The sequence below is a fragment of the Nesterenkonia aurantiaca genome, from assembly GCF_004364585.1.
Classification (GTDB): domain Bacteria; phylum Actinomycetota; class Actinomycetes; order Actinomycetales; family Micrococcaceae; genus Nesterenkonia; species Nesterenkonia aurantiaca.
This window is the reverse complement of sequence record NZ_SOAN01000001.1, coordinates 433,193-489,764: the sequence shown is the minus strand read 5'-3', so window position 1 is coordinate 489,764 and position 56,572 is coordinate 433,193. Positions and strand designations below refer to the sequence as shown.

The window sequence follows — 56,572 nt, the reverse complement described above, 5'->3', positions numbered from 1 at the left end:
CTTCCTCAGCGGCGGCTGCTTCGGCTGCTGCTGCCTGCTCGGCGGCGGCTTCCTCAGCGGCGGCTGCTTCGGCTGCTGCTGCCTGCTCGGCGGCGGCTTCCTCAGCGGCGGCTGCTTCGGCTGCTGCTGCCTGCTCGGCGGCGGCTCCCTCGGCTGCTTCTTCTTCAGCGGCTTCGGCTGCTGCTGCCTCTGCCTCGGCGGCTTCAGCGGCGGCGGCCTCCTCAGCCTCGGCTGCAGCCTCGGCGGCCTCATCAGTGATGCGAGCCTGCTCGGCATCTGCACGAAGCGCGGTGATCCGGTAGCTCAGCTGCTCGTTATCGACCTCGCCGTTCTCGTCGATGAACTCGCTGTTGCCCAGGATCTGCTCGAAGAAGCTCTGCAGATCGCCTTCCCAGCCCTCGAGCTCCATCAGGTTCTCGAGGAGCCCCTGGAGCGTCTCGCCGACCTGTTCGACATCGGTGCGGGTGGTCTCGGTGGCGCGTTCAGCATTCTCGCTCGCTTCGGCAGCGCTGGTGGAGTTCTGGCGAGCCTGTTCGGCCAGGCTCTCGGCCTCAGCGGCCTCCTGCTCTGCGTCGATGGCGTTCTGTTCGGCCTGTTCCTGGAGCCGGGTGTCCGTCGCGGCATCAGCGAGGCTGTCCTCTTCAGTGAGCAGGACCTCCGCGACGGAGGTCTCGGGCTCCTGGTGCTGCTCCACGGCAGCCGCCTGAGTCTCCTCGGCGGCGGCGCGGGCCTCGTCGGCTGCAGCCGAAGCCTCATCGGCGTCGACCTGAGCCTGAACGGCGGCCTGGTGCTCCTCCTGCATGGCGGATTCCAGCTCCAGTGCACGCTGGCTGGCCTGGGAGATGCGGTCCGAGATCTCATCGATCATCTGTTCTGTCGCCTGGGATGAGTCCCGGGCCGTAGAGATCTCTTTGGCAGAAGGGACCGCAGGAAGCTCAGTCAGAGAGACTGAGTCTGCGGAATTCTTGTCATTCTGTTCGACGGCATTGGCGGCACGATCGGCCACCAGATCGGGGAGCGTTGTCCCGACCAGCGCTGTCGTCACGACGGCGGCAGTAACTGCGGCCACCGCAAGATTGCGACGGTATTTCACGGTAGATCCTCACTTAGTCCTCACTGGGGAAGCGCCGCAGCCCGTCTCATGGGGCAAGGTTCGAATCGCGGTGCCTCAGCTCTTGGACTCACGTGGCCAGGCGGACTTGAGGAAAGACGGTTTTAATGCCCTCAATCAAAAAGAAGATCGCCCTGCAGTGATAGCCGTGTGATCCAGAGGCCGAAGCGAAACGATGGGAAACGCGATTCGAGCCTTTTGGCGCTACGCCGGTAACGATAGTTGTGGATTTGTCATCTTGGCAACAGGTCGTGTCGTTCCTGTGATCAAGCTGTGAGGGCTACTTCCCTGTCATTCCGGGGCTGCAAAGGCATAAAGGCTTAGGCTCAACCTTCAAGTAGGTTGAAGGTTGAGCCTCCCGGACATTGCAATGAGACTGTGCTAATGGGTTATCGGCATCAGTAAATCCTGCGAATCAGCAGTTTTCATCCCCAGCCGAGGCGATGCAGGGTTTCGTCATCGATGCCAAAGAAGTGCGCCACTTCGTGGACCACCGTGATGGTCACCTGGGTGATCACGTCCTCGCGGGACTCGCACATCGCCAGGATCGACTCCTTATATAGGGTGATGTGATCCGGCATGGACCAACCCTCTCCGCCGCGCTCGGTGAGCGGGACGCCCTCGTAGAGCCCTAGCAGCACCGTGGAAGGGTCCTCCCAGGGCTGGGGCTCGTACCGGTCCTCTACGAAGACCGCCACATTCTCGAGCTGACCGGACAGATCCGCGGGAATGCTGTCCAGCGCCTCTATGGTGGCGGCGTCGAACTCCTCGTCGCTCATGGGAAAGGGCATGGTCCCATCCTAAGGAGACTCACTCCTGGTGCCGGGAGCGCCGCCGGCGGATTTGCTCTGTGAGGTCGCTGGACCTAAACTTTTAGAGGTTCCCATAAGGGATCGGGCCCCCATCGTCTAGCGGCCTAGGACACCGCCCTTTCACGGCGGCGGCACGGGTTCGAATCCCGTTGGGGGTACTCCGGTGAAACGGAGTCTGCGGTGACAAGCCGCAGATCGTTGTTCGAAGCTCGCGGAAGCGGGATTTTGTGCAACAGGGGTGAGACTGGTAAAGTTTCTCCCTGTGCCAAGCGGCACAAAGCAAGGCCCTGTAGCGCAGTTGGTTAGCGCGCCGCCCTGTCACGGCGGAGGTCGCGGGTTCAAGTCCCGTCAGGGTCGCTTCACTCTCTGTACAGAGAATCTGGTCGGAGAGCGAGTCGTCGCTCAGTTGGCGATCATGGCTCTGTAGCTCAGTTGGTAGAGCGTTCGACTGAAAATCGAAAGGTCACCGGATCGACGCCGGTCGGAGCCACCTTTACCCCCTAGCGGGAAAGAAAACCCCTGGATTTCCGGGGGTTTTCTTGTGTCTGGGGGTCAATTTCCCGCTTCCAGCCTTCTTCGAGTCATGAGTCTAGAAGACCTGGCAAAGACGAAAGGGGCCCACCTCCTGATGAAGGCGAGCCCCGTCCTGCTTCGCTGAATCGCAGCTGCCCTGCACCTCGATCATCGAGCGCGGTGGGCCGTGAAGCCGATTCAGTTCTTGATGTAGCCGTTGGGATTGAGCACGAACTTCTTCGCCGCGCCCTTATCGAATTCTGCATAGGCAGCCGGCGCGTCTTCAAGCGCAATCGCCGTGGCGCTGACGGCCTTGGCGATCTGAACCTTGTCCTGCAGAATCGCCTGCATGAGGTGGCGGTTGTACTTCATGACCGGGCACTGTCCGGTGGCGAAGGACAAGGACTTGGCCCAGCCCAGTCCCAGACGGATCGAGAGGGACCCTACCTGGGCGGCCTCATCGATCCCACCCGGGTCTCCGGTGACATAGAGGCCAGGAATGCCGAGTGCGCCACCGGCTTCGGTGAGGTCCATCAGCGAGTTGAGAACGGTTGCCGGGGCCTCCTGCGCTGAATCAGCGCCGTGCCCACGTGCCTCGAAGCCGACCGCATCCACGCCACACTCCACCTCAGGCACCCCGAGGATCTGCTCGATCTGGTCTCGGGGATCGCCCTTGGAGACATCGACGGTTTCGCAGCCGAAGGAACGGGCTTGGGCCAGTCGCTCCTCGTTGAGGTCGCCGACGATCACCGCGCCCGCACCGAGAAGCTGTGCTCCGACCGCGGCGGCGAGTCCGACGGGACCTGCGCCGGCGATGTATACCGTGGATCCTGGTCCGACGCCGGCAGAGTAGGCGCCGTGGAATCCGGTCGGAAAGATGTCCGAGAGCATGGTCAGATCCAGGATCTTCTCGAGCGCCTGATCCCGGTCCGGGAACTTCAGCAGGTTCCAGTCGGCGTAGGGCGTCAGCACGTACTCCGCCTGTCCGCCGACCCAGCCTCCCATGTCCACGTATCCGTAGGCGCTGCCCGGGCGGTCCGGGTTCACGTTGAGACAGATTCCGGTCTTGCGCTCCTTGCAGTTGCGGCATCGCCCGCAGGAGATGTTGAACGGCACCGAGACGATATCGCCGACCTTGATGAACTCAACATCGGAGCCTACTTCGATCACCTCACCGGTGATCTCGTGTCCGAGCACGAGGCCTGCAGGGGCGGTGGTCCGGCCGCGCACCATGTGCTGGTCGGAGCCGCAGATATTCGTGGCGACGGTCCGGAGAATGGCGCCGTGCGGCACCTTGCGGCCGATGTTGGCGGGATTGACGCCTGGTCCATCCCTGAGCTCGAACTCGGGGTAGGGGGTATCCACGACCTCGACCACACCCGGACTCTTATACGCGATTGCACTGTTTGTAGACATTGCTATCCTCTCCTTGGGCCGCGACGGCAAGATTCCGCCACATGTTTAAAGTCTCTATTTGGGTGTGAGTCTTCTCAATGACCCTTGTGGCTGGCCGCAGCTCTACCTTCGGGTAGGTCGCGTCAGTAGGATGAGAAATATGGAACGCGTCACACTGCCCGACGGCCAGCTCCACCCGCTCTTCGAGGTTCTCGCTTCACCGCTCGGCCTGATCGTTCGTGGGCTCTCCGATCTGCTGAGCCCACTGGTGGCCCACTCGGCGTTGATCATGCTCACCGCCGATCCCAGCGGCGGGCGCATCCAGTGCTGCGGCGATCCGACCGTCCAGCGCGGGGTTCGAGGACTGGATCTCGATCAGCTCAGGAGCAAGATCGGCGGCGTCGAGGGCGTGCACGGAACCACACTGCGCGTCGGCGATGCCCGGCGCCCCGCGATCCAGGTGGTGGCCCGCAACGGTGCGCTCCTGGTGCTCACCGATCCCGGCCCGGTGGCGGATCTCGACCCGCTGCTGGACATCTGGAACATCGTCGCTCTGCACGTGCAGGAGCGCGCAGATGAAGCCGCCCCCGACTATCTCCGACATGCACGCTCCACCGCAGGGCTGCGCCTGCAGGTGCTGAGCGAGATCAAGGACGAGTACTCCGCGACCCTGGACAGCATCCTCGTTCCGCTCAGGTCGGGGCAGCTGTCCGATGCCTCCGCGCGAGACGCCGCCATCGCGAGGTCCGCCGCGGGCTTGAAGCGACTTCGTGGGATGACCGAGCAGGCACACACCGTGGCGGCAGAGTCGGTGACGCTGGCCTTCGCGCGGCTGAAGGAAGAACTCTGGTCCGCCGCGCGGTCCTGGCACGTTGAACTGGAGTTCATAGAACCTCCTGAGGGTGACCATCTGATTCCTGACGATGTGGCCCGTGGCGCCAGAGCCGTGGTCCACCGGTTCATTCTCAGCCGGATGCAGCGCTCCGAGATCAGCCGTGTGCGCGTGCAGTGGTCCTGCGACGGGACCGACCTGATCGTCAAGGTTCGGGATGATGGTGATGGTGGGACCGCAGATGCCGAGACTCTGCTGCAGAGCGTTCAGCAGCGCATCCATGCCCTCCGAGGCCAGCTGGCGGTCAACTCCACGTCGGGATGGGGTGCCGAGCTCTCAGCGGTCCTGCCCCTGGAGCCTCCCTTGGTTCGACCCTCCACGGCCGCCATAGCGGGTCTGCGGCCACGGGAGATGCAGGTGGCGAACCTGCTTGCTTCAGGCAGCCGGAATCGCGCCATCGCTGAAGAGCTGGGTATCAGCGAGAACACGGTGAAGTTCCACATCTCACGGATCCTGCACAAGCTGCAGGCCGGGTCCCGGGCGGAGGCCATCGCCACGCTCCTCACGGAGCAACAGACCTGAGAGTCCCGGAACCGGTTCACCATCTCCGAGCCCCGACCCGGTGGGCTACTGTGTCAGCGCCTCATCCAGGATCCGAGCCTGTTGCAGTGAGAAGTGATCCTCGCCCTCCGGATACTCGGCCCTGACCTGCTCGAATCCCTGTTGGCGGTACCAGGCCGAGCCCTCTCGGGTGGCTGTGACTGCGTCGAACGGGGCGTAGGGGACCGAGCCGTCATCCAATGTTCCGGTCACCCAGATCAGGTCCAGGGACAGTCGCTGCTCCGCGCTAGGTTCTTCCACGGCTATCTGTGGAGCTCCTCCGCCCCCGATCATCACGGCGCCACCTGTGACCACCTCAGGAGTCCGGGGAAGCACGCCATAGGTGATCATCTCGGCTCCTCCCGAGTACCCCATCCACCAGACCCGCTCAGGATCGACGGGGAAGGACTGCGTCACGCGTTCGGTCAACAGGTCGTTCAGCCACGGAAGGTTCGTGGAGATGTCCTCCCACCAGGTGACCTCGCCCTGCACATCCGGCGTCAGCGGAGCCAACAACACCATGTTCTGGGACGCGGCGACTGCGGCGAGACAGTTCAACAGACCATCGGGGTTCTCGAACTCAGCGCCGCCGTCCCCGTGGAGCCTCACCACGACCCCGACTGGCTCATCGAAGTCCACGCCCCTGGTGAACAGGTGGTAGCTGCTGGTCGTGTCGCCCGAGGTGAACTCCTGATCAAGCTGGATCGCCTCCGCGGCGCCATCAGGCCCACCGGACTCACCAGGCTCACCGGACTCGTCGGCAACGCCGATGCCGGTCACGCGGTCGGGCTGAGCGCGCGGGTCTGGCGGCAGGATTCCGTGGGCCTCACACCGGGCCGGGGAATTCTCCTCCGTCTCGGTGGCCTCGTCCTCGCCCAGGAGCAGGCTCATGACGAAGAGCCCGAGGACTCCGGCGAGCACGGCCGCCAGCAGTCCGCACAGCAGCACCCAACGCGTGGTCATAGTGGTCATCCTTGCGCCTGCGCCGTGCGTCGGCCCCGATGCTTCTTCGGAGACTCCTGTCGACGGATCTGATCGGGGTCATGCACCGCCCCGGGTGGCCTCTGCCATGAGTCTAGGAGATGCTCGGTCGCGGGGGAGCGAAAAGGCGCCAGGGTCAGCGTGATCAAGGATGGATCTTCCACTCAGCGCAGATCGGGCAGCATCGGCTCGAACAGCCAGCCATGCAGCAGCGACCGCGCGGGCTGCCCGGTGACTCGCTCGGCATGGTCGAGGAAGTCCGCGGTGGTCACGGAGCCATATCGATTCTCCGCCGTCCATGAGCGCAGCACCCGGAAGAACATCTCCTCACCGGAGAACATGCGCAGTGCGTGCAGCGTGAGCGCCCCGCGCAGGTAGATCCGGTCGTCGAACATGTCGGGTCCGCTGGGATCGGCGAGCACGATGTTCTGAGGCAGCGAGGCCAGCCGGTCGTGCGCCGCGCGAGCGTGTGCATCGGCGCCGAGCTGGCCGGAGGCTTCCGACCACAGCCACTCCGCGTAGCTGGCAAAACCTTCATTGAGCCAGATGTCGGTCCAGAGTCGCGGAGTCACGGAGTTGCCGAACCATTGGTGGGCGAGTTCATGGGCGATCAGGCGCTCGGAGTCCCAGCCCGGGCTCAGGTGGTTCGCCCCCAGGATCGACAGCGGTTGAGATTCAAGCGGAATCTCCAGTTCATCGTCGGTCACCACGACCGTGTAGGCGCTGAAGGGATACTCGCCGAAGTCTCGTTCGAAGACCGTCAACATCGCATGTTGCTTCGCCAGGGCGTCCTGCGCCCGCTGCCACTGGTGCTCCCCGCAGGCCAGCCCCAGGGGCACTCGGGCCGGAGGGTGCGCAGCAGCTGCGATCGGACCGCGCCGGTATGCTCCGATCTGGACCGTCGCGAGGTAGGTCGCCAGCGGTCGGTCGGACTCCCAGGTCCAGGCCGTGCGGCTGCCCTCAGCGGTAACCTGACGCAGCTCTCCGTTGCTGATCGCGGTGTAGTCCGAGTCGAGCACAACCTTGCAGCGGTAGGTGGACTTGTCACTGGGGTGGTCGTTGCAGGGGAACCAGGTGGCTGCCCCATTGGGCTGCCCGGCCACCAGCGCGCCGTCGCTGAGTTCCTCCCAGCCGACGGCGCCCCACGGGCCCTTCCTCGGTCGGGGCTTTCCTCGATAGTCCACGTCGATGATGAGCGCCTGGTCCGTGGCGAAGCGACCCGGGAGCACGAGCTTCGTGCGGGTCTGTTTGTACCGGGTCTGGGTACCGTCGAGGAGCACCTGGCTGACCTTCAGGCCGCACAGATCAAGCTCGATGCTGGAGGTCTCTGTGAGTACGCGCACGTGGAGCCTTGCGTGGCCGGTGAGTCGGTTCGGCCGGACCTCATAGTCGAGATCCAGGTCGTAGTGCTCGACCTTCAGCTCCGCTGAACCTGAGGTCGGAGTGTAGGGGTCTGGCTGGCTCATGGTGAAACACGCGTCCTTCTACAAGATCGAATTTCCAGGCTGCGGCCCCGCCCGCCGCGAAGCGGTGTGAGAATGAGCTGACTCGATGACATGCAGCGCTCAACACGGGTTTCGGGAGGTGGGTCGGTGGAATGGACGTGCGGGGCTGACCGCGATGCGGACTCGGTCGTCCGCGCCCTGGTGGCGCGGACCTACGGCGTGGACCCGCTCCGGGTGGAGCTGCCGCGCCGAGGCGGAGTGCCCGAGGCCAGGATCGACGGACACCGGGTTGAACTCTCCAGGTCCCGCTCGAACGGATACCTCGCAGCGGCCTGTGCCGGCCCCGGGGAAGAGTCTTCCCTGGGGATCGACATCGAGCTGGTCCGACCGTTCCTGGAGTCGGTCACTGAGCCCGTCGAGTTCGCCGAGGTGGTTCTGGCGCCCGAGGAGCTGAAGTGGTTCCGTGAGACGAGGGGTGCGGCCAGGGCCCGGCGGCTGGCCTGGCTGCTGCGCGCCTGGGTGCGCAAGGAGGCGGTGCTCAAGTCGCTGCACACCGGGTTCGACACCGGCCGCGGCGGCCTGTCGCCCATTGCGGTGGTGCTGAACGCGCCCTGGGAAGCGCCGGTCTGTCTCAGCCACGACCAGATCACGGTGACCGACCTGCGCACCCTGACCGGAAACGCCGCCCTGACCGGGACCGAAGGTCAGGTCAGGACCGAGGGCCCGGTCGGGGAGAACGCCCGGGACAGCGGTCTGGTGATGCTGGCTCTTGCAGAGAACCCGGGCCCGATCAGTCGTCCTGATCGATGACCCAGCGGGTCGAGGCAGAGTCCGTCCTGGAACGACTAGCCCCGTCGACCCTGCGACCAGGGCCCGGAATCTCCGCGGTTCTCGGAGGTGCCGGAGCCCTCGGTCTTGCCCCGCCAGCGTTCCTTCACATCCTCGGGCAGGTCGTCCCATGGCTCCGCTTCAGACATCATCAGGCCGGCGAGCAGCTTTCTGCGTTCTTCGTACAAGGCTTTGGCCGCGTCGTCGCGATTGCTGCGCACGTACCCCTCCAGCACCTTGGAAGACAAAGGACAGAATGCGCGCACACGTGGCTGCGCCTGGTTCTCGAACGTCAGTCTAGTGGACCGAGAATCACAGGACGCTCAGTGTCTTGATAGCGGTGTCCTCTCTTCCAGGCGGTTGCTGACCCGGTCCCGCACGGTCTTGGTGGCCACGGAGATGCCGTGTTCCAGCGGGCCTGGGCCTTGGAAGTGTCTCCAGACCAATGCGAACCCGGTGGCCGCCAGCATCTGAATGATGAAGGACACCCATGGCGCATAGGCGAGGATGCCGGTGGCCAACATCAGCAGATGCGCACAGTACAGCGTCAACGTCATGCTGCCGATCGCCGCCAAGGGCTGCACCACGCGTGCGGCCCAGCGCCCCAGCAGCAGCATCGCTCCCAGCACGGCCGTCGCGATGCCCAGCGAATGCAGGACCTCGAACGGCGTCGAGGTATAGGGGGCCAAGACGGTGAGCCACCACCAGGTGGTGCTCGGGAGGTCCGGTGGCGGACCCCAGGTGAGGAATTCCTCGATCTCTACCGCTGACCACGGGGTCGCCGCGAACAGCTGACCGCGGCCGCCCAGCGGGCCCTGCAGCAGCGCCGAGCTCAACCAGACGACGACGGCGACAACGGCACCGGTGATGAACAGTCGGATGGCCGTGGATTTCGCCTGCAGATCGAGGCGTCCGATCGCCATGCCGGCACACACGTAGGCCAGCCACGGGATGACGGGGAAGCTGCCGGTGAACAACACCACGCTGAGGAACGCGATCGGGTCCGTGACCAGTGTGGTGAGGGTCGGATCGTAGCCGTCGAGGGTCGGCAGCGAGTTCTGCGTCAGATGGACCAGCACCGGGCCCAGCACCGCGATCCCGACGGCGACCGCCACCAGCGCCCGGAATGAGAGCCGGAGCAGTGGGATGGCCAGCAGGAACATGGCGCCGTAGTAGACCAGGATGATGGCGGCCGGCGGGTCGGCGTAGGCCAGGAGCAGCCCCAGGACGGCGATCAGCACCGCCCGCACGGCGAGCGCCGCCTTCGCGGCGGTCATCGCGTGGCCCCGCAGCGGGCGTCGCCCGCCCGTCAGGAACGCCAGCGTCACGCCTGCCAGCAGTGCGAAGAGCGTTGCCCCGACCCCGGAGAAGGCAGACCAGATGAAGGTTGGGCCGCCGTTCTGCGTCCAGGACGGAAGAACATGGATGGCCACCATGAAGACCAGCGCGAGACCTCGAGTCGCATCGACCGCGATCAGGCGGCGCTTGGGCTTCTGCCCGGCCGAGGCGGCCGAGGCGCGGGCTGGGGCACCTCGGGTTGTCCCCTTCATGGCAGTCTCAGGCTGAGCACCGGCCGTGCGCCGCCGGACTGGTACACCGTGGCCTCCGCAGAGACCATGGCTCGAGCCGGCATGACTCGGTCCGGGATCCCGGACTCCGCCAGGTCCAGCGAGAGCTGCCGGCTCTCGGCGTCGTCGAGATCCAGCAGCGGCAGGCGCACAGACCCGCCGGGCAGGCCCTGCATCGCCAACGCAGCCTTGACCGAGGCGGCTGCGGGCGCGCGGAACATGCCCTCATAGATGGCGAGCAGCTGACGGTGGATGCCGGCGGCCTGAACGGTTCTTCCCTGCTGGTGACAGCGTTGCAGGTGGCGCAGCAGGTCGGCGGCGACGTGGCCGACCACAGACACGAACCCGGTTGCTCCGATCGAGAGCAGCGGCAGGTTCAGCATGTCGTCCCCCGAGTAGTAGGTCAGGTCCGTGTGCCGCATGACCCAGGAGCTCGATGCCAGATCGCCCTTGGCGTCCTTGACCGCAACGATCTGCGGGTGCTGCGCGGCCGCAGCGAAGGTCTCCCGGCTGATCGCGACCCCGGTGCGTTTCGGGATGTCGTAGAGCATCACGGGCAATGATGTGCTCTCTGCGACTGCGGTGAAGTGCCGCAGCAGCCCGGCCTGGCTGGGACGGCAGTAATATGGCGCGACCACCAGCAGGCCATCGGCGCCGGCCTCCGCAGCAGCCTGCGCCAGGTCGATGCTGTGCTGGGTGTCGGCCACCCCCACTCCGGCGATCACCGTGGCCCGTCCACCGACCGCGGCGGCCACCGTGCTGACCATCGCCGTCTTCTCCGCGTCGGTGGTGGTGATCGACTCCCCAGTCGTGCCGTTGACGACCAGGCCGTCGTTCCAACCGTCACGGGTGAGCCAGCCGGCAAGGTCCCTGGCGCCATCGAGGTCCAGCTGACCAGACGGGTCGAAGGGCGTCACCATGGCTGTCACCACGGTGCCGAAGGGGGGAGCGAGCCGAAACCTGAAATCGGGTGTCGAATCCATCGGGTCTCCTTCTTCCGTTCTCAACGAAGCGTCCCGGCGGGCGCCAGGGACTCTCGAGTCCCGGCGCTGACCTGAGTCCGCCGGATCGGGTTCCCGTTCCATGTGGTGGACTCCGGGATGGACTCCGAGCGCATCACCAGAGACCCTGCGCCCACACTTGCGTGGGCACCCAGGGAGCTTCCGGGGAGCACGATGCTGTTCGGCCCGAGCGAGGAACCCTCCTCGAAATGGACGCGGTCCAGTCGCATGATGCGGTCGTGGAACAGGTGGGTCTGCAGCACCGTGCCGCGGTTGACCGTGGCCGACTTGTCGAGCTGGATCAGATCGAACTCGGGCAGCCACCAGGTCTCACACCAGACGCCGCGGCCGATGCGAGCACCCATTCCGCGCAGCCACAGGTTCAACAGCGGGGTGCCCAGGCTCATCCGAATCAGTCCGGGAACAGCAAGCGCCTCGGAGAAGCAGTCGGCGAGCTCGTTGCGCCAGACGAAGGAGCTCCACAGCGGCTTCTGGGTCGCCTTGAACCGACCGATGAGCAGCCACTTGGCCGCCATCGGGATGAGAGCGGCAACTATTCCGCTGGCCAGCAGCACCGGTCCGGAGAACAGCACCGCGACCAGGAGGCCATAGGCGTCGAATATCGTGGAGAGCACGAAGACCGTGATCAGGGCCAGCCAGGCCGTGATGAACATCGGCACGATCCGGCACAGCTCGACGGTGGCGCGGGCGACCTTGAGCCGGCGGCTGGGCTCGTAGGTCAGCGAGGCATCGACGGGTTCAGGGGCCCGCGGCAGCTCGATCGGCGGGTTGCCGAGCCACAGGGAGTTTGACGGCATGCTCTTCGGTGCGCTGGAGAGCACGGCGACCAGCGAGTTCGAAGGCATCCTCTGATCTGGACCGAGGATCGCCGAATTGCCGAGGAACGCCTTCTGCCCGACGCTGCCGCTCTCGAGCCGCAGCCAGCCGTGACGCACATACTTGGAGGAGACCAGCGAATGGTCGGCCAGGAACGCCTTGTCACCGACGCTGGTCAGATGTGGAACTGTTTCAACCGTGGCAGCTTCCACGTCCTTGCCCACATGTGCGCCCAGCAGGCGCAGCCAGAACGGGGTCGCCATGCTGCTGTAGAGCGGGTACATGTTGATCAGAGACTTCGACATCAGCTGCCCGGACATCCAGGCGGCCCAGGCGGGAACGCTGTGCACCGAGTGGGTGCCTCGAGGCATGAGTCGACCCATCAGACGGACGGATCCGGCGAGCAGGCCGAGGTATGTCACCACGGTGATGATCACGAACACGGGTGTCCATGCGGCCAACGTCCACAGCGCAGGCGCCAGGGCCTCGAAGTCGGAGATCAGGTAGAACATGAGGGCTGCGCCGGGCAGCGGTGCCGCCAGCGCCAGGAGTCCCAGCAGGGCGAGCCCGATCGGGTACAGCAGGTCGGTGCCGCGGGAGTGCGGGCTTTCCTGCTGCGTCGATTCCGGCCAGTCTTGTCCTGAGGTGCCGACCCGCTCCAGCGGCGAGCCTGCCCAGTATTCGTTCTTCGGGACCATGCCGGTGACCACGCTGGCGGGGGCGATCTCTGCGTCGTCGCCGATCACGGCGCCGCCCTGCAAGGTCGTCCTGGTGCCCACGCGGGCGTTCTGCCCGATGCGTACGATGCCGATGTGCAAGGTGTCGCCCTCGAGCCAATGCCCGGCGAGGTCCACGTCGCGCTCGATGGACGCCCCCGACTCGATCGCGGCCAGGCCGGTGACCGGCGGAAGCGCGTCCAGGTGCACGTCCTTGCCGACTCCGGCACCCAGGGCGCGCGCGAATGCTGGTGCCATGGGGGTGCCCATGAGCCCGTCCAGCTGGCAGAAGGTCATGATCCGCTCTGCGGCCCAGAGCCGGATGTGTACCAGCCCGCCGCGTGGATAGATGCCTGGCCTGACCTGGAACAGCAGGAGTCGGGAGGAGGCGATCGCTGCCAGTGCTCGCGCTGGCAGGCTGAACAGGACCGCCCAGGCGATGATGGTCGGAACCAGCGGCGGGTTCGGAACCCACGGGGTCTCCCCGATCTGGAACAGCACCAGGCAGACGATGGCGATTCCGGTGACGTAGCGCAGGCCGATGATCCCGTAGAGGCTCGCGATCAGCGGCAGCTGCAGGAAGCCGGTCCATCGCGGCGTGGGACGGGTCGTTCGTTCTACCGCGGATGTCGGATCCAGCTGCCGCAGGTGTGAGGACATCGCCGAAAGCGTGGGGTGGGCGTAGAGGTCAGCGATCGAGACATCCGGGTAGCGCTTGCGCAGCATCGAGACCAGCTGGGCGGCGCTCAGGCTGGAGCCGCCCAAGGTGAAGAAGTCACTCTCTGCGCTCATGGGCACCGGTCCGAGCAGGCTGGTCCACTTCTCGGCCAGCCAGACGAAGTCGGTATGCAGCGTGGCCGCAGCGGCCGCCGCGCTCGGGTCTGCTGGCAGCGGCCAGGGCAGAGCCTTGCGGTCGACCTTGCCGGAGGTCTTCACCGGCAGTTCATCGATCACCGCAAGTGCGGGGACGAGCCGTCCCGGCAGCTGCTCACTGAGTCGGGCGCGGGCCTCGGCCAGGTCGATGACCTGCCCAGCAGCGGGCACCAGGTATCCGGCGAGGATTCCGTTGCCGTCCGGGCTCGTCTGCACGGCACTCGCGCCAGCGGCGACGTTCGGCAGGTGGCTCAATGCATCATCGACCTCACCCAGCTCGATTCGCTGGCCGGCAAGCTTGACCTGATCATCCGCTCTGCCCACGAAAACCAGTCCCTCGATCTCGGCCCGCACCAGATCCCCGCTGCGATAGGCGCGCGGCCAACCGAGCGTGGTCATCGGCGCGTACTTCTCGGCGTCCTTCTCCGGGTCGAGATATCGGCCCAGTCCGGCTCCGCCGATCACAAGCTGTCCAACCTCGCCCCAGGGCACCGGCTGATCCTCGGCGTCCACCACTGCCAGCTGCCACCCGCGCAGCGGAAGCCCGATGCGCACCGGAGTAACGCCGTCGACCAGTGCCGCGGTGGAGACGACGGTGGCCTCGGTGGGTCCGTAGGTGTTCCACACCTCCCGGCCGTCGGTGGCCAGGCGTGCCGCGAGCTCGGGTGGGCAGGCCTCTCCACCGAAGATGAGCAGCCGGATGTTGTCCAGGGACTCCGCGGGCCACATCGCGGCCAGCGTCGGCACGGTGGAGATGGCGGTGATTCCGCGCGCAGCCATCCAGGGTCCGAGGTCTTCGCCGGCTCGGACAACGTCGCGGGGCGCAGGCACCAGGCAGGCGCCGTAGCGCCAGGCCAGCCACATCTCTTCGCAGGACGCGTCGAAGCCCACCGACAGTCCGGCAAGCACTCGATCACCTGGCCCAAGCGGTGCATCTACGCAGTAGACCGAGGCCTCGGCGTCCACGAACGCCGCTGCGGACCGGTGCGAGATCGCGACTCCCTTGGGCTTCCCGGTGGAGCCGGAGGTGAAGATGATCCAGGCGTCGTCGTCTCCGGTGGGGCGATGATATTCCCCGTGCGGGGGAGACTCTGGTCGGAGGTGCACGTTCAGACCGGATCCGATCACGGCGCTCACGCTGGCCTCTTCCCAGACCAGGTTGGCGCGCTCTTCCGGTTCGTCGTGATCCACCGGAACGTAGGCCGCACCACGGTTCATCGCTGCCAGGACGGCGATGTAGAGATCATTCGTCCCGGATGGCACGCGGATGCCCACCCGGTCTCCGGTGCCGACGCCGGACTCACGCAGGATCTGCGCCACCGATTCGATGCGGCCCAGCAAGTCCATGTAGGTCAGCGCGACGACGCCGTCGTCGAGCGCGATCGCGTCGGGATAGGTGTCCACCGTGGTGAAGAAGATGTCCAAAAGGGTGCGAGGGGCCGCAACAGCCCCGCCGGAGTAGACAGCGGTCGAAGGAGCCAGGTGTCTCCGATGGTCACTGAGCTTCGGAGTTCCGGCGGGCGCGGTCAGTGCAATGACCTCGTCCGATTTCTCTCCGCGTCGGACTGGGACAGAAGAAGCCTTCGATACAAGCTCCGGGGTCACCGAGGGGAGGGCCTTCGGCGAGCCTTCATATAGAACCATGAATCACCTTTTCGGCGGATAGCGTCAACGCCCCTATCGTTTCCAGGCGCGACCAATGGGTCCCGGTCCGCATGGCGGATCGGTTGTAACAGGGGATACGCGGGGATCTGGAGCGGCGTTCAACGCAGGGCCAAAGAATCTGCGGCACCTGACTCGGGGAGGTCTCTGTCAGAAGACGCGCAGGCGTCCTGCCGAGGAGTTCAGGCCATGGGATGCGTCGACGCGAGAGCGCGCGCATGCCCGGGTGAATACTCAGTTTCAAATGTGATTTTAATCACATCTTGTGGAAACAAAGTGAGCGGGGCTACTCTACTAGTGGCTCAGCACTTAAGGACCGTCCCCGGTTGAAATCCTTGCACCGGAAGCGATAGGGGACTAGGAAGGTGAGTTCTTATGCCTGTTTCTTCCTCCGTTCAGCACCACACCCCCGTGAAGCTGCTCGCTGGTCACACCCGCCCGCCCAGTCGTTCCGATCAGCGTCGGCCCGTCGTCTGGCGCCGGCCTGCGACGGAGTACTCGGTGAGGTCCACGGCGGAGGAGAAACCTTGCTCACGCCCCACCGGGTCGGGCAGAGGTGTCCCCCATGCGCGTCGATGATGACTCGCCCTTCGAGGTGCAGGGAGCGTTCGCCGAGCATGGTGCTGCGCTCTATTCGTTCGCGCTCAACGCCCTCGGGGACCGCGCCGAGGCCGAGGACTGCGTCCAGGAAGCCTTCATCCGGGCCTGGCGGAGCAGAGATCGGTACAGCACATCACGTGGATCCGTGCGCACCTGGCTGTTCGCCATCACCCGGAATCTGGTCATCGATGCGCTGCGCGCCCGCGCCCGGCGCCCGGCACCCTCGGATCCGGAGAAGATCGCGTGGGCGAGCGAGCCGGTGACAGAGGACCTGCTCATCGTGGAGCGCCTGGTCCTCTACGAGTCCCTGGCGACCCTCACCTACGAGCACCGAGAGGTGATTGCCGCAGTTCAGCTGGACGGCGTAGGGTATCAAGAGCTTTCGGAGCGGACCGGGATTCCGGTCGCGACCTTGCGGACGCGAATGTACTACGGGATGAGGTCCCTTCGGACTGCAATGGGAGGTGATGCTCACGATGACGGAAATGCCTTCGCGGCGCGCGGAGCTCATCGCCGGGGCGCTGACGGGCGACCTCAGTGACCACGAGCGGCTCGAGCTTGACCAGGCCCGAGCCGCAGACCCGTCGATCGACGTGGAGCTCGCAGAGCTTCGCTCGGCTGCCGCACGCCTGGACGCGGCGGACATCACCTGGCGCGAGGAGCCGCCGCCTGCGTCTCTTGCAGAGCGCATCCGGGCCGCCACCTCCGAGGCTGCCCCTGACTCCGAGGATGAGGATAGGCGCTCGGCATCCTGACCTCACTGGACCGCCCCTATCCGGATCAACGGCGAGGGTGAGGCCTGGAGATCCGTGCCTGCGCCTGACCTGCGGTCGGAATGCTCGACTGTTCAAGATCGCCTCGTATAGGTTGAGAACGAGGCGGAGCGACCGCACAGCATAGGAGGCGCCATGACTCAGCACCCAGGCCAGAACGAACCTTCTGAGGGCGAGGACCAGAACCCGGGCCAGCGCCCGGGAGAGACCCCTGAAGACGCCGACTCACAGGGTCACCAGCCCACCAGGCCACTGGGCGCCACGCCGAACGAGCCCCGCGTCCCCGGGCGTCCCCCCGGCCAGTCGCCAAACCAGCCGAACCAGCCGAACCAGCCTGGAACGGGCCCCGGCCAGCCCGACGCGGGCCGCTATGGTCAACCAGCGCCGCCGCAGCAGGCGCCAGGCGCCGGCCCCTCCGGCTACGATCCCTCGGGCTATGGGTATGCACAGCAGCAGGGCGGCTACCCCGGTCCGAACCAACCAGGCCAGCCGAACCAGCCAGGCCAGCCGAACCAGCCAGGCCAGGGCCCCGGTCGACCCGGGCAGGGTCAGCCCGGCCCGGCCGCTCAGCAGTACCCCGGCCAGTACTCCGGTCAGCCGTACCAGCAGCCATACCCGCAGCCTCAGGGAGCCCCGACCAAGCACCGGTCGCCGGAGGGCAAGAACTTCTTTGCGGCGCTCTTCGACTTCTCGTTCCAGAGCTTCGTGACCGTGAAGTTCGCCAAGTTCATCTACGCGATCCTGATCGCGTTCATCGCACTGGGGTACCTGCTGGTCGTCATCACCGCCTTCACCGACAGCGCCGCCGCGGGCTTGCTCGTGCTGCTGCTGGGCTGGATCCCTGCGGTGATCTATCTGATCCTGATCCGGATCTCGCTGGAGTTCATGATCGCGCTGGTCCGCACCTCGCAGAACACCGCCGGGACCCGGACCTAGATCGAAGCGCTGCGGTCTGAGCTGAAGAACGGCCGCTGAGCCTCCGCGCCTCCTCCGGGCACAACGACGACGGCGCCTGATCCTCCACGTGGAGGACCAGGCGCCGTCGTCGTTCAGTGGTTGTTCTGGATCTGCTGAGTCAGCCCAGATCCACCAGCACGGGGGCGTGGTCGGAGGCGCCCTTGCCCTTGCGCTCCTCACGGTCGATCGACGCGGAGCTCACGCGTTCGGTCAGTGCGGGCGAGCCCAGCACGAAGTCGATCCGCATGCCTTCCTTCTTCGGGAAGCGCAGCTTGGTGTAGTCCCAGTAGGTGTAGACCCCGGGGCCGGGGGTGTGGGGCCGGACGACCTCGGTGTAGCCGCTGTCCAGGAAGCCCTGGAACGCCTCGCGCTCGGGCGCTGAGACGTGGGTCAGGCCCTGCTCGCGGAAGAAGTCGATGTCCCAGACGTCCTCGTCCTGCGGGGCGATGTTGAAGTCGCCCATCAGCGCGATCTGAGCCTTGGGGTCCTCGTTCAGCCAGGACTGCGCGTGCTCATTGAGCTGCCGCAGCCAGGCGAGCTTATAGCTCATGTGCTCGTCCTCGAGGGAGCGCCCGTTGGGGACGTAGAGGCTCCAGATGCGCACTCCGCCGCAGGTCGCGGCGATGGCGCGGGCCTCCTGGATGGGGTCCTTGCCACCCTTGCCGAACACCGGCTGGTCTTCAAAGGTCCGTTCCACGTCCTTCATGCCGACTCGGGAGGCGATGGCCACCCCGTTCCACTGGCTCAGCCCGAAGTGCGCGACGTCGTAGCCGTTGGCCTCGAAGAGCTCCCAGGGGAAGTTCTCGTCCTTGCACTTGGTCTCCTGGATCGCCAGGACGTCCACGTCCGATCGATCCAGCCAGGCCTCGACCCGGTCGGCCCGGGCCCGCATCGAGTTCACATTCCATGTCGCAATCCGCATGGGTCCAAAACTACCAGCGGCCTCCGACGACGGCGCGGCGCAGCGTCACCGGCGGCGGTCACCACCGAGGCTGATGCTCAGCCGTGGCGCCACCAGTCGTCCTGGATGGTCACCGGGACGGTTCGCTTGTGTCGGGTGCGCAGGTAGTGCTCTTCCAGGACAGCTGCGTCGCTGTCCGGGATCTCGCGGCCCTCGAGGTAGTCATCGATGTGGTCGTAGCTGATCCCGAGCTCGGTCTCATCGAGCTGGCCGGGCTTGTCATCGAGGAGATCCGCGGTCGGGGCCTTGGACCAGAGCGTCTCGGAGGCGCCGAGGTGGCGCAGCAGCTGCCGGACCTGGCGCTTGTTCAACGTGAACAGCGGCAGCACATCGGCGCCGCCGTCGCCGTACTTGGTGAAGAAACCGGTGATGGATTCGGACCCGTGGTCGGTCCCGATCACCAGCGCGTCGTTCTCCCCACCGATGGCGTACTGCACGGTCATCCGCAGCCGGGCCTTGACATTGCCGCGGTGGTAATCGCGCATCGGCCGGCCCAGAGCCTCGTCGAAGGCGGCGTTGACCCCGGTCACGGCCTTCTCGATATTAAAGGTATGTGTCTGATCGGGGGCGATGAACTCCAGGGCGGCGTCGGCATCGTCGGCGTCGTGCTGGACGCCGTGGGGCAGCCGCACCGCGTGGAACTGGGCCTCGTGGCCCTGCTCGCGCAGCCTCTCCACCGCGAGCTGGCAGAGCCTGCCTGCCAGCGAGGAGTCCACGCCGCCGGAGATGCCCAGCACGAAGCCCTTGGCCCGGGCGGTCTTGGCGTACTCCACCAGGAAATCGACCCGCCGATCGACCTCCGCCGCAGGGTCGATCTCGGGCTTGACGCCCATCTCTTCCACGATGTCTGTCTGAAGATCACGCATGCCCTGATTCTACTCAGGGGCAGATTTCGCTCAGATGACTGAGCGCTATGTGTCCAACTGATCTGACTGCGGCGCCCCTGGATAGGCTGACCGAACACGAGCACCGCCTGTCTGAGGGGAATGGCCCGTGCGAGACGATCCACGTGCCCGCTATGCGCGGTGGGACCGCGCCACCGAGTGGCCGATGGAAATCATCGCGCTGCTCTTCCTCGGCGTCTACGCCTATGTGGTGATCGGCAATCTGCGTCTCTCCGGGGTCGACTGGCCGCGGGCCTTCATGACCGGAGTCTGGGTGATCTTCGCCCTGCACTACGTGATCAGTCTGGTGCTGGTGCGAGATCGGGTGCGCTGGTTCTTCACCCACCTGCACGAACTGGCGATGGCGCTGCTGCCGTTTCTGCGACCGCTGCAGCTGCTGCGGCTGGTGAAGCTGCTCTCGGTGCTGCACAAGACCGCCGGCACTGCGCTGCGCGGACAGGTCACGGTATATGTGGCCGGCACCTCCGCGATCCTGGTCCTCATCGCAGCTCTCGGTGTCCTCGATGCCGAACAGAACGCTCAGGGCGCGAACATCACCAGCTTCGGCGACGCCATGTGGTGGGCCTTCGTCACGATCACCACCGTGGGCTACGGGGACTACTACCCGGTCACGGACCTGGGACGCATGATCGCGGTCGGGCTGATGATCGCCGGCATCGCCCTGATCGGCTCCGTCACGGCGACGCTGGCCTCGTGGTTCGTGGAGAAGGTCGCCCAGACCCAGCAGGAGACGCAGGCGGAGGCGGATGCGGGCCGTGCCCAGCCGGATCAGGCGGCGCAGCCCGCGACCGGCTGAGCGGAGTCCCGGTGGGGCTCGCCTCGGCCCCCGGGCCCACACCCCTAGAGGCCAAGACCATTGGCCCGCAACCCTGGAGGTGCAGCTTCTGGTGTGCCAGGCATGGCCCTCGGAATGAGCCGCTGGGTACGCTGGGGCGACACCACCCCGCCGGACCGAGGGGGACGCTCTGATGGCACCAGACGAGGCATCCGCACCGGGGTCCCGCGGAACCCGGACCCGTTCCGAGGTCGACTTCGGGGACCGCTATCGCCGCTGGGAGAAGGCCTCAGAGCTCCCGCTGACGATCGTGGCGCTGGTCTTCCTGGCGGTGTACGCGTATCTCGTGCTGGCCAACACCCGGGCCGCCGAGGTCTCCTGGCCGCGGATCTTCCTGTTCGGGGTCTGGGCGATCTTCGCTCTGCACTACCTGATCAGTCTGATGCTGGTGCGGAATCGAGGGCGCTGGTTCCTGACCCACCTGCACGAGCTGGCGATGGCGGTGCTGCCGTTCCTGCGACCGCTCCTGCTGCTTCGTCTGGTCAAGGTGGTCGCAGTGCTGCACCGCACGGTGGGCTCTGCGCTGCGCGAGCAGGTGTCGATCTACGTGGCTGGCGTCTCGGTGATGCTGGTGCTGGTGGCCTCGTTGGCGGTCCTGGATGCGGAGCAGAACGCCGATGGGGCGAACATCACCAGCTTCGGGGACGCGATCTGGTGGACCTGTGTCACCATCAGTTCGGTGGGCTACGGCGACTACTATCCGGTCACCGGGCTGGGTCGTCTGCTCGCGATCGGACTGATGATCGCTGGCATCGCGCTGCTCGGCTCCGTCACCGCGACGATCGCCTCGTGGTTCGTGGAGCGGATCGTTCAGGCGCAGCACCAGGTCGTGGCGCCCCCGGCGCCCCCGGCGAGTGGACGAGGCGGCGGGGCGGGATCTCATCCTGAGGACGCCGACCCGGATTCGGAGACCGGGCCGGATTCGGGCGTCGACCTGGATTCGGGGACCGATTCGCGGCCGGGTCGATAGCTAGGATGGGAGTCATGACTGAGACCGCCGGAACCCCCCAGCCCACCGCCCCCGCCGCTGAGCATGCCGCTGATCGCCAGCGGCTGCAGGAGCTGATCAGTGAGCTCGCCGTGGTGCGCGGGAAGGTCACGCTGTCCTCGGGCAAGGAGGCCGACTACTACATCGACCTGCGCCGGATCACCTTGCAGCATGAGGCTGCCCCGCTCGTCGGCCGGGTCATCCGGCAGCTCCTGGCCGAGGCCGGCATCGACTACGTCGCCGCCGGCGGGCTGACCATGGGGGCGGACCCGGTCGGGACCGCCGTGCTGCATGCTGCGGCGCGGGACGGAGCCGCCACGGATTCCTTCGTGGTGCGCAAGGCACAGAAGTCCCACGGCATGAACCGCCAGGTCGAGGGTCCCAGTGTGGAGGGCCGGAAGGTGGTCGTCCTGGAGGACACCTCGACCACGGGCGGCTCCGCGCTGACAGCTGTAGAGGCCGTGCGGGCTGCCGGCGGGATCGTGCAGGCGGTGGCCGTGATCGTGGACCGCGACACCGGTGCCAAGGAACACATCGAGGCTACGGCCGGGGTGCCCTATCTCTTCGCCTACTCCAAGAACGACCTCGGGCTGGACTGACGCGGGCTGATCCAGGCTGAGGCGGGTTGATTCGTGGTGAGCGAGACCGAGCAGGCTCACCCCTCCAAGCGGACAGTCCTGGTCGGTCTCTGCCTCACCCAGATCATCTCCTGGGGTGTGCTCTTCTATGCGTTCCCGGTGTTGCTTCCGCGCATCGCCGCGGACACCGGCTGGTCGGCCACCGCGTTGACTGCTGCGTTCTCTGCGGCGCTGGTGGTCTCAGGACTGCTCGGGGTGCCGTTGGGACGGGTGTTGGACCGACGCGGACCCCGGCAGATCATGACCCTCGGGGCGGCGCTCGCAGTCCTGGGTCTGCTGGGCGTTTCCTTCACACCGTCGTACTGGGTGTTCCTGGTGAGCTGGCTGGTCATCGGTGTGGCGATGTCAGGGACGCTGTACCCGCCGGCCTTCGCGGCGCTGACCCGGTGGTACGGGTCGCGGCGGATCTTCGCTCTGACCATGGTGACCTTGGCCGGGGGCCTGGCGAGCACGGTCTTCGCGCCGGCCACCGAGGCGCTGGCCACGCAGCTGAGCTGGCGCGAGACCTATCTGGTGTTGGCGCTGGTGCTCGGTGTGCTGGTGGTCCCGGTGCACGCGCTGGTGCTGCGCAGGCCATGGCCCGCGCAGCATGCGGGTGAGACGGCCGACCTCCTCCCCGACACCGAGGCCACCGGCGCCGAGGCGAGCGGCACCGAGGCGACCGGCGCCGCCGTCGACCCGGCCTCCCCGGAGCCTCCGATCCAACCACCCAGGCGGGACTATGCCGCCGCGATCATGCACAGCCGGGCCTACATCCTTCTGGTGGTCGGGATGTCGCTGGGCGCGGTGACGATGTACGCCGGGCTGATCAACCTGGTGCCGATGCTTGTCGAGCGCGGGGTGTCCCCGATGGTGGCGGCCTGGGTGCTCGGCCTGGGCGGGCTGGGTCAGGTCATCGGCCGCGTCTTCTCCGCACGGCTGGATCGCGGCACCACCGTGCGGCAGCGCAGCGCGTTGATCTACGCGCTGCTGGCTCTGACCACGGCGGCGCTGGCCTGGAACATCACCGCAGCGGTGCTGCTGGTCGTGATCTCTATGGCGGCCGGCGTCGCCCGAGGGATCGTCACGCTGCTGCAGGCCACCGCGGTCACCGACCGGTGGGGGACCCGTGAGTACGGCCGGCTCTCGGGGGTGCTCAACGGCCCCATGATGCTCGCGGTGGCGGTCGCTCCGTTCTTGGGTGCCATCCTGGCCGAATGGCTGGGCAGCTATGAGGCGATGTTCGGCGTCCTGGCGGGACTGGCAGTGCTTGGACTGGGGTCGATCGTGGCCAGCATCCCTGCGTGTCATCCAGTGGGCGATATGAGGGAAGAATAGGGCCGAAATTGCGGAAGAAGTCCCTCAAATCACCCACTAGATGATGGCGTGTGGATAACCACAGGTTCATTCGGGGACCTTGGGCACACTGGCCCGGTGCACACTCTGCCGAAGGAGCTCACCGGACGGGCATTCACCGCTGCCGAGGCTCTTCGCGGGGGAGTGCCCCGGGAGCGCCTCCGACGCAAAGACATCGTCGCACTGGGGGCGGGTGTCTACGCGGTCCAGGTGCTCATAGCTCAACGCACTCCACGGGAGACGCTTCAGCTCAAAGCTGCGGCACTCCTTCGGGAGCGCCCCGACGCATGGCTCTCCCACTCGAGTGCGGCCCAGATCCACGGCCTATGGCTCCCGGACCGGCTTCTGACGGATCACCGACTGTACCTTTCCCATGCGCCGGAGCCCGGCCTGTGGACCCGCCGGCAAGGGGTCTGTGGGCACCGCGTCGCGCTTCGTCCGCAGGACGTGACGACGCGCGGGAGCCTCCGGCTCAGCACTCCCGGGAGGACCTGGCTCGACGTGGCCCCACTCTGCAACGAGCGCGAGCTGATCATCCTGGGGGACCAGCTGGTGCGTCCTCCCTATCAACGCTTCGAGGGCCGGAGGGAACCGCACGCAGCCCTCGAGGAGCTCGCGGCCCTCCTTGACCGCTCCCGCGGCGTTCCGGGACGACGACGCTGCCTCGTCGCCCTGACCTGGGTCCGGGTGGGCGCCGATTCCATTCAAGAGACGCTGCTCCGGCTCGCCCTGATCCGGGCGGGGCTGCCCGAGCCAGAGCTCCAGGTCCCCGCGCAGCCGGGATACCGCTGGTCCCCGCGTGCGGATCTGGGCTACCCGGCCCCGAAGATCGCGATCCAATATGAGGGCGACACCCACTTCACCCCGCAGCAGCAGCGCGCCGACCAGCGACGTGACAACATCTTCCTCGCGGAGGGGTGGCGGGTGCTGCGCTTCAACTCAGAGGACTCCCGGGAGGGATTTCAACGTGCCGTGGCCCAGGTTCGCGCGGCACTCGGTCTCGAGTGACCGTACCCCCTCCCCACCCGCATCCATTGTGCAGTTCGACTGCCGTTTCGGACCCGAACGGCGAGAAGACCTGCACAGATTGCACACTCGATGCGCGGCGGCGTCGGCCCGAGGTCAGCTCCCCAGCGATCGCTGCATCAGCACCGTGCTCAGCGTCTGCCCGCGTTTGATCCCCACATCCGCCAGCCGCCCCGCCTCGGTGAACCCGAGCTTCACGTGAAGCGCGTAGGACGCGGCAGTGGAGGCGTCGTCGGTGAGCACCGCGATCACTTGGCGGTGCCCGGCGGCCTCGCACTGGGCGAGCAGCTCGGTCAACAGCGCACGCCCGACGCCGCGTCCCTCTGCGCCGGGACGCAGATAGATCGTGTCCTCCACGGTGTGCCGGTAGGCGGACTTCCGCCGCCAGTGTCCGGCATAGGCGAATCCCAGAATGAGCCCATCCTGCTCCGCGAGCAGGAACGGATGCGCCGCCGACCGCTTCTCCTGCAGACTCTGCGCCCATTCCGCCACGCTCATCGGCTCCTCGCTGAACGTGGTCACCGTGTGGTGCGCATAGTGCGCCTGGATCTCGACCACCGCGTCAAGATCGGGCAGCTCGGCGTCGCGGATGCGCACGGAGCGGGCGGGGGAAGCGGGGACGGCAGCGTCAGGCATAGCTGGAGCATAATCCCCGCATCCGCCCCACCCGCATCCGCTCTACCGCGGACACGCCGCCCTGGTCCGCGCCGCCTCCGAGGACCTAGGGTGCTCCCATGGGCACAGCACAGGAAGATTTCGCCGCCGTCGACACCTACCTGATCGACCACCTGGTGCACGAGGACCAGGCGCTCGCGGACACCCGGCGCAGCTCCGCAGAGACCGCGACCCCGGGGATCGACGTCACCCAGAGCATGGGAGCCTTCCTCGGTCTGCTGGTGCAGATCACCGGTGCCAGGAGGGTCCTGGAGTTCGGCACCCTTGCCGGGTATTCCAGCATCTGGATGGCACGAGCCATGGACGACGACGGCGCCGTGGTCACTCTGGACATCGACCCGGCGGCGGCGCAGGTGGCCCGGCGGAACTTCCACGCCGCCGGGGTCGCCGAGCGGGTCCAGGTCCGGGTCGGCCCGGCACTTGAATCGGCGGAGGCGCTGATCCAGGAGCAGGCGGAACCCTTCGACCTGGTGTTCATCGACGCGGACAAGGTCAAGACCCCGCACTACCTCGAGGCCTCCCTGGAGCTGTCACATCCGGGAACCGTGATCGTCATCGACAACGTGGTGCGCTCCGGCGCGGTGCTCGAGCAGGACAGCACCGACCCGGACATCCAAGGCATTCGGGCACTGATGGAGCTGATCCAGGCCGATGAGCGGCTCAGCGCCACCGCGCTGCAGACCGTGGGGCTCAAGGGCTGGGACGGATTCCTGCTGGCGCGGGTGAACTGACTCCGAAGTTCTGGCCAGGGATCACCGAATTTCAGGGTCCAGCCGGTGGGATAGCCTCGAATCCATGGATGAACAGGGGCATGCCGAGGGCGCGGGACGGGCGCCCACCGAACGCGAGATCGGCGTGGGCCCGTGGGAAGGACCCTGGCCGGAAGGCGAGCACTACGACCCGGAGCTGCTGCGCGAGGGTGACCGCCGCAACGTCGTCGACGAGTACCGCTATTGGTCTCATGACGCGATCGTCGCGGACCTCGATTCGCGCCGGCATGACTTCCACGTGGCCATCGAGAACTGGCAGCACGACTTCAACATCGGCACCGTGGTGCGCACCGCCAACGCGTTCCTGGCCAAAGAGGTCCACATCATCGGGCGCCGACGCTGGAACCGCCGCGGCGCCATGGTCACCGACCGCTATCAGCATGTCCGCCACCACCCGACGGTGGATGACTTCGTGGCCTGGGCCGAGTCCGAGGGTCTGCCGGTGCTCGGCGTCGACCTGTTTCCGGACTCCATGCCGATCGAGACCTATGCGCTGCCTCAGCGCTGCGTGCTGGTCTTCGGTCAGGAGGGTCCCGGACTCAGCGAAGAGGTGCGCGAGGCCGCCCAGGACACGCTGTCCATCGCGCAGTTCGGCTCCACCCGGTCCATCAACGCCGGCACCGCAGCGGGGATCGCGATGCACGCGTGGATCCGGCAGCACCGGTTCGCCGGCTGAGCGGCACCTACCGCTGGTCGGCCCAGGCCGCTGAGTGGGCGCAGAGTCGCAGACCTAAGGCGTCTCCCCGCGGCTCAGCTGCTCCATGAACTTCTCGATCCGCCGCGCCCGCGTCGCCGGATTCGCAGCGATCATCAGCTGGTGCAGCACGTGATACCTGCCCTGACTGCTCAGCGCCTCGAAGGTCGCCTTCGCGGCGGGGGAGACCTCCAGGGCTGCCGCGAGATCCCCTGGCACCTCGGCTCCGGCCTGACCGGAGTAGGCCCGATCCCAACGGCCATCGGCCTGGGCCCGCTCGATCTCCGCGAAGCCACGCTCCCGCATCCGACCCGAAGCGATCAGCGCCTCCACGTAGCCGACGTTTCGCTGCGACCAGATCGAGGCCTTCCGCCGCGGGGTGAACCGCTGCAGGAACGTGGCCTCGTCGCGCGCCCGGCGCTGCCCGTCGATCCACCCGCTGCACAGCGCCTCCTGCAGTGCCTCGGCGTAGCCCAGCGAGGTCGGTGAGGTGACACCCTTCTTGGCCATCACCAGCCAGACCCCCTCGGAGCTGTCCTCATGCTGATCCAGCCAAGCGCGCCAGGCAACGACGTCGGGCAGAGTCAGCTCCGGCGTCTCAGTCACCGCGGCCGGCCCTGGTGCTCTCCGGGGCTGCGGCCCAGCGGCTGAGGAACTCGGCCCCGGCCTCGTCATGGATCGCGCCGGTGGATGAGGTGAGCACCTCGTACTTGGTCTCCGGGATGCCGTCCTCGGGGCGGACGTCCACGTGGCTGACCGGCAGCCCGCGCTCGTGCAACCAGGTGGCCATGGCGTAGTCGGTGCGGGAGTCTCCCATGGTGAACCAGGTCCTGGCGGTGATCCCGCGGGCCTCGAGCAGGGTCAGCGAGCGCTGCGCGCCGATGTCCTTGCCCACGCCCTCGTGCTCCACATCGGTGGAGATGATGGTCGGGTCGATCCGGACATGCTCCAGCTGGTGCTTGCTCAAAAGGTCAGGGATCGCGGCGTCGAATTCCTTCTGCGCCTCGAGGTAGTCCTTGTTCTCGACCTCGGTGGACTGCTCCACGGAGACCATGGAGCGCTTGGTCTCGTCGAAGAACATGTGCTCGCTGAACCGTTCGGCCACCAGATCCCGGACGTCATCGAAGAGTGCGGTGGGAAGCGTGAGCTCCTCGTCGATGTGGATTTCGCCGAGGCCCTCGGGGGTGACCTCGGCCCAGACCGCGCCCTTCTCGCTGATCGTGAAGACCGGGGCGTCAGGCAGCAGGCCGGCGGCGCGCATCGGCGGGATCACCTGCTGGGCGATGAAGTCGTCCGAGCGTCCGGTGTTGAAGATGACCGGGATGCCCTGGTTGGCCATGGCGGCGAGGTCCCGGGCGATGGACTCGATGGCGACGGTGCGGCTGACCGGAGAGGCGATGGGCCCATCCACATCCAGCAGCAGTCCGAAGGGCGGGTTGGGGTTGAAGGAGGCAGTCTCAGCAGAAGAAGTCACCTTTCCATTATCCTGTAAGGGCCGACGCCGTGGGTCCGGCTGGCCGGAGAAGTCCGCTCTCCAGGGCGAGCGGCACCTCACGGGGCTATAGCTCAGCTGGTAGAGCGCGTCGTTCGCATCGACGAGGTCAGGGGTTCGACTCCCCTTAGCTCCACCGCGACGGATTCCTCCGCTGCTTGACCGCACCCATGGAGAGTCCGCGCACCAGCTGCTTCTGCGCGAGCCGACCGGCCAGGACCACTGGCAGTGAAGCCAGGACCGAGGCGGCCGAGAGCCGGGTGCGACGTGACGGCCTCGGCGGCGATTGTGGCTTCCTGGGCGCGCTCCGCCGAGAGCGTCGGTGAGAACGGTGAGCAGTGGGACGTGGCGCAGCCAGCCTTCAGCGGGCGCCGCGCCGATGCCCTGGAGACCCTGCGGGCAGAGGGTGCACGGCGTTGTTGCAGCGGATCCTGGCCTAGGTCTGCGGGTGCAGATGATCTGGACCGCGCCGAACCAGCTGCGCGTCGGCTCAGCCCCGCGCAGGTGGGGCTGGGGCTCCCTGGGGCGGTTGGATCTTCGGATACTGACCCTGGGTGTCGGCCACGGGGGCCTCGGTCGAAGACCGTTCGGCCTGCTCGGGTCGATGCGGCGAGGCATCCCAGTTCCGGTCGACGACGCGACGCTGGACCAGGATCGCTGCACCGAGGATCAGCAGTCCCAGAGCCGCGACGACCACTACGCCACCGATCGAACCGACTCCTGCTCCATAGCCGACGAGGATGCCGAACCAGCCGAAGTCGGTGTCTCCGAACGTGGTGTTGGCGCTTCCAAAGTCGCCAAGGACCAGGAGCAGAAGTGCCGGCAGGAACGTGATGAGGAGCCCGTTGACGAAACCGCCTGCTACTGCGCCGCGCCGACCACCGGTGGCGTTGCCGTAGACACCGGCTGCGCCTCCGGTGAAGAAGTGCGGCACCAGCCCCGGCAGGATGAGGGCCAGTCCGAGCGCCGGGTTGAGCCAGAGGGTCAGCGCTGCGAGCCCCACCAGTCCTCCGGTGAAGCTGGAGAGGAACCCGATCAGCACGGCGTTCTGCGCGTAGGGGAAGACGATCGGTGCGTCCAGGGCGGGGATGGCGCCTGGAACGATCTTGGCTGCGATGCCCTGGAACGCGGGGACGATCTCTCCGAGGATGGTGCGGACGCCGAAGAGTATGACTGCTACTGCGATGCCGAACTGCAGTCCCTGGGTCACCGAGAGCATGATGAAGTTGCCGAAGTTCTCGGCCCCACCGTCGAATGCCTCATACGCCGCTTCACCCTCGCGGGCGAAGAAGATCATGGCGACCACCACGTACATGATCACCATGGACAGCGCGGTCGCGACCATGGAGTCTCGCAGGAAGCGCAGGCCTTCGGGCAGTTTCAGGTCTTCCGTGGATCGGCTGGACTTGCCACCGACCAGGCGTCCCACGGTTCCTGCCGCGACGTAGCCGGCGGTGCCGAAATGACCCATGGCAATGCTGTCATCGCCGGTGATCTTGCGGGTGAAGGGCTGTGAAAAGGCAGGAAGCGAGACCATCAGGATGCCCAGCAGCGCGCCACCCAGCCCAACTGTGAGTGGCCCCGAGTAGCCTGCAGTGGCCAGCACGATGGTCAGCAGCGTCGCCATGAACAGGATGTGGTGGCCGGTGAGGAAGACGTAGCTCAGCGGAGTGAAACGCGCCAAGACCAGGCTGATGGCGAATCCAGCGATCATCAGCCATGCCACCTGCGCGCCGTAGGTCTCCTGAGCGATGCCGACGATGGCTTCGTTGGTGGGGATGACGCCCTGGGCGCCGGTCGCTCCCTGGATCATGATCCCCAGCGGATCCAAGGACGCCACGACAAGCCCGGCCCCTGCGCCGATCAGCAGGAAGCCAAGTATCGCCTTCATGGCACCACCGATGATCTGTCCGGTGGATTTCTTGAGCGCGATCAGCCCGACGGCGACGATGATGCCGATCAGGAACGCTGGAACGGAGAGAATCTCGTTGACGAGGAACTCTGGGATTGCGATGAGCCAGTCCATGTCTGCTCCTTAGACGTTGTAGAGCTCACGCAGCGCGCGGTCGAGCTCGTCCTTGCTTGTGAAGTTTTCGATGACTTTGATCGGGATGCCGACGTCGCCCAGGGACTTTGCGATCTCGCCGGAGGTGAGAATGGCCTTCGCCTCCGAGGCCCTCCCGCGAGCGGAGATGGTGTCGGTGGCTTCTACGTTCAGGTGCCGCCCCCATCCCCACGTGTCGAGAACACCTTCGAGGGTGTTTTTCAGGAACAACGAGGTCCCGAGGCCGTTGCCGCAGACCGTGAGGATCAGGTGCTGTTCATTCCCACCCGAGGACCGGTTCTTGGTGTCTGCGACCGTGGTGGGTGCGCCTTCTCCGCTGAGGATGGCCGAGATGGCGGCGGGGGAAGGAGCGGCGTCCAGTGCGGCACGGGTGTCGTCATCGCCCAGGACGCCACTGAGCTCGGCGAGGGCATTCGTGTGGTCTTTGGAATCTACGGCGGCAAGGGCCACGATCAAGGAGACCGGGTCGTTCTCACCGCTTCCGAAGTCCACCGGTTCCTTCAGCCGGACCCATGACATGCCGGTGTGGTGCACGGCCTCCGAGGGGCGCGCATGCGCGAAAGCAAAGCCAGGGGCGATCACGATATAGGGGCCGTTCTCGACGACGTTGTCGATCATGGCCTGGGTGTACTCGGCAGAGGCGATGCCTGACTTCTCCAAGAGGCCACCGGCGAGGCGGATCGCGGACTGCCAGTCGGGCGCCTCGGCCTCCAGCACGATCGAGTCCTGGTGGATGAGTTCAGGGAGTGATGAGGTCATGATGATCCGTTCTACTCAGACCTGCTCGTGGGTCGCAGGGTGTGGGCTTGAAGGCCGTATCCTCGGTGACGAAGGTCACATGCTCATTATTCTACAAAGAGCCGACGCCGCGGGGCCGGTGCACCGCAGAGGTCCGGTTTTTGACGGCAAACGGCAGGTCACGGGCGATAGCTCAGCTGGTGGAGCGCCTCGTTCACGTCGACGAGATCAGGGTTCGACTCCATTCAGCCCCACTCTTCGATGTCGAGGTGCAGCTGCTGCACGGGAGGGATCAGAGGTGAAGCTGCTGGACGCACTGCGACGGCGATTCATCCACGCGCTCAGGGCGCTTCTGCCGATCCTGCTCGTCGTCGTGCTCTTCCAGGCGGCGGTCTTTCGTCAAGTCCCTGAAGGCGCCGGCTCCATCCTTCTTGGGCTGGTGATCGTCGCGGCGGGGATCGCGCTCTTCCTCGAGGGCCTGGAGCGCAGCGTCTTCCCGGTCGGGAAGTCGATCACCAACAAGCTGGTGAAGACGGCGTCGTTCTGGAAGCTTCTTCCCTTCTGCTTCTTCATCGGGTTCGCGGCGGTCATTGCTGAGCCGGCGCTGATCTCGGTCGCGGACCAGGCGGAGCTGGTCAGCGAGGGTCGGATCAACAGCATGACCCTTCGATTCGTGATCGCGCTGAGCGTGGGGGTGGTGATGGTCCTCGGTGCGCTGCGGGTGTTCCTGGGCTGGGCCCTGCACCGGGTCCTGCTCATCGGCTATTCCGTGGTCATCGCGCTCACGCTGATCTCGCCGGAGGAGGTCGCCAGCCTGGCCTATGACTCGGGCGGGGTGACCACGAACATCGTGACGGTCCCACTCATCGCTGCCATCGGAATCGGCATGGCCGCCTCGATCCGTGGTCGGAGCCGCCTTGGGGACGGCTTCGGTCTGGTGGCGCTGTGCGTCATGGTCCCGATGATCAGTGTCCAGCTCTACGGGATCGCGGTGTATCGGTTTAGTGATGCCGGGTCAGTGGCCGCCACCGATTCAACAGACGAAGCGCTCTGGTGGCTGGAGCTGTTCGTGGGACTGATGACCGTGGTTCGCGACGTGCTTCCGGTGATCGCCGTGGTGCTGTTCTTCCAGTTCGTGGTGCGGCGCAGGCGCCTGGGCAACCCCATCAGGGTCACGGTCGGCTTCGCGATGGTCATCCTCGGGCTCTATGAGTTCATCGTGGGGCTGGAGATCGGACTCCTGCCGATGGGCAGCCAGATGGCGGCGCAGCTCATCGAGACGGACCAGACCCTGCTCATCATCGCCTTCGGTGTCCTGATCGGATTCGCCACAACCATGGCAGAGCCTGCCCTGATGGCCATCAGCGAGGAGGCGCAGGAGATCTCGGAGAAGCGGCTGAACGCGAACATGCTCAGGATCCTGGTGGCCTGCGGCGTAGCGGTGGGGATCGGAGTCGGCGTGTTGCGGATCCTTACCGGGGGATCCTTCGTGGCGATCATCATCGGGCTGTACCTGCTCGCCCTGTTCCTGCTTCTGCTGGCACCCAAGGACCTGGTTCCGCTGTCCTTCGACCTCGGTGGAGTCACCACCAGCGAGATCACCGTCCCGCTGATCACCGCCCTGGGAATCGGCCTGGCAACTGCCACTCCGGGCAGGGACATGCTTATGGACGGTTTCGGGCTCATCGCGTTCGCCTCGGTCGGTCCGGTGATCGCGGTCCTCGCCTATGCTTGCGTCGTGAGATTCGCCGCCACGGCGCGAGCTCGAGAACCCTCATCGACGTCCCCCAAGGAGACATGATGTCGCACAGAGTCGTCTTTGTCGTGATCCCCGACGATCAGGAGGAGAGGGCGATCTCGCTGGTCGAGGACGCTGGAGCCACCGGGGTCACGGCGCTCTCGGCGCGCGGTGTGGGGGCTCATCCACATAAGACGTTCTTCGGGGTCCGCTTCACGGGCGCGCAGTCGGTGCTCATGATGGTCGTGCCCGAGGAAAAGGTCCAACCCATCACAGACTCCCTGCACGAGGTCCTGTTCAAGCGCGGCGAGTCCCACGGCATCTGCTTCTCGGTCCCGGTGGACCAGGTCTCGATGCCTGTGTCCGACCACGGGCCGTGAGCCGGATGCACCCAAGCAGCCGTTCCATGTCAGATTCCGGGCCTGCCGACCGGTGCGCTCGGTCGCTTCAGGGTTTCCACACCGGGCCGAGGTGGGCGCGGCAAGGTTCCTCGGAGAGGGGCTTGGGGCTTCGAGTCTGGCCTCCGTGGGTCACCGTCCCCCTCCTCCCCAGACCCACCACCCGGTAGGATCGCTCCAACGCCGCCACAATGAGGTGGCGGTGCCATGAGTTGAGGGAGATTGCACCTATGTTCTCGAAGATCCTGGTCGCCAACCGCGGGGAGATCGCCATCCGGGCGTTCCGCGCCGGCGTCGAACTCGGGGCGCGCACCGTCGCCGTGTACCCCCATGAGGACCGCAACTCCTTCCACCGCCAGAAGGCTGACGAGGCCTACCGGATCGGCGAGGAGGGCCACGCGGTCCGCGCCTACCTGAACATCGAGGAGATCATCCGCGTCGCCAAGGACGCCGGCGTCGACGCCATCTACCCCGGCTACGGATTCCTCTCCGAGAACCCCGATCTGGCCCGCGCCGCCGAGGCTGCCGGGATCACCTTCATCGGCCCGCCCGCTGATGTCCTGGAATCCACCGGTGACAAGGTCAAGGCCCTGCGCGCCGCCAAGAAGGCCGGCGTTCCCGTCCTGCAGAGCTCCGAGCCCTCCAAGGACACCGAGGAGCTGACTCGCGCCGCCGAGGAGATCGGATTCCCGATCTTCGTCAAGGCCGTCGCCGGCGGCGGCGGTCGCGGGATGCGCCGGGTGGACAAGCGCGAAGACCTCGCCGAATCCCTGCGCTCGGCCATGCACGAGGCCGAGACCGCCTTCGGCAACCCCACGGTGTTCCTGGAACAGGCCGTGCTGCGCCCCCGGCACATCGAGGTCCAGATCCTCGCCGACGGCGAGGGCAACGTGGTCCACCTCTTCGAGCGTGACTGCTCGCTGCAGCGGCGCTACCAGAAGGTCGTGGAGATTGCACCGGCCCCGCATCTGGACGAGGACATCCGCCAGGCGCTGCACCGCGACGCCGTGGCCTTCGCCAAGGCCATGAACTACCGCAACGCCGGCACCGTGGAGTTCCTGGTGGACACCGTCGGTGAGCGTGCTGGCCAGCACGTGTTCATCGAGATGAACCCGCGCATTCAGGTGGAGCATACGGTCACCGAAGAGATCACCGACATCGACCTGGTCTCCGCGCAGATGCGCATCGCTGCAGGCGAGACCCTCGAGGACCTCGACATCAGGCAGGAAGACCTCCGGGTCCGGGGCTCCGCCATGCAGTGCCGGATCACCACCGAGGATCCGGCCAACGAGTTCCGCCCCGACATCGGCACCGTCACCGTCTACCGCTCCGCCGGCGGCTCGGGCATCCGGCTCGACGGCGGCACGGTCTACGCCGGAGCCGAGATCAGCCCGCACTTCGACTCGATGCTGGTCAAGCTCACCGCCCGTGGTCGCAACCACCAGACCGCCATCGCCCGTGCCCGCCGCGCGCTCTCGGAGTTTCGGATCCGCGGGGTCGCCACCAACATCCCGTTCCTGCTCAACGTGCTGGACTCCAAGGAATTCCTCGCCGGAGACGTGGCCACCGACTTCATCGACGCCCACCCGGAGCTGGCCAAGATCAACCGCTCCCAGGACCGAGGCTCGAAGGCGCTGCAGTACCTGGCTGACATCACGGTGAACCAGCCGCACGGTCCCCGCGTGGAGGGCATCGACCCGCGCGACAAGCTCCCGCACTTCCCCGGGGACAAGCGCGACGAGCCCGACCGCAGCCCCTTCGACGGCCCCTCGGACCACCCGAAGCCCGAGGGCTGGCGCCAGGTGCTCATCAAAGAGGGCCCCGAAGGCTTCGCCAAGAAGCTCCGGGCACAGACAGCGCTGGCGGTCACCGACACCACCTTCCGCGACGCCCACCAGTCGCTGCTCGCCACCCGGGTGCGCACCCGCGACCTGCTGGCCGCCGCGCCCGCCGTGGCCCATGTGACTCCGGGGCTGTTCTCAGTGGAGGCCTGGGGCGGGGCCACCTACGACGTCGCGCTGCGCTTCCTCACCGAGGACCCCTGGGACCGGCTGCGCCTGCTGCGCGCGGAGCTGCCGAACATCCCGATCCAGATGCTGCTGCGCGGGCGCAACACCGTGGGCTACACCCCCTACCCCTTGGAGGTCACCGACGCCTTCGTGGCTGAGGCCGCCGCCACGGGGGTGGACATCTTCCGGATCTTCGACGCGCTCAACGACGTGAACCAGATCGTCCCGGCCATCGAGGCGGTCCGCAAGACCGGCGCCGCCGTGGCCGAGGCTGCCATCTGTTACACCGGGAACCTCTCGGACCCGGACGAGGACCTCTACACCCTGGACTACTACCTCGGTCTGGCCGAGCAGATGGTCGACGCCGGCGCGCACATCCTTGCGATCAAGGACATGGCCGGACTCCTGCGTCCCTCGGCGGCGAAGACGCTGGTCACGGCGCTGCGGGAACGCTTCGACCTGCCGGTGCACCTGCACACCCACGACACCGCCGGGGGCCAGCTGGGGACCCTGCTGGCCGCCGCCGAAGCCGGGGTCGACGCCGTGGACGTCGCCGTGGCCTCGATGGCCGCGACCACCTCCCAGCCGCCGGCCTCCGCCCTGGTCGCGGCACTGGAGCACACCGAACGGGACACCGGCCTGGGGTTGGCGGCCGTGGCCTCCATGGAGCCCTACTGGGAGGCCGTGCGCTCGATCTACCGACCCTTTGAATCCGGGTTGACCAGCCCCACCGGCCGGGTCTACCGGCATGAGATCCCGGGTGGTCAGCTCTCGAACCTGCGCCAGCAGGCCATCGCGCTGGGCCTGGGGGAGCGGTTCGAGAACATCGAGGACATGTACCACGCGGCCGACACCATGCTGGGTCGGCTGGTGAAGGTCACCCCCTCCTCCAAGGTGGTCGGGGACCTCGCGCTGCAGCTGGTCGGCATGGACGTGGACCCGCAGGAGTTCGAGGCCAATCCGCAGAGCTTCGACCTGCCCGATTCGGTGATCCAGTTCCTCGCCGGTCAGCTTGGGGACCCGCCAGGCGGTTGGCCCGAGCCGTTCCGCTCCAAGGCGCTGGAAGGCCGCACGATCAAGCCCCTGGACCAGGAGCTCAGCGAAGAAGACTCCAAAGCCCTGCGATCAGCCGACGCCGCCGAGCGGCGCCGCACGCTGAACCGGCTGCTCTTCCCGGGTCCCACCAAGGACTTCGAGGCGGCCCGGGAGAAGTACGGCGACGTTCAGGTGCTGCATACCCGGGACTTCCTCTACGGGATGCGCACCGGGTACGAACACGTCATCTCTCTGGGCAAGGGCGTGCGGCTGCTGGTCACGCTGCAGACCGTCTCAGACCCTGACCCCAAGGGTGTGCGGACCGTGATGTGCACGCTCAACGGTCAGGCTCGCCAGGTGGGCGCTCGTGATGACTCGGTGGAGGCGACCGTGGCATTGGCGGAGAAGGCCGACACCTCCAAGCCTGGCCACGTCGCCGCGCCCTTCGCCGGAGCGGTCTCGCTCACCGTCGAAGAGGGCGACACCGTGGAAGCCGGGCAGAACGTGGCCACCATCGAGGCGATGAAGATGGAGGCCGGGATCACCAGCCACGTCGCGGGCACCGTGACCCGGGCGGTGATCAGCGGCGTGCGGCAGGTCGACGGCGGAGATCTGCTCCTCGTCGTCGAGTAGTTCTTCGGACAGGCCGGTGACTGTGGTGGGGCTGTCCCGTCGCGCTCAGCGGGGCCCCCGTCACATGAGCATCAGTGCCCGGTGAGCGAGTTCAGCAGGAAGCTGCGCAGCTCGTGATATTTCGGGTCCTGCTCCAGGTTCTCCACATCACGCGGCCGGGTAAACGGGACCTTCATGTCGTGGACGATCTGCGCATTCGGTCCGGCCCCCATCACCAGAATCCGGTCGGAGAGCAGCAGCGCCTCGTCCACGTCGTGGGTGACCATGATGCAGGTGCGTTTCTGCTGTTCGCACAGCTCCAACAGCTGAAGCTGCAGCTCGTGCCGGGTGAGCGCATCCAGCGCCCCGAGGGGCTCGTCGAGCAGCATCACCTTGGGCTCCAGCGCGAAGGCCCGGGCGATTCCCACGCGTTGCTGCATGCCGCCGGAGAGCTGGGTGGGCCGCCGGTCTGCTGCGTGGGAGAGGTTCACCAGCTGAAGATACTCATCGGCCAGCGACTCGAGCTCCTGCTTGCTGCGCTTCTTGTGCGGATCGGTCTCCAGCGCGAAGAGCACGTTCTGTCGGGCGGACATCCAAGGCAGCAGCACGTGCTGCTGGAAGACGATGCCCAGCTCCCGGCTCGGTGCGGTGATCGGCTGCCCGGCCAGCGAGATCGTGCCTTCGTCGACCGACTCCAGGCCGGCGATCATCTTCAGGATGGTGGACTTGCCGCAGCCCGAGGGGCCGATGATCGTGATGAACTCACCCTCCTCGATGTCGACGTCGGTGGTGCCGACGATCCGCTGGAAGCCCTTCTTCCGATCAGGGAATCCCTTGGTGATGCCCTCGAGCTTCACCACCGGTTCGGTGCTGGTGTGCGCTGCAGGAAGAGTCTCGGCGGTCATGTCTGGGTCTCCTGATGGTTCGGGCTTCGTCTCGGGCGTGGGTGTCTCAGGACTTGGGGACCAGGCGCTGCAGCTGGGCGATCGAGCGGTCGAGCAGGAAGCCGACGCCGCCGATGATCACGATGGCCACCACGATGCTGGGAGTGTTCAGCGCGTTCCATTCGTTCCAGACGAAGTGGCCCATCCCGCGGCCGCCGACGATCATCTCGGCGGCGACGATCACCAGCCAGGCCGTGGAGAGCGCGGTGCGCAGACCCGTCACGATGGCGGGCAGCGTGGCCGGAAGCAGGACCTTGAAGACCCGGGTCCTGGTGTCGGTCTCCAGGGATTTCGCCAGATCCAGGAACAGCGGGTTGACCCGGCGGACCCCGTCGATGGTCGAGACCAGGATCGGCCAGAGCGCGGCCATGAAGATCACGAAGATCGCGGTCATCTGGGAATCGCGCAGCAGCGCCAGGCCCAGCGGCAGCCACGCCAGGGGTGAGACCGGGCGCAGGATCTGGATGAACGGGTCCATGCCGTCGTGGATCACCCGGGAGGTTCCCAGCAGCAGGCCCAGCGGGACGGCGATGATCGCGGCCAGGCCGAAGCCCAGGAGCACCCGCTGGATGGAGGCGAGCAGGTGGTAGAAGATGCCCACGTTGTTGGGCCCGTCCAGCAGGAAGGCCGTGCCGAGCATCTCCAACAGCCGGTCCCAGGTGGCCCCGGGGGTGGGGGCGAGGCCGCCGTCGTCGAGACCCACGGTGGCCAGGTGCCAGATCCCGATGAACCCGAGGAAGAAGATCACGAAGAGTCCGGTGGTCTGGATCCGGTCCCGGGTGCGCTGGGCCCTCGCCCGCTGCTGCAGCGCCTCTGGGGCGGTGTTGGTGTGCGGCTGCTGCGCCGCACCGGTGGTGTCGGGGGCTTCTGTGGTCTCAGTGGTCTGGGTGCTCATAGGTTCACCTGTTTCTCGGTCCAGGGCAGCGGATCCGCCGGGTCGAATCTGCGTCCGATGATGGTCTCGGTCTCCCGCGGGGTGGTGTCTGCGCCGAGCGCCTCGAGGATCGGGGTTGCCGCGTCGGGGTCGAGCACCTGGCGGACCGCGGACTGGTAGTCCGCCGCTGTTTCGTAGCCGGCGGTGGGCGCGAGGTCCCAGCGCTGGAGCTGGGTCAGCGCCCAGATCGCATAGGACTCGTGGGGGTAGGGGCGAAAGCCGATGCGGTCTTCAACAGACCGGGTGGTCCCGGTGCCGTCCTCGAACTCGCCGGTGAGCACCGCGGCGATGACCGCGGGGTCCTGGCTGAGGAACGCGCGCCCCGCCATGGTCTCTGCCGCAGTGGCGCGGTTCTCTTCCCTGTCGGTCCAGAGCGCTGAATCTCCGATGGCCCGCAGCAGCGTGGTGTAGGTGTTCGGATACGCGGAGGCGAACTCATCGGCCACGGTGAAGCTGCAGCAGGGGTGCCCGTCCCAGAGGTCCTTGGAGAGCATGTGCAGGTAGCCGGCTCCCAGGGCGACGGCGCGCTGGTTGAACGGGTCCGGGGCGAGGAAGCCATCGATGTCGCCGACGTTGAGCGAGGCGACCATGTCCGAGGGGCGCATCACCTGGATGCCGACGTCGTAGTCCGGGTCCAGCCCACCCAGTGTGAGGTAGTCCCGCAGCAGCAGGTTATGCCCGGAGTAGTCGAAGGGCACCGCGATTCTCAGGCCGCGGAAGTCCTCCGCGCCGCGCACCCGATTCATGTGTTCGGTGCCCAGCGTGATGGCCTGCCCGTTGACATTGGTGATGTAGGGCATCCGAGAATCCCGCTGGCCGGCGGCGAAGTTGTGATGGATGCCCAGCGGCATCGGGCTGAGCATCTGGGTGGCGTCGAGCTCTCCGGCGACATAGGCGATCCACAGCTCACCCCAGCCGGTGTAGCGCTGCAGCGTCACGTTGAGCCCATACTGCTCGAAGATTCCCATGGCGGCGGCGTTGATGATCGGGGAGGAGCAGGTGATCGGCACGAAGCCCAGCGTGACGTCGCGGACTTCGAGGTCCCCGGCAGGATCCAGGGCCGCGCTGAAATCGATCCCCAGCGGGTTGGTGTTCGGGGCGCCTCCGGTGGGGGTGCACCCGGCGAGCAGGCTCGCTCCGAGCGCCCCGCCGCCGAGGCTGAGCAGGTTGCGCCGGGAGAGGTGACGGTGTCCCACGGTCACCACCGGTAATCGAGGAACTTGCCGTCCAAGGTCACGACGACGCGGTCCCCATCGGGGTGGGCGCGACGCGCGACGTCGAGCTGGAAGTTGATCGCGCTCATGATGCCGTCGCCGAACTCCTCATGGATCAGTTCCTTGATCGTGGGGCCGTAGACCATGAGGGCCTCCTGAAAGCGGTAGATGGTCGGATCCGCCAGCACGTCCTCACTCAGCGGTCCGCGGTAGGGCTGCATCTGCAGGGCCTCTGTGACGGCGTCGTCCAGGCTCAGCAGCTCCTGCACCACGGTGGCCTGGGCTGCGGTCATGGGGTGGCTGCCGAGCAGGGCGGCGGTGCTCCATTCCTTCGCCACCCCCAGCTGTTCGGCGATCTGCGCCCAGGTGATTCCTGCCCGATGGCGGGCCACCCGGATGTGCTCGGCGGCTTCTCTCTTGCTGATGAACGGCTCCACGTGTCTCGTCCTCCTCTTTTCGACGGCGCCGGCCCGGAGTGGCCCCGGCGCGATTCCGAACCTAGGTCGGTGCGGAACCGGCCAACAAGGCGATCTGCGCGGATCATCCGACGATTCGCGCAAACGGCAATGGTTTAACCCGGCTGAAATATTCGGGCCTCTTGAGGGAAACAGTGCGGTCCTAAAATTGTGGAACAACGGTCCTGGCGCCGGAAGGAGATGCTCTTCAAGATGACCTTCGACGGCGAGGGAGTCCTGCGCTCCCTCATTGACGCAGCACCCACTCCGCTCTGGCTGATCGAGCCCGACGGGTCGGTCGCGCTGGTGAATGAGGCCGCGGCCACCGTGCTCGGCTATAGCCAGGGCAGCGAGCTCGTGGGTCGCTGCAGCCACGAGGCGCTGCACCCGCGCCATGCCGACGGGTCTCCCTACCCGCGGGAGGCCTGCCCGATCGTGACCGCCCCTGGAACGGTGAGCCACAGCCACGCCGAGGAGTTCATCGACCGTCGCGGCCGCTCGCTGCGGGTGCGCTGGAGGCTCAGGGCGCTCGGGGATTCCGACCATAGGCTGCTCACCTTCACCCCGCGCCAGTCCTCGGGTTCCGCCGGGGCGCCAGGGTCGCCGGGGGCTCGGCTGGACGCCGAGTCCAGCCGCAGCTTCGCCGAGATCAGGACCTACATCGATTCTCACTGCCAGGATCCGACGCTGTCCCCAGACCGCCTGGCCGGGCGGGCCGGTGTCTCGCTGCGCACTCTGCAGACCATGTTCGCGCAGGCGAACACCTCACCGGCTCAGGAGATCCGCCGGGCCCGGCTCGAGCGGGGCCACCTGCTTCTGACCCAGGGGACCGGAGTGGCCGAGTCGGCCTTCTCCAGCGGGTTCAACGACGTCGGGACCTTCAGCCGCGCCTACCGCCGCACCTACGGCAGGGCGCCCGCGCAGACCAAGACCATGCCCGGGACTCTGGCGCTCGACTGAGGCCTGGCCTGGAGGCACGCGTCCCTTCAAGGGCTGGACACCCTCACTCGACCGGGTGAGACATCGCGTTTGGTGTCGGCCCGGGCAGTAGAGTTGTCCGGTAAGAAGCCCTCGTTCCCTCAGCACCTTGCATTTGAGGAAGCGGCGGCTCTGATTCAGGCTCAGACCCAGGCTGTTCGCGCAATGGCGCGCGGCGGATCACGCGGTCCGGCGGTAGCGATAGCGAGAATGACGTGATGACGAAGACCGCGACGACGAAGACCCCGGGGCGCAGTCGTCCCCAACCCGGTTGGATCAGGATCCTGATCCCCGCCATTCTGGTGCTGGTGTGGCTCGGGGTGACCGCCGTGGGCGGTCAGACCTTCGACAAGGTCGGCGAGATCACCACCAACGACCAGACCACCTTCCTGCCCGCCGACGCAGAGTCCACACGGGCGCTGGAGCTCGGCGAGGGCTTCTCCGACGACGACTCCATCCCCGCCACCTTGATCGGAGAGCCCGCCAGCGGCGAGGTCGATGAACAGGCTCTCGGTGAGCTGGAGGCCCTCGTGGGGCAGATCAACGAGCTCGACGGCGTCGACCGCTCCCTGCCGCCGCAGATCTCCGAAGACGGCGAGGCCTTCCAGGTGCTGGTGCTGATGGAAGAGGCTGCGGTGGAGGACGGCGCGGTCGCAGAGCTGCGCGGTCTGGTGGATGCCGAGCTCTCCGCGCAGGAGTGGACCACTCACGTCACGGGTCCGGCGGCGCTCTCCGATGACTTCGCCAACGCCTTCGCCGGCATCGACGGACTGCTCCTGCTGGTCGCGGTGATCACCGTCTTCGTCATCCTCGTGGTGGTCTACCGCTCGGTGCTGCTGCCCTTCCTGGTGCTGCTCTCCTCCATCGCCGCGCTCTCCAGCGCCATCACCGTGATCTTCCAGCTGGCCAAGATGGAATGGATCACGCTCAACGGCCAGGCTCAGGGGATCCTCTCGATCCTGGTCATCGGCGCCGCCACCGACTACTCGCTGCTCTTGGTGGCCCGCTACCGCGAGGAGCTGCTCGCCCGGGAGAACCGCTTCGACGCGCTCTGGATCGCCTGGCGCCGCTCCACCCCGGCGATCCTGGCCTCCGGCGGCACCGTGGCCGCCGCGCTGCTCTGCCTGCTCTTCTCCGACCTGAACTCCAACCGGGCGCTGGGCCCGGTGGCCAGCACCGGCATCGTCTTCGCGATGCTCGCCACGCTGACCTTCCTGCCCGCGATGCTCGCGCTCTTCGGCCGCCCGGTCTTCTGGCCCAAGGTCCCGCACGCGCCCCGGCCCGCGGTGGAACAGGCTCAGGCCCTGAACCCGGACCTTCAGACCCGTCGCACCAAACACGCCTCGCGGCGCCGGACCCTGTGGGCCGTGGTCGCCGAAAAGGTCCGCGCCCGCCCCCGAGTCATCTGGCTGGTGGTGACCGGCCTGCTCCTGGTCGCGTCGGTCGGCGTGCTCGACCTGAAGGCCGAAGGCGTCCCGCAGTCCGAACAGGTGCTGGGCCAGACCGACGCCAAGGACGGCCAGGCGATGCTGCAGGAGCATTTCGACGCCGGCACCGGGGCTCCCGCCAACGTCTTCGTCCCTGCCGAGGAGCTCGCTGAGGCGCTCGAGATCGTCGAGGCCAGCGACGGTGTCGGCGAGGTCTACGCGGTGGCCGAGACCGGCGCGCCGGCCCAGGGTCCGCAGGACGCCAACGAGGTGGACGGCTACAACCAGCTCTCGGTCACGCTGACCGACTCCGGAGACTCCCTCGAGGCCGAACGCACCATCAGCGAGCTGCGCGGGGAGCTGGGTGCGCTCGAAGGCGAGGCGCTGGTCGGCGGCACCACCGCCACCCAGCTGGACACCAATGAGACCGCTCAGCGGGACCTGATCACGATCATCCCGATCGTGCTGCTGGTCATCCTGGCGTTCCTGATCGTGCTGCTGCGCTCGGTCACCGCCCCGGTGGTCCTGCTGCTCACCACGGTGCTCTCCTACACCGCGGCACTTGGCATCTCTGCCCTGGTGTTCAACTACATCCTCGGATTCCCCGGCGCCGATCCGACGGTGCCGCTGTTCGGCTTCGTCTTCCTCACCGCCCTGGGTGTGGACTACAACATCTTCCTGGCCACCCGGGCCCGGGAGGAGACCGTCCGGCGCGGACCGAAGGAGGGGCTGCTGTACTCGCTGGTGATCACCGGCGGCGTCATCACCAGCGCCGGCATCGTGCTGGCCGCGACCTTCGCCGCCCTGGGCGTGCTGTCGCTGATGTTCATGGTGCAGCTGGCGTTCCTGGTGGCTCTGGGCGTGCTGATCGACACCTTCATCGTGCGCACCCTGCAGGTGCCGGCGATCGGCGTCGACCTCGGTCACCGCTTCTGGTGGCCCTCGAAGATCGGCAGGGGTGACCGCTGGGCCAAGCAGGAGGTGACCACGCCCGGTGCTGAGGATTCCGGTCCAGATGAATCCGCAGATATCTCGGAAGATTCCTCGGCTCCGGCCGCTCAACCCCGATAGGATGACGGCAGCGCACCAATGATGTTGCCGTCTTTGACTTATCGCAATAAGGAGCTCACACGTGGCTATCGCAACCCCGGACAAGTACAACCAGATGATCGATTCCGCGAAGGCTGGCGGCTACGCCTACCCCGCGGTGAACGTCACCAGCTCGCAGACCCTGAACGCCGCCATCCGTGGCTTCGCCGAGGCCGAGTCTGACGGCATCATCCAGGTATCCACCGGCGGTGCCGCGTACTGGTCCGGCGCCAGCGTCAAGAACATGGTGACCGGCTCGCTGGGCTTCGCCGCCTTCGCCAAGCAGGTCGCCAAGAGCTACGGCGTGAACATCGCGCTGCACACCGACCACTGCCCCAAGGACAAGCTCGACGGCTTCGTGCTGCCGCTGCTGGAGGCCTCCGAGGCTGAGGTCAAGGCCGGGCGCGACCCGATCTTCAACTCCCACATGTGGGACGGCTCCGCGGAGACCCTCGAGGAGAACCTGCGCATCGCCGCCGAGCTGCTGCCCCGCAGCGCGGCCGCCAAGCAGATCCTCGAGGTGGAGATCGGCACCGTCGGTGGTGAAGAGGACGGTGTGGAGAACGAGATCAACGAGAAGCTCTACACCACCATCGAAGACGCCACCGCGACCATCGAGGCTCTCGGCCTGGGTGAGCACGGCCGCTACATGACCGCGCTGACCTTCGGCAACGTCCACGGCGTCTACAAGCCCGGCGGCGTGAAGCTGCGCCCGGAGATCCTCAAGGACATCCAGCAGCAGGCTGCCGCGAAGTACGGCAAGGAAGCGCCCTTCGACCTGGTCTTCCACGGCGGCTCCGGCTCCTCCGAGCAGGAGATCTCCGACGCCGTGTCCTACGGCGTGATCAAGATGAACATCGACACCGACACGCAGTACGCCTTCACCCGCCCGGTGGCCGGCCATATGCTCGCCAACTACGACGGCGTGCTCAAGATCGACGGCGAGGTCGGCAACAAGAAGACCTACGACCCGCGCGTCTGGGGCGCCAAGGCCGAAGAGTCCATGGCCGCCCGCATCGTCGAGGCCTCCCAGCGCCTCGGCTCGGCAGGCAAGTCCATCAAGTAACCCGCAACGCCCGGCGTCGCGCGCCGAGCAACGACGACGGCGGCCGCCCCTCCTGAATGGAGGACGGCCGCCGTCGTCGTGTCTGCCCTCGGGGGAGAAATCGTAGACCTGCGGCGGATGGTTCGCTGGGATTATCCGCCTCAGCGACGAAACCCACCCTCGGTGTTGATGGTCTGCCCGGTGATCCAGGAAGCCTCGTCGGTGCTCAGCCAGGCGATCAGCCGCGCCGGGTCATCAGGCTCGCCGAAGCGGCCCAGCGGGAACATCGAGGCGACATCCTTCCAGAGTTCAGGCCCCAGGTATCCGGTGTCCACCGGGCCCGGGTTCACCGTGTTGACCCGGATGCCCCGGCCGATCAGCTGCTCCGAGAGTGTGGCCGTGATTCCGGCCAGCGCCGCCTTCGCCGCGGCGTAGGCCACCTCGCCGGGCATGGGTCCCAGCCCTTGCCCGGAGGTCAGGAAGATGATGGATCCGGCACCTGCATCGGGATGCTGCCGCAGATAGGCCTGAGCCAGCAGGATCGAGGCTCGAGCGTTCACCGCCCAGTGCCGATCGAGCTGCGTGGCGGTGAGCTCGCCGAGCGCCCCATCCTGGCCGCTGAGCGCCTGATTGCAGACCAGCGCGTCGACCGAGCCCATCGCGGAGACTGCCGCCTGCATCACCTGGTCCGGACCTGTCGGATCGGCCAGGTCAGCATGGACATCCGCGACCTGGGCATCGCCGACGAGGTGGCTGCGGACGCCGTCGAGCACCAGCGAGATGTCGTCGGCGCCCCAGGACTGTTCGCGGTCATGTGGTGCGTAGTGGTGACAGAAGACGCTGGCCCCGTAGGCGGCCATCCGGCAGGCCGTGGCGTAGCCGATTCCGGCCCACCGGCTCACCCCGGTGATCAGCACGTTCCGTCCCCGCAGAGGGAGTGGATCACGGGAGAGGTCGGTGGCGGGTGCGGGCTGCATGGAGTCATTGCACCACATCAGACTTCCCAGCCGGAGCTGTAGCTGCGCTGCGCGAGCGGCGTCACGTGGACGTTGATGGTCTTCTCGAGTCGGCTCCGACGCTCGGGGGTCTGGGCTCTAGGAGGAGGGAGTCACGCGGAGCGCCTCCGCCTTCCCGTCACCCCCTGGCCCACCCCACCTGGCAGACTGTCGCATCCCTGTGGCTCCGTCGCATCGCTATTTCCATGGGATCCGGCACCGGGATGGGACAAATTCGCGCGAGGCCCTGGAGCTGCTCCGCCCCAGCGTGATCGGACCAGACCAACCGTGTCCAGAGGATCTGCATACCGGAGAACGCCATGTATCCGGCGCCGAAGATCGCCAGGCTGGCGTACGCCGCCGACGCACTCGGTCGACATGCTCGGCCGACGCACTCGGCTGGCACGCCTCGTTGATCTGACAGGAGCGTGGGAATGGCCGCACCCTCGGTAGGGTTGAGCCTTGGGAAATCGTCTTCACCGGCCACCGCATCAGGCGGCCGGGCGTCCACAACAGTCGGAGAACCTCATGAACATGTCGACCATCGCACTGCGCACCGTCCCCGGAGCCTTCATCCTCAACTCCGGGATCGGCAAGCTCGGCCTGGATGCCGACTCCGCCGCCGGCATGCAGGGCATGGCCGCCACCGGCGTGCCCGCGGTCAAGCAGCTCTCTCCCGAGCAGTTCGGCAAGGCCCTGGCCTGGGGAGAGATCGCCCTCGGCGGCGCACTGCTCGCACCCTTCGTCAGCAACCGGGTGGCCGGCCTCGCGCTGGGCACCTTCACCGCCGGCATGCTCAGCATGTACTTCCGCAACGACGGCATGACGGAGTCCGACGGCGTCCGCCCCACCCAGGACGGCACCCCGCTGGCCAAGGACACCTGGCTCGCCGCCATCGCCATCTCGCTGATCAGCTCCGGCAAGAAGGCCGACCGCAAGAAGAAGTAACCGCCCAGCCCGGACTTGGCTGACCGGCGACGGATTGCGGGGCACGGCTCGCGTGGAACTGAACCTGCACGCTGACCCCCGCAGAAAGCGACGTGCATGACCCGCGAAAAGCTGCTCCTGCTCGATTTCGACGGCACGCTCTGCCTGGGCGACGCCCCGGTGCTCTTCTATGCCGACCGCGTCGACGCCCTGCTGGCCGAACGTGGCCTGAGCAGACACCTCGTGGGGAGCAGCGTCCACGAGATCGTCAGCCGGGCGTTCTCGGCGAACTCGCTGCTGGTGCCGCAGATCCAGTATGACGACGCCGGCACGCCGCTCACCGTGGGCAGCGAGGCCACCCATGAGGACGCCAAGGCGCATCCCGTCTCCTGGCCGCTGCAGGACGGCTATCAGCTGGTCCAGCTGCTCGCACGCCAGGCGGGACTCACCGACGCCGACTCCGGGCAGTCTTTCCGGGCGGCACGGAGGGACCTGTTGGCCCATGGGCTGGAGAACACCGACGTGCACGCGCCGTCCGGGGCATCGGAGCTGCTCGCTGAGACCCGACGGCGCGCCGTCGTCGTGCTGGTGACCAACTCGCCGGCTGAGGCTTTCGCGCCCTGGCTGCACGCACTCGGGCTCAGCGAGGCCTTCGACCTGGTCATCAATGATGCCCGCAAGCCCCTCGGCATGCCCGCGGCGCTCGAGAGCGCCCGGGGCGCCGGCGGGGATGCGCAAGCCCGGACAGCCGCAGACCAGGTGCTCTCCGCCGGGGACATCTGGGCCAATGACCTCGAGCACGTGCATGCCCTCGGCGGCACCACTGTGCTGATCGACCGATTCGGCACCGGCCTCGGCACTCCCGATCATCGGGTAGAGGACTTCGACGCCCTCGCCCAGACCATCGACGCCTGGTCACACAGCGCCGCGACGGTCTGACAAGAGGTCCTGCTCAGGGCCGCAGGCCCGCTTCATCATGTAATCTGCGTCACAGGAAAAACGCCACTGTGTTAACAGTGCGTGACAGGTTGACCAACTGGCCTGTTCCAGGTTGGAGGGCGCAGAATGCGCGCCCTAGAGTGAATCGTGGAATCGCACGATGTCAGCGGCGTGACTCAGCTGACCCGGTGCGTGACTCTCCAGAATTCTCCACCCCTCGGTGCGGTGAGGCGCAGCACCGAGGTCGCCCTGGCACCTTGATGAAGAGGAAATTTCATATGCGTAAGAAGACCCTGTCCACGTTCGCGCTGGCGAGTGTGCTGACCCTGACCATGGCCGGCTGTGTGGCCGATGAGGGCGAGACCGGCGGCGAGGAGGATGCTGAGGCGGGCGACTCCGAGGCGGCGGCGATCACCAGCGTCGATGAGATCGTCATCGCGCTCGTCCCCTCCAACGACGTCGACAACATAGTGGAGAGCGCGGAGCCGCTGGCGGATGCGCTCAGTGACGCACTCGAGGGCTTCCCGGTCCGCGCAGAGGAGACCCAGGACTACCTGGGCGCCATCACCGCGATGCAGACCGGCGATGCGCAGGTCGTCATGTCGGGCCCGGTGGGCATGATCCAGGCCGAGGAACAGGCCGATGCCGTGCCGATCACCCAGTCGATCCGCTACGGCTCCGACGTCTACGTCACCCAGTGGTTCACCAATGACCCTGACACCTACTGCATGGACGAGCCCGTCGACGTCCCTGACGACGAGGGCAACACCATGCTCTTCTGCAACGGCACCGATGAGGCCGAGCCCGGCGCCGTAGGCGAAGAGGCCCTGGAGATGATCGAAGAGGGCACCACGGTCTCCTACGTGGACCAGGGCTCCGCCTCGGGCTACTACTACCCGGCCACCCAGCTCAACGATCTGCTCGGCTTCGCCCCAGGCGAGGGTGACATCGACGAGCAGTTCGCCGGCAGCCACGACAACTCGGTGATCAACGTCTACAACGACAGCGCCACGATCGGCACCTCCTTCGATGACGCTCGCCAGAACGTCGTCGCCGAGAACCCCGATGTGGGCGAAGAGGTCGTCGTCTTCGCCTGGGCCGGACCGATCCCGAATGACGGCATCGTGGTCTCCTCCGAATTCACCGAGGACGAGCAGGCCGTGCTGACCGAGGCCTGGCTCGCGGTCGCCGAGGACGAGGACGGTCTGGCCGCACTCGACGAGGTCTACGAGATCGAGGGGATGGTCGAAGCCGACGAGGAGGCGCTCGACGGCGCTCGCCAGGTCTACAACGACTTCGGCGATGAGTGACCGCTAGCAACCCCTTCTGAGAGGAAACAGTCCTGCTTCGGCCGGCAGCCCGGGTGTGCGGCTCTTACGCTTGAGGCGTGAGCTGCGCACCCGGACCCGGCGAGGACACCAGATCATGATCACCTTCGAGAACATCGACGTCGTCTACCCCAATGGCTTCAAGGGGCTGAGCAACGTCAACCTGCAGATCGACAAGGGCGAGTTCGTGGCCATCGTCGGGCTCTCCGGCGCGGGCAAGTCCACGCTGATCCGCACGGTCAATGGGCTGGTCCCGTTCACCTCGGGCACCCTGAAAGTCGGCGACGAGGTCGTGGACCCGCGCAGCAAGGCCAAGCTGCGCCGGCTGCGCTCCCGGGTAGGCATGATCTTCCAGTCCTTCAACCTGGTCACCCGGGTCTCGGTGCTCAACAACGTGCTGGTGGGACGTTCCGCAGAGACGCCCACCTGGCGTTCGCTGCTCGGCTGGTACCGCGCCGAGGACAAGGAGCTCGCCTTCAAGTCCCTGGAGCGCGTGGGGATCGTGGACAAGGCCTATATGCGCGCCTCCTCGCTCTCCGGCGGCCAGCAGCAGCGCGTGGCCATCGCCCGCGTGCTCGCCCAGGATCCCGAGGTGATCCTCGCCGATGAACCGGTCGCCTCGCTGGATCCGCCCACCGCACACAAGGTGATGCGCGACCTGCGCCGAATCCAGCAGGAGCTGGGCATCACCACCATCGTGAACATGCACCACCTGGACCTGGCACGCAGCTACGCCGACCGGATCATCGGGATGCGCGCCGGCGAGGTGGTCTTCGACGGCCCCGTGGAAGAAGCCACCGATGCGGTCATCGAAGAGGTCTACCAGCGCTCGCTGACCGCTGAGGACATCGTCGCTGGAGACGCCGCCGCCGAGAGCTCTGCCGCTGGAGACGCCGCCGCCAGGGACTCTGCCACCGAGGGCGCCGTCACCGAACGCTCCGTCCCCGCCGCGAAGGCCCAGGACTGACGCGTGACCACCACCGCCGATGAAGCCACTCGTGGCTCCGCCACCCGCGCGGTGACAGCCCGCCCCGAAGCACCAAAGCCCAGCGGGCTGGTCTATCTCGGCCTGGCCGGGCTCGCCGTCCTCGCGTTCATCATCTTCTGGGTCACCCGGGACTCCGGCGAGATCCTGCTGATCCCGCTGGGCTTCGTGACCCTCTGGGCCCCGCTGTACCCGGTGATCGGGCTGGCGGTGATGCTGCTGACGCTGCTGGTCTGCTACCGAGCCCGGGTCGGCACCATGGGCGGCTTCGGCGCGCTGGCCTTCATCACGATGAGCTATTGGGCCGGCTCCACGGTGAACTTCACGCTCTTGGAGATCCCCAGCCGCTGGTCCAACGTGGAGCCCCGGCTCCGTGCGTTCCTGGATCCGAACTGGAGCTACATCTGGACGGTCCGGGACCAGTGGCTGATCACCATCTCGATGGCAGTGGTCGCCACCCTCATCGGCTGCGCCATCGGCCTGGTGCTGGCCATGCTCGCCTCCCCGGTCTCCAGCCCAAACAAGGGCGTCTCGCAGGCGATCAAGGCCGTCAACTCGGTGATCCGCTCCATCCCCGACGTCGGCTGGGCGCTGCTCTTCGTCGCATTCATCGGCGGCACCGCCCACGGGCTGGGCCCGATGGCCGGCGTCCTGGCGCTGCTGATGTTCAACATCGGCATCGTGGCCAAGTTGCTCAGCGAGACCATCGACTCGGTGAACCCCGGCCCGGTGGAGGCCGCCGACGCCGCGGGGGCCAACCTGACCCAGCGCAACCGGCTCGCCATCCTGCCCCAGGTGCTGCCCGGATTCGTGTCCTACGGGCTCTACGTCTTCGAGCTGAACATCCGCGCCTCGGCCGCTCTGGGCATCGTCGGGGTGGGCGGCATCGGCTCGGCCATCATGCTGCAGCTGAACCGCTTCGCCTTCGAGAACGTCGCCGCCATCCTGATCGCTCTGATCGTCGTGGTGCTGCTGGTCGACATGTTCTCCATGTACATCCGGAGGAAGCTGCTGTGAGCACCAGAAAGATCAACGCCGGGCCGGGAAGCGCCTCCCGTCCCGAGTCCCGCCCCGAGTCCAGCCCTGAACCGCGCTTCGCTCCGGATGCGCTGGACCGGCGCCCCGTCCGGCCCTCCAGGCTCGGCTACAACGCCGGAATGCTCGTGGTGGGCATCCTCTTCATCGCCGCGATCTACGGGACCGGCATGGACGTCCGCGCGCTGCTGGACCTGCCGGCCAGCATCATCCAATACGGCAGGCTCATGGCCTCCGGCGTCTTCCAGATCCCGGATGAGACCGTGGCCGGCTACTGGAGCCAGTCCTTCGACGCGATGTTCGAGTCCGTGGCGATCGCCTGGGTCGGCACCATGGTTGGCGCGCTGTTCTCCCTGCCGCTGGGCTTCATGGCGGCGCGCAACATGTCCCCGCTGCCGATCTACGTGGTGGTCCGCTTCGTCCTCTCGGTGATCCGGGCGGTGCCCGAGATCATCTTCGCCATCGCCATCATGCTCCCGCTCTTCGGCTTCGGCTCCGGCGGCGGCGGAGCCCTCGCCGGCGCCATGGCGCTGGGCGTCAGCTCCATCGGCACCCTCTCGAAGCTGATCTCCGAAGCCATCGAAGCGGTGGACGGCGGCCCGCTGGAGTCCTCCCGGGCCTCGGGCAGCAACCACCTGCAGCTGATCCGTTGGGCCGTGCTGCCTCAGGTCATGCCGGAGGTCATCGCGATCTGGCTCTACCGCTTCGAGGTCAACATCCGCGCCTCGGCGATCCTCGGCGTGCTGGGCGCCGGCGGCATCGGCTCGCTGCTCTCCACAGTGTTCGGCGCCCGTGACTGGGACCGGATCGGCATCGTTCTGGTCGTCATCATCCTGGTCACCATGGTGGTGGATCAGATCTCCGCGTTCATCCGGCACCGCGTGATCCATGGCGCGAGGATCCGCAACGGTGGGGGAGCGCCACAGGAGGACGACGACGACGGCGGCGCCCCCACTCCCGGCCCGGTCAGCGGCGCCTCGGTCGAGGACGACCCGGCCCCGAAGTCGACCCGGGCCGCCGCCGGACTCTGACCGGGATCCGCCCTCCGCTCGGGCGCTGCAGCCCCTGCCGGAACCGCCCTGGATGCGAATTCGGCGAGGGATTCTTGGCAGTAGGATGTGCCCATGAGCATCGTTGGTCAAAATTTGATGGAGCCGGAGCCCACGCTGCTTCCGGCAGAGCCCGAAGTCTCGGAATCGCTGGCCACCGGCGAGGAGCCGGTCGACCTCGCGGCCAAGCACCCGGAGTCCTCCCTGGTCTGGGCGCTGCTCGCCGAGGACGCACTGGATCAGGGCTACACCGTGGAGGGCTACGCCTATGCCCGGGTCGGCTATCACCGCGGCCTCGATACTCTGCGCCGCTCCGGCTGGCGCGGCGCCGGACCCGTGCCGTGGAGCCACGAGCCCAACCGCGGCTTCCTGCGCGCCCTGGGTGCACTGGGCCAGGCAGCCGCCGCGATCGGCGAGACCGCCGAGGTGGAACGCATCACCACGCTGCTGCGCGACTGCGACCCCTCCGCACCCGAGGCCATCAGCCGGCTTCGCTGACCCCTGCGGTGCCCAGCTGAAGGGTTGTTCTGAGAATGGCGAAGCTCTACTTCCGCTATGGCGCGATGAATTCAGGCAAGTCCACCGGGCTGCTGCAGGCCGCGTTCAACTACGAGGAACGCGGCCAGCGGGTGCTGCTGGCAAAGCCCCAGGTCGATACCAAGGGTGAGGATGAGATCGTCTCCCGCCTCGGGGTGACCCGCAATGTCGACTTCCTGATCCCGCCACAGTCTCCGCTGCGCGAACTGGTGGCCCAGCACGCGGCCGGGACCACGCCGGGGACGCTGCTCGATGACATGGAAGCCGAGTCCGGTGCCTTGAACCGGCAGATCAAGCCGGTGGCCTGCCTGCTGGTGGATGAGGCCCAGTTCCTCACCCCGGCGCAGGTGGAGGACCTGCTCCGCATCGCCGTGCTCGATGACGTCCCGGTCCTCGCCTACGGCATCCGCACGGACTTCCGGACGATGGCCTTCCCCGGCTCCGCCCGTCTGATGGATCTCGCCCACGCGCTCGAGGAGCTCAAGACCATCTGTCGCTGCGGGCGCAAGGCTGTGTTCAACACGCGCCGGGCAGGGGAGGCGATCATCTTCGATGGTGATCAGGTGGCGATCGATGGAACCGACATCTGGTACGAATCCCTCTGTGCCGCCTGCTATCTGGAGGCCTCCGGCGGCCGGCTGGGCTGAGGCGTGTCAGGACCAAACCTGGTGTCGAACGACGTTGGTAGGATCTACAGGGACGCCTTTGCGGTTGCGGGTGCTCCCAGACCAGCTCAGCTCGGGAAAGGACTGCCATGCCAGCCATTGTGATCGTCGGAGCCCAGTGGGGCGACGAAGGTAAGGGCAAAGCCACGGACCTGCTCGGTTCACGAGTCGACTACGTGGTGAAGCCAAATGGCGGCAACAACGCAGGCCACACCGTCGTCGTCGGCGGCGAGAAGTTCGAGCTCAAGCTCCTTCCCGCCGGGATCCTCTCCCCGAACGCCGTGCCGGTGATCGGCAACGGCGTCGTGGTGAACCTTGAGGCGCTCTTCCACGAGATCGACGGCCTCGAAGCGCGCGGCGCGGACACCTCCAAGCTCAAGATCTCGGCGAACGCTCACCTGGTCGCGCCCTATCACCAGACCATGGACAAGGTCACCGAGCGATTCCTGGGCAAGCGCGCCATCGGCACCACCGGCCGCGGCATCGGCCCCACCTACATGGACAAGGTGGCCCGCCTGGGCATCCGAGTCCAAGACATCTTCGATGAATCGATTCTGCGGCAGAAGATCGAGGGGGCGCTGCGGCAGAAGAACGAGCTCCTGGTCAAGCTCTACAACCGCCGGGCCATCGCCGTCGACGAGATCGCCGAGTACTTCCTTGACTTCGCCGAGAGGCTGCGGCCCATGGTCGTGGACACCACCATCCTGCTCAACGACGCGCTGGACCGGGGCGAAGTGGTCCTGATGGAGGGCGGCCAGGCGACCTACCTCGACGTCGACCACGGCACCTACCCGTTCGTGACGTCCTCCAACCCGACGGCGGGCGGCGCCTCCGTCGGCTCGGGCATCGGCCCGACCCGGATCAAGCGCTCGATCGGCATCGTCAAGGCCTACACCACACGGGTGGGCGCTGGACCGTTCCCGACCGAGCTCTTCGACGAGTGGGGCGAGTACCTGCAGAAGACCGGCGGGGAGTTCGGCGTCAACACCGGACGTCCGCGGCGCTGCGGCTGGTACGACGCCGTGATGGCGCGCTACGCCGCCCGCATCAACGGCTTCACCGACTTCTTCCTGACCAAGCTCGACGTGCTCACCGGCATCGAAGAGATACCGGTCTGTGTGGCCTATGAGGTCGACGGTGTCCGTCATGACGAGATGCCGATGACCCAGACCGAGTTCCACCACGCCAAGCCGGTCTTCGAGAACTACCCGGGCTGGACCGAAGACATCTCCGGTGCCCGCACGCTGGAGGACCTGCCGGTCAACGCACGGAACTACGTGCTCGCGCTGGAGAAGCTCAGCGGCTGCCGGATCTCTGGCGTAGGTGTCGGCCCCGGCCGCGACCAGGTGATCGCGATCCACGACCTGATCGAAGACTGATCCGCCGGAATCCTAGGGTTCTCCTCTCTGTGTCACCACTAAAATTTTGGTCATCCAGTCTAACGGTAAAAGAAATTTTAGTACTCCCAGTATTTTCCTAGAGTGTCGGATAATTTGGCTTCACTTATTATTTTATCTATTTTTCAAAAGTTGTAGATAAATGAAAATTAGACCTGTAATGTGACTCAAGTTGCTTTCGACAGCTTGAGGAGATTCTGTGAGTGCAGGCAGTCCTCGCGTGGATCGGGCTGAGGAGATCGCCCTGATTCGGAGGGCGGCGAGTCAGGCGGCCCGGCGCCGAGCTCAGGTCGTCTATCTCGAGGGGTTCGCCGGGGTGGGCAAGGGGGCCCTGCTTTGCGATGCCTTGACGGGCCACGAGGACTGGCGAGAGATCGTCATAGTCCTGGAGCGGGAGCAGAGCGATGTCTCCGGAGAGCTCCTGCGGCGTCTGGTACTACCTCCGGAAATCGAGCTGAATGGTCAGAGCGTCGACGGATGTGTCGCCGAGGGACTGCAGCGCGCGCAGAGCTTGCGCCGGCCCACCGTGATCACGCTGATCAACACGCAATGGATCGACGCCGAGTCAGCCGAGGCGCTGCTGCGCATCTGCACGTTGCTGCGCGACGCTGCGATTCTGGTGCTGATGTCTGGCCGCCCGTCCGCTCGGCCAGAGGTCAATCGGCTCAGCGCCTTCGCGCGGAACGCCCCGAACGGCAACTACATCAGGGTAGAGCCCTTCAACTTCGCGCAGACCCGGGAGCTTCTCCAGCAGTACCTGAATACGCCGCTCAACACCGGGGCCATCGAGACGGTGCAGCAGGAGACCTCCGGTTACCCGGTGCTCGTCCACGAGATCGGACAGCATCTTGCCGCAACCCCCATCGGGAGCCGGAGACTCGCGGTCTCACTGGCCGCGGCCAAGGCAGGACGTGCAGCCCAGTGGATGCGCAGAGGCTTCGAAGACGCACTCGTACCGCTCTCCGACGAGACCCTCAGGGTCCTGCGGATACTCGCCGTGTCACAGGTGCCGCTCAGCAGGCACCAGATCGCCAAGGTGTTGGACTCACCGGCAGATCTCTCAGGCGTGTTGGAGTCGGGACTTGCTGCCTGGGATGAGCGTCTCTTCGGCCACAAGATTCGCAGCGAGCTCATCGGCGAGGCGATCCTGGAACTGATGTCCCCGAATGAGCTGGGCGAACTCCACCGTGAACTGGCCGGCTTGGGTGACGAGGTTCAGAGTCTCCACCACCGGACAGAGATCGCGCGACTGCTCCCGGGCGCTGAACCGATCGGCGTGCTGGTCCTGGATCTGCGTCGGGCAGCCACCGAGGCTCTGCTGCGCGGAGACCTCGAGTCGGCGTTCCAGCAGTTTCTCAGCGTCGCCAGGATGTCTCCTGACGCACAGGCTCTCCAGGACCTGCTCCACCTGGGAGTTCCCTTGGGGCACCTCGACTGCATCACCGTCTTCGATTCTGCGATCCGACGACTCCTGCCCGGGCCGCTGCGTCAGGCTGGGCTAGCCCTGGTCGCGCTCGACCGCGATGATCTGCAGGAAGCGGTCGTGTCATAGGAGCTGCAGGCCCAAGTGGCAGTGGAGGACCCGGCGGCACTGATCTATGCCCATGCCGTGGGACTGGTGTCGGCACAGCTGGGAATCAGCGGACTCCCTGGGCGCGCGAAGGCGGTGAAACTGGCCGCCATCCGCCTGCTGACGCTCCAGGAAGAGCACGTCAGCCAGCTCCTCGAGGAAGATCGCTGCGGGAGCCTCCCGCGCGCAGCGTTGGAGTGGGAGCGCGCGCAGGCTGCCGGGCTGCGCGCGTTCATCTCGGTGTGGCGAGAGTTCGACGGCAGAGATCCGCGCAGGAGCCATAAGGTGCAGGAAGATGTCTCCCGCGAGATTCAGCGCCTCCAGAGCATCCCGCATTCCAGAATCTTCGAAGTGGGCCTGCGTGCCGCGAGGGGAGCGCGGCTCCGTCAGCTGGGTGATCCTGCCGGCGCCTATGCGGATCTGAGCTCCGTCACGACGGTGTCACCGGATGTGCCCTTTCTGACCTACGCCAAGGCGCAGCTGGCTCAGGTCCTGTTCATGGCGGGTCGGTGGGAGGAGTCCCAGGACGTCGCCGCCTCCGCCGCAGACCGCGCGCTGTTGGGTCGAGAGGACGCCACTGCGCTTGTGGCATACCTGACCTGGGCATTGGTCCCGGTCAGCAGAGGTCGATACGACGAGGT

General features: G+C 66.7%; 50 protein-coding genes and 4 tRNA genes (1 of these 54 only partly in view). 33 read left to right on the top strand and 21 right to left on the bottom strand.

Features of this window, described 5'->3' with window-relative positions; genetic code table 11:
• Positions 1-1,093: hypothetical protein (locus EV640_RS02170; RefSeq protein ID WP_208292155.1), on the bottom strand; the 1,093-nt coding region annotated here is incomplete at its 3' end.
• Positions 1,094-1,536: 443 nt separating this feature from the next.
• Complete coding sequence (locus tag EV640_RS02165; protein WP_051501012.1) at positions 1,537-1,902, bottom strand: metallopeptidase family protein; 366 nt, start codon at positions 1,900-1,902, stop codon at positions 1,537-1,539.
• Positions 1,903-2,008: 106 nt separating this feature from the next.
• Here EV640_RS02165 and EV640_RS02160 point away from each other — a divergent pair.
• From EV640_RS02160 to EV640_RS02150, 3 genes are all read left to right on the top strand, one after another.
• Positions 2,009-2,081, top strand: a tRNA-Glu gene (locus EV640_RS02160).
• A gap of 125 nt (positions 2,082-2,206) precedes the next feature.
• Positions 2,207-2,280: transfer RNA gene (locus tag EV640_RS02155), tRNA-Asp, on the top strand.
• A gap of 60 nt (positions 2,281-2,340) precedes the next feature.
• Positions 2,341-2,413: transfer RNA gene (locus EV640_RS02150), tRNA-Phe, on the top strand.
• 221 nt (positions 2,414-2,634) lie between these two features.
• Here EV640_RS02150 and fdhA read toward each other — a convergent pair.
• Positions 2,635-3,852, bottom strand: coding sequence for a formaldehyde dehydrogenase, glutathione-independent (gene fdhA / locus EV640_RS02145; protein ID WP_036474586.1), 1,218 nt, complete (start codon positions 3,850-3,852; stop codon positions 2,635-2,637).
• Positions 3,853-3,991: 139 nt separating this feature from the next.
• On the opposite strand from fdhA, the gene EV640_RS02140 reads away from it, so the two are divergent.
• On the top strand, positions 3,992-5,245 hold the full coding sequence (locus EV640_RS02140) for a LuxR C-terminal-related transcriptional regulator (RefSeq protein ID WP_133725648.1): 1,254 nt from the start codon (positions 3,992-3,994) through the stop codon (positions 5,243-5,245).
• Positions 5,246-5,290: 45 nt separating this feature from the next.
• Here EV640_RS02140 and EV640_RS02135 read toward each other — a convergent pair whose 3' ends face one another.
• The gene (locus EV640_RS02135; protein ID WP_133725647.1) at positions 5,291-6,226 is read right to left on the bottom strand and encodes an alpha/beta hydrolase family protein; all 936 of its coding nucleotides are present in this window, start codon (positions 6,224-6,226) and stop codon (positions 5,291-5,293) included.
• A gap of 182 nt (positions 6,227-6,408) precedes the next feature.
• The gene (locus EV640_RS02130; RefSeq protein ID WP_036474585.1) at positions 6,409-7,710 is read right to left on the bottom strand and encodes a M1 family metallopeptidase; all 1,302 of its coding nucleotides are present in this window, start codon (positions 7,708-7,710) and stop codon (positions 6,409-6,411) included.
• 126 nt (positions 7,711-7,836) lie between these two features.
• Between EV640_RS02130 and EV640_RS02125 the strand changes: the two genes are divergently transcribed.
• The gene (locus EV640_RS02125) at positions 7,837-8,499 is read left to right on the top strand and encodes a 4'-phosphopantetheinyl transferase superfamily protein (protein WP_166645844.1); all 663 of its coding nucleotides are present in this window, start codon (positions 7,837-7,839) and stop codon (positions 8,497-8,499) included.
• Between the two features lie 35 nt (positions 8,500-8,534).
• Here EV640_RS02125 and EV640_RS02120 read toward each other — a convergent pair whose 3' ends face one another.
• The 4 genes from EV640_RS02120 to EV640_RS02105 all read right to left on the bottom strand — a co-directional run bounded on the left by EV640_RS02120 (position 8,535) and on the right by EV640_RS02105 (position 15,156).
• Complete coding sequence (locus EV640_RS02120) at positions 8,535-8,738, bottom strand: hypothetical protein (protein WP_036474583.1); 204 nt, start codon at positions 8,736-8,738, stop codon at positions 8,535-8,537.
• Positions 8,739-8,840: 102 nt separating this feature from the next.
• Positions 8,841-10,067 (bottom strand): heparan-alpha-glucosaminide N-acetyltransferase domain-containing protein, encoded by a 1,227-nt coding sequence (locus EV640_RS02115; RefSeq protein ID WP_133725645.1) that lies wholly within the window; start codon positions 10,065-10,067, stop codon positions 8,841-8,843.
• Complete coding sequence (gene dapA / locus EV640_RS02110; protein WP_133725644.1) at positions 10,064-11,068, bottom strand: 4-hydroxy-tetrahydrodipicolinate synthase; 1,005 nt, start codon at positions 11,066-11,068, stop codon at positions 10,064-10,066. The genes EV640_RS02115 and dapA overlap by 4 nt, the downstream gene beginning before the upstream one ends.
• A gap of 20 nt (positions 11,069-11,088) precedes the next feature.
• Complete coding sequence (locus tag EV640_RS02105; protein ID WP_133725643.1) at positions 11,089-15,156, bottom strand: Pls/PosA family non-ribosomal peptide synthetase; 4,068 nt, start codon at positions 15,154-15,156, stop codon at positions 11,089-11,091.
• A 583-nt stretch (positions 15,157-15,739) separates the two neighbouring features.
• On the opposite strand from EV640_RS02105, the gene EV640_RS02100 reads away from it, so the two are divergent.
• The 3 genes from EV640_RS02100 (at position 15,740) to EV640_RS02090 (ending at position 17,483) form a co-directional block, all read left to right on the top strand.
• Positions 15,740-16,315 carry an RNA polymerase sigma factor gene (locus tag EV640_RS02100; protein WP_133725642.1) on the top strand — a complete coding sequence of 192 codons (576 nt, stop codon included), beginning with the start codon at positions 15,740-15,742 and terminating at the stop codon, positions 16,313-16,315.
• Positions 16,260-16,529, top strand: coding sequence for a hypothetical protein (locus EV640_RS02095; RefSeq protein ID WP_036474581.1), 270 nt, complete (start codon positions 16,260-16,262; stop codon positions 16,527-16,529). The genes EV640_RS02100 and EV640_RS02095 overlap by 56 nt, the downstream gene beginning before the upstream one ends.
• Positions 16,530-16,682: 153 nt before the next feature.
• Positions 16,683-17,483 (top strand): DUF4282 domain-containing protein, encoded by an 801-nt coding sequence (locus EV640_RS02090; protein WP_133725641.1) that lies wholly within the window; start codon positions 16,683-16,685, stop codon positions 17,481-17,483.
• Between the two features lie 139 nt (positions 17,484-17,622).
• Here the strand turns inward: EV640_RS02090 and EV640_RS02085 are convergent, their stop codons facing one another.
• Both EV640_RS02085 and nadE read right to left on the bottom strand, forming a co-directional pair.
• Complete coding sequence (locus tag EV640_RS02085; protein ID WP_036474579.1) at positions 17,623-18,426, bottom strand: exodeoxyribonuclease III; 804 nt, start codon at positions 18,424-18,426, stop codon at positions 17,623-17,625.
• 77 nt (positions 18,427-18,503) lie between these two features.
• Positions 18,504-19,331: an ammonia-dependent NAD(+) synthetase gene (gene nadE, locus EV640_RS02080; protein ID WP_133725640.1), complete on the bottom strand. Its 828-nt coding sequence runs from the start codon at positions 19,329-19,331 to the stop codon at positions 18,504-18,506.
• Positions 19,332-19,458: 127 nt separating this feature from the next.
• On the opposite strand from nadE, the gene EV640_RS02075 reads away from it, so the two are divergent.
• The 5 genes from EV640_RS02075 to EV640_RS02055 all read left to right on the top strand — a co-directional run bounded on the left by EV640_RS02075 (position 19,459) and on the right by EV640_RS02055 (position 24,174).
• Complete coding sequence (locus EV640_RS02075) at positions 19,459-20,166, top strand: potassium channel family protein (RefSeq protein WP_133725639.1); 708 nt, start codon at positions 19,459-19,461, stop codon at positions 20,164-20,166.
• Between the two features lie 172 nt (positions 20,167-20,338).
• Positions 20,339-21,175: a potassium channel family protein gene (locus EV640_RS02070; protein WP_133725638.1), complete on the top strand. Its 837-nt coding sequence runs from the start codon at positions 20,339-20,341 to the stop codon at positions 21,173-21,175.
• 5 nt (positions 21,176-21,180) lie between these two features.
• Entirely contained in the window at positions 21,181-21,792 is a 612-nt protein-coding gene (pyrE, locus tag EV640_RS02065) for an orotate phosphoribosyltransferase (RefSeq protein ID WP_424991607.1), read from the top strand.
• Positions 21,793-21,828: 36 nt separating this feature from the next.
• Positions 21,829-23,148: an MFS transporter gene (locus tag EV640_RS02060; protein WP_208292154.1), complete on the top strand. Its 1,320-nt coding sequence runs from the start codon at positions 21,829-21,831 to the stop codon at positions 23,146-23,148.
• Positions 23,149-23,244: 96 nt separating this feature from the next.
• Positions 23,245-24,174, top strand: a complete 930-nt coding sequence (locus EV640_RS02055; protein WP_133725635.1) for a PDDEXK family nuclease — start codon at positions 23,245-23,247, stop codon at positions 24,172-24,174.
• A 114-nt stretch (positions 24,175-24,288) separates the two neighbouring features.
• Here EV640_RS02055 and EV640_RS02050 read toward each other — a convergent pair whose 3' ends face one another.
• Positions 24,289-24,828 carry a GNAT family N-acetyltransferase gene (locus EV640_RS02050; protein ID WP_036474574.1) on the bottom strand — a complete coding sequence of 180 codons (540 nt, stop codon included), beginning with the start codon at positions 24,826-24,828 and terminating at the stop codon, positions 24,289-24,291.
• Between the two features lie 98 nt (positions 24,829-24,926).
• On the opposite strand from EV640_RS02050, the gene EV640_RS02045 reads away from it, so the two are divergent.
• Together EV640_RS02045 and EV640_RS02040 are read left to right on the top strand one after the other, a co-directional pair.
• Positions 24,927-25,598 carry an O-methyltransferase gene (locus EV640_RS02045; RefSeq protein WP_036474573.1) on the top strand — a complete coding sequence of 224 codons (672 nt, stop codon included), beginning with the start codon at positions 24,927-24,929 and terminating at the stop codon, positions 25,596-25,598.
• A gap of 64 nt (positions 25,599-25,662) precedes the next feature.
• Entirely contained in the window at positions 25,663-26,313 is a 651-nt protein-coding gene (locus tag EV640_RS02040; protein ID WP_133725634.1) for a TrmH family RNA methyltransferase, read from the top strand.
• Positions 26,314-26,367: 54 nt separating this feature from the next.
• On the opposite strand, the gene EV640_RS02035 is transcribed toward EV640_RS02040, so the two are convergent.
• Entirely contained in the window at positions 26,368-26,937 is a 570-nt protein-coding gene (locus tag EV640_RS02035) for a YdeI/OmpD-associated family protein (protein ID WP_243832194.1), read from the bottom strand.
• Entirely contained in the window at positions 26,930-27,805 is an 876-nt protein-coding gene (locus EV640_RS02030; protein WP_133725632.1) for a Cof-type HAD-IIB family hydrolase, read from the bottom strand. Before EV640_RS02030 ends, EV640_RS02035 begins: the two co-directional genes overlap by 8 nt.
• 81 nt (positions 27,806-27,886) lie before the next feature.
• On the opposite strand from EV640_RS02030, the gene EV640_RS02025 reads away from it, so the two are divergent.
• Positions 27,887-27,959: transfer RNA gene (locus tag EV640_RS02025), tRNA-Ala, on the top strand.
• Positions 27,960-28,313: 354 nt separating this feature from the next.
• Here the strand turns inward: EV640_RS02025 and EV640_RS02020 are convergent.
• Positions 28,314-29,849 (bottom strand): PTS ascorbate transporter subunit IIC, encoded by a 1,536-nt coding sequence (locus EV640_RS02020; protein WP_036474570.1) that lies wholly within the window; start codon positions 29,847-29,849, stop codon positions 28,314-28,316.
• Positions 29,850-29,858: 9 nt separating this feature from the next.
• Complete coding sequence (locus EV640_RS02015; RefSeq protein ID WP_036474569.1) at positions 29,859-30,647, bottom strand: PTS sugar transporter subunit IIAB; 789 nt, start codon at positions 30,645-30,647, stop codon at positions 29,859-29,861.
• Positions 30,648-30,924: 277 nt separating this feature from the next.
• On the opposite strand from EV640_RS02015, the gene EV640_RS02010 reads away from it, so the two are divergent.
• The 3 genes from EV640_RS02010 (at position 30,925) to EV640_RS02000 (ending at position 36,439) form a co-directional block, all read left to right on the top strand.
• Positions 30,925-32,427, top strand: a complete 1,503-nt coding sequence (locus tag EV640_RS02010) for a DUF1538 domain-containing protein (RefSeq protein ID WP_243832193.1) — start codon at positions 30,925-30,927, stop codon at positions 32,425-32,427.
• Positions 32,424-32,744, top strand: a complete 321-nt coding sequence (locus tag EV640_RS02005; protein ID WP_133725630.1) for a P-II family nitrogen regulator — start codon at positions 32,424-32,426, stop codon at positions 32,742-32,744. Before EV640_RS02010 ends, EV640_RS02005 begins: the two co-directional genes overlap by 4 nt.
• Positions 32,745-32,992: 248 nt before the next feature.
• Positions 32,993-36,439, top strand: a complete 3,447-nt coding sequence (locus EV640_RS02000; protein ID WP_133725629.1) for a pyruvate carboxylase — start codon at positions 32,993-32,995, stop codon at positions 36,437-36,439.
• Positions 36,440-36,510: 71 nt separating this feature from the next.
• On the opposite strand, the gene EV640_RS01995 is transcribed toward EV640_RS02000, so the two are convergent.
• From EV640_RS01995 to cynS, 4 genes are read right to left on the bottom strand one after another with little or no spacing between them, the layout of a single operon-like run.
• A complete protein-coding gene (locus EV640_RS01995) occupies positions 36,511-37,323 on the bottom strand; it encodes an ABC transporter ATP-binding protein (protein WP_133725628.1) in 813 nt (270 codons plus the stop codon).
• Positions 37,324-37,369: 46 nt separating this feature from the next.
• Entirely contained in the window at positions 37,370-38,257 is an 888-nt protein-coding gene (locus EV640_RS01990) for an ABC transporter permease (protein WP_084479448.1), read from the bottom strand.
• Positions 38,254-39,492, bottom strand: coding sequence for an ABC transporter substrate-binding protein (locus tag EV640_RS01985; RefSeq protein WP_166645843.1), 1,239 nt, complete (start codon positions 39,490-39,492; stop codon positions 38,254-38,256). Before EV640_RS01985 ends, EV640_RS01990 begins: the two co-directional genes overlap by 4 nt.
• A gap of 2 nt (positions 39,493-39,494) precedes the next feature.
• Complete coding sequence (gene cynS, locus EV640_RS01980) at positions 39,495-39,947, bottom strand: cyanase (protein WP_036474563.1); 453 nt, start codon at positions 39,945-39,947, stop codon at positions 39,495-39,497.
• 219 nt (positions 39,948-40,166) lie between these two features.
• Between cynS and EV640_RS01975 the strand changes: the two genes are divergently transcribed.
• The 3 genes from EV640_RS01975 (at position 40,167) to fbaA (ending at position 44,525) form a co-directional block, all read left to right on the top strand.
• Positions 40,167-40,925 (top strand): helix-turn-helix domain-containing protein, encoded by a 759-nt coding sequence (locus tag EV640_RS01975; RefSeq protein WP_133725626.1) that lies wholly within the window; start codon positions 40,167-40,169, stop codon positions 40,923-40,925.
• Positions 40,926-41,161: 236 nt separating this feature from the next.
• Positions 41,162-43,441, top strand: a complete 2,280-nt coding sequence (locus tag EV640_RS01970) for an MMPL family transporter (RefSeq protein ID WP_133725625.1) — start codon at positions 41,162-41,164, stop codon at positions 43,439-43,441.
• 61 nt (positions 43,442-43,502) lie between these two features.
• The gene (fbaA, locus tag EV640_RS01965) at positions 43,503-44,525 is read left to right on the top strand and encodes a class II fructose-bisphosphate aldolase (protein WP_036474562.1); all 1,023 of its coding nucleotides are present in this window, start codon (positions 43,503-43,505) and stop codon (positions 44,523-44,525) included.
• Positions 44,526-44,665: 140 nt separating this feature from the next.
• Here the strand turns inward: fbaA and EV640_RS01960 are convergent, their stop codons facing one another.
• On the bottom strand, positions 44,666-45,481 hold the full coding sequence (locus tag EV640_RS01960) for an SDR family oxidoreductase (protein ID WP_133725624.1): 816 nt from the start codon (positions 45,479-45,481) through the stop codon (positions 44,666-44,668).
• Between the two features lie 552 nt (positions 45,482-46,033).
• Between EV640_RS01960 and EV640_RS01955 the strand changes: the two genes are divergently transcribed.
• The 11 genes from EV640_RS01955 to EV640_RS01905 form a co-directional block, all read left to right on the top strand.
• A complete protein-coding gene (locus tag EV640_RS01955; RefSeq protein ID WP_424991606.1) occupies positions 46,034-46,447 on the top strand; it encodes a hypothetical protein in 414 nt (137 codons plus the stop codon).
• Between the two features lie 96 nt (positions 46,448-46,543).
• The gene (locus tag EV640_RS01950) at positions 46,544-47,365 is read left to right on the top strand and encodes an HAD family hydrolase (RefSeq protein WP_133725622.1); all 822 of its coding nucleotides are present in this window, start codon (positions 46,544-46,546) and stop codon (positions 47,363-47,365) included.
• A gap of 278 nt (positions 47,366-47,643) precedes the next feature.
• Positions 47,644-48,675 carry a phosphate/phosphite/phosphonate ABC transporter substrate-binding protein gene (gene phnD / locus EV640_RS01945; protein WP_036474558.1) on the top strand — a complete coding sequence of 344 codons (1,032 nt, stop codon included), beginning with the start codon at positions 47,644-47,646 and terminating at the stop codon, positions 48,673-48,675.
• A 115-nt stretch (positions 48,676-48,790) separates the two neighbouring features.
• A complete protein-coding gene (phnC, locus tag EV640_RS01940) occupies positions 48,791-49,660 on the top strand; it encodes a phosphonate ABC transporter ATP-binding protein (RefSeq protein WP_133725621.1) in 870 nt (289 codons plus the stop codon).
• Positions 49,661-49,663: 3 nt separating this feature from the next.
• Complete coding sequence (gene phnE, locus EV640_RS01935; RefSeq protein ID WP_051500995.1) at positions 49,664-50,695, top strand: phosphonate ABC transporter, permease protein PhnE; 1,032 nt, start codon at positions 49,664-49,666, stop codon at positions 50,693-50,695.
• Positions 50,692-51,744: a phosphonate ABC transporter, permease protein PhnE gene (gene phnE, locus EV640_RS01930; protein ID WP_243832192.1), complete on the top strand. Its 1,053-nt coding sequence runs from the start codon at positions 50,692-50,694 to the stop codon at positions 51,742-51,744. The genes phnE (EV640_RS01935) and phnE (EV640_RS01930) overlap by 4 nt, the downstream gene beginning before the upstream one ends.
• 93 nt (positions 51,745-51,837) lie before the next feature.
• Positions 51,838-52,260 carry a DUF3151 domain-containing protein gene (locus EV640_RS01925; RefSeq protein WP_036474557.1) on the top strand — a complete coding sequence of 141 codons (423 nt, stop codon included), beginning with the start codon at positions 51,838-51,840 and terminating at the stop codon, positions 52,258-52,260.
• 35 nt (positions 52,261-52,295) lie between these two features.
• On the top strand, positions 52,296-52,946 hold the full coding sequence (locus EV640_RS01920) for a thymidine kinase (RefSeq protein WP_133725620.1): 651 nt from the start codon (positions 52,296-52,298) through the stop codon (positions 52,944-52,946).
• Between the two features lie 107 nt (positions 52,947-53,053).
• Positions 53,054-54,343, top strand: coding sequence for an adenylosuccinate synthase (locus EV640_RS01915; protein ID WP_133725619.1), 1,290 nt, complete (start codon positions 53,054-53,056; stop codon positions 54,341-54,343).
• Between the two features lie 217 nt (positions 54,344-54,560).
• On the top strand, positions 54,561-55,913 hold the full coding sequence (locus tag EV640_RS01910; RefSeq protein WP_133725618.1) for an ATP-binding protein: 1,353 nt from the start codon (positions 54,561-54,563) through the stop codon (positions 55,911-55,913).
• Between the two features lie 15 nt (positions 55,914-55,928).
• Positions 55,929-56,572, top strand: the 5' end (the start) of a protein-coding gene (locus tag EV640_RS01905) for a helix-turn-helix domain-containing protein (protein ID WP_133725617.1). 958 nt of this gene lie beyond the right edge of the window; the window shows 644 of its 1,602 coding nt (coding positions 1-644); the start codon lies at positions 55,929-55,931; its stop codon lies beyond the right edge, outside the window.

Coding starts and splice junctions, on each gene's coding strand:
- EV640_RS02165 (WP_051501012.1), bottom strand. CDS start 1,902: ATGCCCTTTCCCATGAGCGACGAGGAGTTCGACGCCGCCACCATAGAG.
- fdhA (WP_036474586.1), bottom strand. CDS start 3,852: ATGTCTACAAACAGTGCAATCGCGTATAAGAGTCCGGGTGTGGTCGAG.
- EV640_RS02140 (WP_133725648.1), top strand. CDS start 3,992: ATGGAACGCGTCACACTGCCCGACGGCCAGCTCCACCCGCTCTTCGAG.
- EV640_RS02135 (WP_133725647.1), bottom strand. CDS start 6,226: ATGACCACGCGTTGGGTGCTGCTGTGCGGACTGCTGGCGGCCGTGCTC.
- EV640_RS02130 (WP_036474585.1), bottom strand. CDS start 7,710: ATGAGCCAGCCAGACCCCTACACTCCGACCTCAGGTTCAGCGGAGCTG.
- EV640_RS02115 (WP_133725645.1), bottom strand. CDS start 10,067: ATGAAGGGGACAACCCGAGGTGCCCCAGCCCGCGCCTCGGCCGCCTCG.
- dapA (WP_133725644.1), bottom strand. CDS start 11,068: ATGGATTCGACACCCGATTTCAGGTTTCGGCTCGCTCCCCCCTTCGGC.
- EV640_RS02105 (WP_133725643.1), bottom strand. CDS start 15,156: ATGGTTCTATATGAAGGCTCGCCGAAGGCCCTCCCCTCGGTGACCCCG.
- EV640_RS02100 (WP_133725642.1), top strand. CDS start 15,740: ATGCGCGTCGATGATGACTCGCCCTTCGAGGTGCAGGGAGCGTTCGCC.
- EV640_RS02095 (WP_036474581.1), top strand. CDS start 16,260: ATGCCTTCGCGGCGCGCGGAGCTCATCGCCGGGGCGCTGACGGGCGAC.
- EV640_RS02090 (WP_133725641.1), top strand. CDS start 16,683: ATGACTCAGCACCCAGGCCAGAACGAACCTTCTGAGGGCGAGGACCAG.
- EV640_RS02085 (WP_036474579.1), bottom strand. CDS start 18,426: ATGCGGATTGCGACATGGAATGTGAACTCGATGCGGGCCCGGGCCGAC.
- nadE (WP_133725640.1), bottom strand. CDS start 19,331: ATGCGTGATCTTCAGACAGACATCGTGGAAGAGATGGGCGTCAAGCCC.
- EV640_RS02070 (WP_133725638.1), top strand. CDS start 20,339: ATGGCACCAGACGAGGCATCCGCACCGGGGTCCCGCGGAACCCGGACC.
- pyrE (WP_424991607.1), top strand. CDS start 21,181: ATGGGAGTCATGACTGAGACCGCCGGAACCCCCCAGCCCACCGCCCCC.
- EV640_RS02050 (WP_036474574.1), bottom strand. CDS start 24,828: ATGCCTGACGCTGCCGTCCCCGCTTCCCCCGCCCGCTCCGTGCGCATC.
- EV640_RS02045 (WP_036474573.1), top strand. CDS start 24,927: ATGGGCACAGCACAGGAAGATTTCGCCGCCGTCGACACCTACCTGATC.
- EV640_RS02040 (WP_133725634.1), top strand. CDS start 25,663: ATGGATGAACAGGGGCATGCCGAGGGCGCGGGACGGGCGCCCACCGAA.
- EV640_RS02020 (WP_036474570.1), bottom strand. CDS start 29,849: ATGGACTGGCTCATCGCAATCCCAGAGTTCCTCGTCAACGAGATTCTC.
- EV640_RS02015 (WP_036474569.1), bottom strand. CDS start 30,647: ATGACCTCATCACTCCCTGAACTCATCCACCAGGACTCGATCGTGCTG.
- EV640_RS02005 (WP_133725630.1), top strand. CDS start 32,424: ATGATGTCGCACAGAGTCGTCTTTGTCGTGATCCCCGACGATCAGGAG.
- EV640_RS02000 (WP_133725629.1), top strand. CDS start 32,993: ATGTTCTCGAAGATCCTGGTCGCCAACCGCGGGGAGATCGCCATCCGG.
- EV640_RS01995 (WP_133725628.1), bottom strand. CDS start 37,323: ATGACCGCCGAGACTCTTCCTGCAGCGCACACCAGCACCGAACCGGTG.
- EV640_RS01990 (WP_084479448.1), bottom strand. CDS start 38,257: ATGAGCACCCAGACCACTGAGACCACAGAAGCCCCCGACACCACCGGT.
- EV640_RS01975 (WP_133725626.1), top strand. CDS start 40,167: ATGCTCTTCAAGATGACCTTCGACGGCGAGGGAGTCCTGCGCTCCCTC.
- EV640_RS01970 (WP_133725625.1), top strand. CDS start 41,162: ATGACGAAGACCGCGACGACGAAGACCCCGGGGCGCAGTCGTCCCCAA.
- EV640_RS01960 (WP_133725624.1), bottom strand. CDS start 45,481: ATGCAGCCCGCACCCGCCACCGACCTCTCCCGTGATCCACTCCCTCTG.
- EV640_RS01955 (WP_424991606.1), top strand. CDS start 46,034: ATGTCGACCATCGCACTGCGCACCGTCCCCGGAGCCTTCATCCTCAAC.
- EV640_RS01950 (WP_133725622.1), top strand. CDS start 46,544: ATGACCCGCGAAAAGCTGCTCCTGCTCGATTTCGACGGCACGCTCTGC.
- phnD (WP_036474558.1), top strand. CDS start 47,644: ATGCGTAAGAAGACCCTGTCCACGTTCGCGCTGGCGAGTGTGCTGACC.
- phnC (WP_133725621.1), top strand. CDS start 48,791: ATGATCACCTTCGAGAACATCGACGTCGTCTACCCCAATGGCTTCAAG.
- EV640_RS01925 (WP_036474557.1), top strand. CDS start 51,838: ATGAGCATCGTTGGTCAAAATTTGATGGAGCCGGAGCCCACGCTGCTT.
- EV640_RS01920 (WP_133725620.1), top strand. CDS start 52,296: ATGGCGAAGCTCTACTTCCGCTATGGCGCGATGAATTCAGGCAAGTCC.
- EV640_RS01915 (WP_133725619.1), top strand. CDS start 53,054: ATGCCAGCCATTGTGATCGTCGGAGCCCAGTGGGGCGACGAAGGTAAG.